Source organism: Leclercia sp. UBA5076 (assembly GCF_002416465.1).
Taxonomy (GTDB): Bacteria; Pseudomonadota; Gammaproteobacteria; order Enterobacterales; family Enterobacteriaceae; genus Enterobacter.
In genome coordinates, this window is record NZ_DIAO01000019.1 from 1 (window position 1) to 57,671 (window position 57,671).

The window sequence follows — 57,671 nt, forward strand, 5'->3', positions numbered from 1 at the left end:
GGAACTGCCAGGCATCAAATTTAGCGTGCTGATATGGCTCAGTTGGTAGAGCGCACCCTTGGTAAGGGTGAGGTCCCCAGTTCGACTCTGGGTATCAGCACCACTTTATACTTAGGTTAAAGTTCGGCAAGAAGTAAAAGAATTTGTCTGGCGGCTGTAGCGCGGTGGTCCCACCTGACCCCATGCCGAACTCAGAAGTGAAACGCCGTAGCGCCGATGGTAGTGTGGGGTCTCCCCATGCGAGAGTAGGGAACTGCCAGACATCAATTAAGTGAAAAGGCCATCCGAAAGGATGGCCTTTTTGCATTTCTGCACCATAAAAAAACAGGGCCCGACGCGTACAGCACCGCCGGGCCAATCAACATTAGTGGATAACCTGCGACAAAAATGCGCGCGTACGTTCTGATTTCGGGTGAGAGAAGAACTCTTCCGGCGGCGCCTGCTCAACAATTTCTCCGCGATCCATAAAGATCACCCGGTCCGCAACGGTTCTGGCGAAGCCCATCTCGTGCGTGACGCAGAGCATGGTCATTCCCGATTCCGCCAGGCCTATCATCGTATCCAGAACCTCTTTCACCATCTCGGGATCGAGTGCTGAAGTCGGCTCATCAAACAGCATAATTTTAGGTTTCATGCACAGAGAGCGGGCAATGGCCACGCGCTGCTGCTGCCCGCCCGAGATCTGCCCGGGAAACTTATGGGCGTGTTCAGCAATGCGTACCCGCTCCAGATAGTGCATGGCAAGTGCCTCAGCTTCTTTTTTCGGCATCTTACGGACCCAGACAGGCGCCAGGGTGCAGTTTTGCAGAACGGTCAGATGAGGGAACAGATTGAAATGCTGGAAGACCATGCCTACCTCCTGGCGGACACGCTCAACGTTGCGGATGTCGTCATTCAGCTCGATACCATCCACCACAATCCGGCCTTGCTGATGCTCTTCCAGATGGTTGATACAGCGGATCGTTGTTGATTTACCCGAGCCTGAAGGCCCGCAAAGGACGATGCGCTCGCCTTGCTTTACCTTCAGGTTAATGTCTTTCAAAACGTGAAATTGCCCGTACCACTTATTCACATTATCCAGGGTAATCATCGCGTCAGCGGGGGTCATAGTTATCTGGCTCATAGGTTCCTCAGTGCGGTGTACGCCCGGTGTTAAAGCGCTTTTCCAGATGCTGGCTGTAGCGCGACATGCTAAAACAGAAAATCCAGTAGATAAGGGCTGCAAAAACGTAGCCTTCTGTCGACATGCCCAGCCACGCCGGGTCGACGGTAGCCTGCTGCACGCTACTGAACAGATCGAATAATCCAATAATGATCACCAGACTGGTGTCCTTAAACAGCGCAATGATGGTGTTCACCAGACCCGGGATCACCAGCTTCAGCGCCTGGGGAAGGATCACCAGTCCCTGCGTTTTCCAGTAACCCAGCGCCAGCGATTCGGCTGCTTCATACTGGCCCTTGGGGAGCGCCTGCAATCCGCCGCGCACGACCTCAGCGACATAAGCAGACTGGAACAGAATGACGCCGACCAGGGCGCGGATCAGCTTGTCGATGGTAGTGCCTTCCGCCATAAACAGCGGCAGCATAACGGAAGACATAAAGAGCACGGTGATAAGCGGAACGCCGCGCCAGAACTCAATAAAAATTACCGAGAGGACGCGCACGACCGGCATGGTTGAGCGGCGACCCAGCGCCAGTAAAATCCCTAATGGCAATGCGCCGGCAATCCCTACCGAGGCGATAATGAGCGTCAGCGTCAGACCGCCCCACTGGCGGGTTTCAACGCGATCCAGCCCCAGCACGCCGCCATACAACAGCCCCCAGACGAGCAGGGGATAGATCACCGCCCAACAGGCGATGTATCGTCCCCGTTGGGGTAACTTCTTCCAGAACATGGGAACGACAGAGAGCAGCCCAATAACCAGCGCAAGGTTGATGCGCCAGCGCTGATCGTGGGGATAGAGCCCATACATAAACTGGCCGAAGCGCTGATGAATAAAGACCCAGCAGGCTCCCTCTTTTGTGCAATCGGCGCGGGTGGTACCGATCCAGTTAGCCTGCAAAAATGCCCAGTTAATGAGCGGCGGGATAAGTTCCCACATCAGCCAGAAGCAGAACAGGGTGAGCAAACTGTTGCTCCAGCTGGAGAACAGGTTTTTACGAGCCCAGTTAATGATGCGTCCGTTGCCGGTTGTGGCCGGACGCGCAGGGTGAGACAAGACCGCTTTTGTCATCATGGTTCCTTAGCGTTCAACCAGCGCGATACGACGGTTGTAGATGTTCATCAACAGTGAAATGGTCAGGCTGATAATCAGGTAGACCGACATCGTAATGGCAATGGTTTCTATTGCCTGGCCGGTCTGGTTAAGAACGGTGCCGGCAAACAACGAGACCATATCGGGATAGCCGATCGCCGCCGCGAGAGAGGAGTTTTTCACGATGTTGAGATACTGGCTGGTCAGCGGAGGGATGATCACCCGTAGGGCCTGGGGGATGATGACCTGGCGCAGGGTGACGGGATTCGGGAGCCCAAGGGAGCGAGCAGCTTCATGCTGACCATGGGGAACGGCCTGAATACCGGCGCGAATAATTTCTGCGATAAAGGCCGAGGTATAGATGGAGAGCGCCAGCGTCAGGGCGGCCAGCTCCGGGATCAATACCATGCCACCCCGGAAGTTAAACCCCTTTAGCTGCGGAACATCCCAGTGCATTGCCGGGCCAGCTATTGTATGCGCCAGCCACGGCAGGATCACTGCTAAAGCCAGGGTGACGGGCCAGGTGCGCCGTAGCTGCCCGGTTTTAATCTGATGCGTGCGATTGTAGCGAAACAGCGCAATGGAAACCAAGATGGCGCACGCCAGCGCGGCCAGCAATGCCAGCATCCCTTCGGCAATCTGCGGCGCGGGGATATAGAGACCGCGGTTGCTTAAAAAGGCCAGATCGAACGCATCCACCGCCTGACGGGGGCCAGGCAAATTGCGCAGGACGGCGAAATACCAGAAGAAGATCTGCAGCAGCGGGGGAATGTTACGGAAGGTCTCGATATAAAACGTGGAGAGCTTACGCAGCAGCCAGTTATCCGAGAGACGCGCGAGTCCGAGGAAAAAGCCCAGCAGAGAAGCAAACAGAATGCATAACGCTGAAACCAGCAGGGTATTCATCAGGCCGACAAGGAATACGCGGCCATAGGTATCGCCTTCACCGTAATCAATTAAGTGCTGAACAATGCCAAACCCTGCACTACGGTCAAGGAAGGCAAAGCCCGACGTAATGCCGCGTGTGCTGAGGTTGGTAACAGTGTTGTGGAACAGGTAGATCGCGACGGCCAGGACAGCGAGAACAGCGAGGATCTGAAACAGCCAGGCGCGAACCGCAGGATTAGAAAAGGAGAAAGCTCCTTTCAGGGCTAAGCGGCGATGGAACATATAAAACCTCGGGTAACCATGACTCTGGACTGGGCACTGCACTGGCAGTGCCCGTTACAGCAAGATGCTTAGCGTACTGGCGGCGCGTACTGAATGCCGCCATTGTTCCAGAGGTTGTTCTGCCCACGGCTGATCTTCAGCGCGCTCTCAGATCCAACGTTACGCTCGAAGATCTCAGCGTAGTTACCCACCTTTTTAATGATGTTGTACGCCCATTTATTATCCAGCTTCAGATCCTTGCCGTAATCACCTTCCTTGCCCAGCAGATGGGCCATATCAGGCGTGGCCGGATTAGCCGCCTTCTCATCGACGTTCTTTGAGTTGACCCCCATCTCTTCCGCGTTGAGCATGGCGAACAGCGTCCAGCGAACAACAGCGTTCCATTCATCATCCCCGCGACGGACGACCGGCCCCAGCGGCTCTTTGGAGATCACTTCTGGCAGGACGATCCATTCCGCCGGATTGCTCAGCTTGATCCGCAGCGCATAGAGCTGAGACTGATCCGAGGCCAGGGTATCGCAGCGGCCGGACTCCAGCGCTTTGGCGGATTCGTCAGAGCGGTCAAAGGTCACTGGCGTATATTTCATGTTGTTGGCTTTGAAATAGTCGGCGACATTCAGTTCAGTATCCGTACCCGCCTGAATACAGACGGTGGCACCATCCAGCTCCTTCGCACTTTTGAGACCCGCTTTATTGTGCGTCAGGAAACCAATGCCGTCGTAATAGGTGACACCGGTAAAGGTCATTCCCATCCCGGCATCACGGGATGAGGTCCAGGTGGTATTACGCGAAAGCATATCCACTTCGCCGGATTGCAGGGCAGTAAAGCGCTCTTTCGCCGTCAGCGGGGTATATTTCACTTTGGTGTCGTCGCCGAATACCGCAGCGGCAACGCCACGGCACACGTCAACATCAATACCGGAGAACTTACCGTTGGCGTCTGCGTAAGAGAAACCCGGCAGACCGTCACTGATCCCGCATTGCACAAACCCTTTTTGTTTAACTGCATCCAGAGTGGCACCCGCCTGAGCCTGGCCGGTCATTGCAATGAGCACACCTGCAGCGGCGAGGCTGGCCATCATCATCTTTTTCATAATGCATCCTGTGTAGCGAAAAATTATCGTTATAGTGAGGCGTTTATAAACGCTTTAACCTGTCTGTGGCTGTGGCCGACGTTAATAAAGCAAACGTAATGCCAGCTTTTACTTTTAACGTCATAAGGGATTACACAACGCGTGAAGCAGGATGCAGGCAGTGATAATTAAATCGAGCGCCCTGAAATGGTGCGAAATTACAATCTGCGCCACAAATCAGAGCAAAATATGGATGGGTAAAGGAAGAAATAAAACGGAGGGTTAATAGCGGGAAAATAGAAAGAAAATAAGATGTGAGCCCATTCAGGCTTATTTGTTCATCTGCAATGAAAAAGCAAAAGCGCGGACGGATCCGCGCTTTCTGGATTACCTGGACACGGCAATGATACCCAGTGTCAGGCCAGCTAAAGCCGCTGCGCCACCTGCGATTGCCCCCGCGGTTTCCCAGTTATCCTGCGTGGTGCCTTTCATACAGGTATTGGTGTGAACCAGTCTGCCCTGATCGTCGTATACCGGTACGCACGGTGAGTCATGTGCACAGCCCGCAAGCAACGTGGCAAGGAGTGCAACCGAAATGAATCTTTTCATGGTGTTACCTCAAAATGAAATCTAACTTTGCGATATAACCAGTAACGACTTCTGCAAAGCTGGAGGCTATTTTACCACCGCTTCAAATTCGCCATGAAACGTCAATAATCTCAAATTATTTGGATTGTAAAAAATATGGAGAAACGGTCATTCTTGCCGGGCAATAATGGAGAGATTGAGGAGAGCGACAGAATAAACAGTCAGGTGCTGAAATCGTGAGCAAAAAATTTATTGGACCGCTAATCAATAAGGTAAATAAATAGTAAGGCTAACTCTCTGTTTATTATCATAAGAAAAGGCGCCGAAGCGCCTTTACCCATTACTGTTCACGATGACGCGTAAAGCGTCGTCGTACTACCACAAAGAAGACCGGCACAAAGAAGATTGCCAGCAGGGTAGCTGAAAGCATACCGCCCATCACGCCGGTACCCACGGCGTTTTGCGCGCCGCTGCCCGCTCCGTGACTGATGACCAGCGGCAGCACGCCAAGGATAAATGCCAGTGAGGTCATAAGGATAGGACGAAGACGCATGCGTGATGCCTCCAGCGTGGCTTCAATAATCCCTTTCCCCTCTTTCTCCATCAGATCCTTAGCAAATTCGACAATCAGGATGGCGTTCTTGGCCGACAGACCAATGGTGGTAAGCAGCCCCACCTGGAAGTAAACATCATTATTCAGCCCACGCAGGGAAGCGGCCAGCAGGGCGCCAACCACCCCTAATGGCACCACCAGCATCACCGAGAAAGGAATCGACCAGCTCTCATACAGCGCCGCCAGGCAGAGGAACACCACCACCAGCGAGATGGCATACAGGGCAGGCGCCTGGTTGCCGGAGAGCCGTTCCTGATAAGACATGCCTGTCCAGTCGTAACCGATGCCGGTTGGCAGTTTCGCCGCCAGTTTTTCCATTAGCACCATGGCTTCACCGGTACTCTTGCCGGGAGCGGCTTCCCCGAGGATCTCCATGGAAGGGCTGCCGTTATAGCGCTCCAGGCGCGGTGAGCCGTAGATCCAGTGCGACTGGCTGAACGCGGAGAGCGGCACCATTTCACCGTTGGCGCTGCGGACATAGAGACGGTTAATATCCTCCGGCAGCATCCTGAAGTGGGCATCCGCCTGGACATAGACTTTCTTCACCCGGCCACGGTCGATGTAGTCATTGACATAGGTTCCCCCCAGCGCGGTGGAGATGGTCTGGTTGATATCCGATACGCTCACGCCCAGCGCCTGCGCTTTTTCCTGATCGATATCCAGCTTGAACTGCGGGGTATCTTCCAGCCCATTGGGTCGCACACGCACCAGCATATCGGCGTGCTCTTTAATCATGCCCAGCAGCTGGTTTCGCGCCTGCGTCAGCTGGTTATGTCCCAGGTTGGCCTGGTCAATCAGTTCAAAATCGAAGCCCGTTGCGGTGCCGAGTTCGATAATGGCGGGCAGGTTGAACGGGAAGACCAGCCCATCTTTGATCTGACTAAAGGCCCGTGTTGCCCGGCTGACGATGGCTCCAACGCTGTTTTCCGCACCCGGGCGCTCCTCCCAGGGCTTCAGGCTGATAAACGCTACCCCGGCGTTTTGCCCCTGGCCGCTGAAGCTGAAGCCGTTAACAGTAAATACCGATTCTACGTTGGCCTTCTCATTGTTGAGGTAGTAGTGCTCAACCTGATCCAGCACCTTCTGGGTGCGGCTTTGCGTCGCGCCCGCCGGGAGCTGCACCATCGTCATAAACACGCCCTGATCCTCTTCCGGCAGGAACGACGTAGGCAGACGCAGGAACAGTACCGCCATTCCGCCCACTATAAGGATGTAGACCACCAGGTAGCGGCCCGTCTTACGCAAGATATGGCTGACGCTGTTGCTGTAATGGGCCACGCTTCTGTCGAACAGGGCATTAAACCAGCCGAAGAAGCCGCCTTTGTTCGCATGATGCTCGCTGGGGGCCTTTAGCAGGGTGGCACACAGAGCAGGGGTCAGGATCAGCGCCACCAGCACCGAGAGCGCCATCGCCGAAACAATGGTCAGAGAGAACTGGCGATAAATCGCCCCGGTGGAGCCGCCGAAAAAGGCCATCGGGATAAATACCGCTGAGAGCACCATGGCGATGCCGACCAGCGCCCCCTGAATTTGCGACATCGATTTTTGTGTCGCCTCTTTTGGCGGAAGCTTCTCCTCCACCATCACGCGCTCGACGTTCTCCACCACTACGATGGCATCATCCACCAGCAAGCCTATTGCCAGCACCATACCAAACATGGTCAGGGTGTTTATCGAGAAGCCAAACGCCGCCAGCACCGCGAAAGTGCCCAGCAGAACCACCGGTACGGCAATGGTCGGGATGAGCGTGGCCCGCAGGTTTTGCAGGAACAGGTACATCACGAGGAAGACGAGAATGATGGCTTCGAACAGCGTCTTGACCACTTCATGAATGGAGATCTTAACGAACGGCGTGGTGTCATAGGGGTAGACCACCTTCAGCCCCTGCGGGAAGAAGGCTTGCAGCTGCGCCAGTTTGCTTTTGATCGCCGCGGCGGTATCCAGCGCGTTGGCACCGGTAGCGAGCTTAATACCGAGCCCGGTCGCCGCCTGACCATTGATTTTGGTCACCATGTTGTAGTTTTCACCGCCTGGCGCAATGCGGGCGACATCTTTCAGATGCACCATCGACCCGTCCTGATTGACCTTCAGGGTGATGTTGCCGAACTCCTCTGCGGTTTTCAGGCGCGTCTGGGCGATAATGGAGGCGTTGAGCTGCTGGCCCGGCACCGACGGCGTTCCGCCGAGCTGACCGGCGGCAATCTGGTTATTCTGCGTTTTTAACTGGTTAATCACGTCCAGCGGCGTCAACTGATAGGCGTTCAGCTTATTCGCATCCAGCCAGATACGCATCGCATACTGGGCGCCAAACAGTTGCACATCGCCCACCCCGGAGGTGCGGCTGATAGCATCCTTGACGTTAGAGGCGACATAGTCCGAGATATCGTCCTGGCTCAGGTTCTTATTGTCCGAGACAAAACCGGCCACCAGCAGGAAGCTGCTGCTCGACTTCTCCACGCTTATCCCTTGCTGCTGCACTTCCTGCGGCAGTAACGGCATGGCCAGCTGCAGCTTGTTCTGCACCTGTACCTGAGCAATATCCGGGTCGGTGCCCGACTGGAAGGTCAGGGTAAGGGTGACGCTGCCCGCTGAATCGCTGGTGGAGGACATGTACATAAGGTTATCGATACCATTCATGTTCTGCTCGATAACCTGGGTCACCGTATCCTGCACCGTCTGGGCATCCGCGCCGGGATAGGTCGCCGAGATAGCCACGGCAGGTGGCGCAATGGTGGGATACTGCGCCACCGGCAGCTTGAGGATCGCAAGCCCGCCCGCCAGCATCAGGATAATGGCCAGCACCCACGCGAAGATTGGGCGCTGAATAAAGAAGTTAGCCATGCTCTGTTCCTTATCCCACTTTCTGCGCAGCGGTATCCGGCGTCGCCACCACCGCGACGCCAGGACGTACTTTCTGCAGCCCGCTGATAATCACCCGGTCGCCTTCCTGTAAGCCGTCTGTAATCAGCCATTGATCGCCAATCGCCTGAGGGGCGACAACGTTACGGGCTTCAACCTGGTTTTTACTGTTGACCACCATCACGCTGGCATCACCGCGCGGGGTTCGCGTAACGCCCTGTTGCGGAACCAGAATGGCGTGCGGCTGGGTGCCTTCGTTAATACGCGCGCGGACAAACATGCCGGGCAGCAGGATATGTTGCGGGTTGGGGAAGATAGCCCGCAGGGTGATGGAGCCGGTGCTCTCATCCACGGTGACATCCGAGAATTGCAGCGATCCTTTTAGTGGATAGGGCTGACCATTCTCCATCAGCAGCTGTACGCTGCGGGTGCCTTCGCCGGTCTGCAGGCTGGACTGCTTGAGACGCATAAAATCATTGCTGGACTGGGTGACATCGACATAAATCGGATCAAGCTGCTGAACCGTTGCCAGTGCCGTGGCCTGTCCGTTCGCAACCAGGGCCCCTTCGGTGACGCTGGATTTACCGATCCGCCCGCTGATAGGTGACGTCACTTTGGTGTACGCAAGATTGATGCGCGCGGTTTCGACAGCGGCTTTGGCCGCAATCACCGAGGCATCAGCCTGACGGGCGTTCGCCACTGACTGATCGTACTCCTGTTTGCTGACGTACTGTGTGCCGACCAGAGGTAAATAGCGTTTTACCGTCAGGTGAGCAATGCTGGCGGCTGCCTGGGCTTTGGCCAGCTCGCCCGACGCACTATCAAATGCGGCCTGATAGGAGGCGGGATCGATCTGATACAGCGACTCGCCAGCTTTTACGTCGCTGCCTTCAGTAAAGTTGCGCTTCAGCACAATGCCGCTGACCTGCGGGCGAACCTCGGCGACGCGGTAAGCATCGGTCCGGCCAGGCAGTTCGGTGGTCACCTCCAGCGGCGCACTTTTCACGACATGCACCACGACCTGTGGAGTCGGCGGCTGCTTCGCCTGGCCTGCATGATCATCACAACCCACAAGCAATGCGGCACCGATGATAAAACCGGATAAGGGTAAAAACCTGAAATTAGGCGTCATGACTATTCCTTCAAGATCATCAATCCGCATTCACCGACAAGGGTTATGCGTTAAGGAGAGGTAAAACGGAAAACGGCGGGCGCAATAATAAAGAATGACCGTGCGGGTTTTTGATTTATAAGTGCGGAGAATGAACTGAGGATAAAAAAAAGAGCAGCAAGTGAGCGTAAAGAATGATATAGCACGTCCGGCTATGTATTGCTGGCCGTTTTGCTTTAGATGCATTCATGTTTTTTGTGAATTAAATGCATGGCAAGTATCATCGCGGTTTATAAGTTAGGCAGGTTAACTTTTTTTGTTCATATTTATTTTTCTGACTGATGGATAATTCCTGCTCCGACGATTGTCGTCATTGTTTTATAAAAGTAACCAATCCGTTAAATGAGTGATTTTCTATGGCGCGCAAAACCAAAGCTGAGGCGCAGAAGACACGCCAGTTATTGATTGAGGCGGCAATAGAGCAGTTTGCCATGCGGGGTGTCGCCAACACGACGCTGACGGATATCGCCGATGCCGCCTGCCTGACACGGGGGGCCGTTTACTGGCATTTCGCCAGTAAAGCCGAGATATTTAACGCTATCTGGCAGGAGCAACGCCCGCTGCGCGAGATTATTCGCGGTCAACTGTCGCAGGCGGAAGAGAGCGATCCATTATTAATTTTGCGTGAGCAGTTTGTTACTGCTTTGCAATATATTGCCCGGGACAGCCGCCAGCGGACCTTATTGCAGATCCTGTATCACAAATGTGAATTTGATGAGGATATGATCTCAGAAAATCAAATTCGTAAAAGGATCGGGTTCAATTATGAAAACGTCCGTGAAATATTGCAGAGAGGCATTATGCTTGGCAGCATCTCCGCGCAGATCAATATCGACACGACGTTAATTGTTTTCCATGGCTTTTTTTGCGGGCTGATTAAAAACTGGTTAATGAGCCCGGAACACCTGGATCTCTACCGGCAGGCCCCGGAACTGGTCGATAATATCCTCTCAACGTTGCCGCTAGCCCACAGAGAATACGACACCGCCTCATAGCGGCATCGCGTCAGATTTGCTGGGTCAGCATGGCCTGCGGATCGTGGCTCAGCGCGTTGACAGCTTGCGCCGTGACGGGTTTACCCAGCAGATAGCCCTGTAGCGTATTACATCCCAGACTGGTCAAAAAGGTCTGCTGCTCCTCGGTTTCGACCCCTTCGGCAACCACCTTCAGGTTGAGCGTTTTTGCCAGCGCAACAATGGCGGATACGATGGTCGCATCATCACCCGTGCTGTTGAGATCTTTCACAAACGCCCGATCAATTTTTAGCTCACAGGCGGGCAACTTTTTCAGGTAGAGCAGGCTGGAATAGCCGGTGCCAAAATCATCGATCGAGGCTTTTACTCCGGCCTGAGTTAACTCAGTCAGCACCCGGACGCTCTCATCGGGGTTATTCATGGCCGTGGTTTCGGTCACTTCCAGAATCAGGGTATGCGGCGGAATACGGTGTCGTGCCAGGCTGCCCATCACCGTCTCCACCAGCTGGGGCTGTTCAAACTGCAGCGTAGAGAGGTTCACCGCCATCGACCATTCAGTATGGCCGTTAAGATGCCATTCGCGTAGCTGGCGGCACGCTTCATCAATTACCCAGTTGCCGATAGGAATAATCAGCCCGCTTTTCTCCGCCAGCGGCAGAAACTGGTCGGGGGATAACAAGCCCTGGACAGGATGTTGCCAGCGCAGCAGGGCTTCAAAGCCGACAATGGGGCCCACCGGCGCCTGGAACTTAGGCTGATAAACCAGATGCAGCTCCTTGCGCTCCAGCGCCAGCCACAGATCGTTCATTAGCTGTAGCTGATTTTGCGCCAGGGTATTCATCGACGGCTGGAAGAAGTGGTAGCCGTTACGCCCCATGTGCTTGGTGTGATACATCGCCGCATCGGCGTTGAACATCAGTTCGCGCTGGTTTTTGCCATCATGGGGATAAATAGCGATGCCCACGCTGAGGGTCACTACCACATCATACAGCTCAAGGCTGAAGGGTTGGTCGACGACATGCACCAGCGCGCTGGCGAGCGATGCGGCGTCGTTCGGGGAGTCGATCTCGGCCAGCAGCACAAACTCGTCGCCACCAATACGGGCGAGAGTGTACTGGCCCTTCAGGGGCTGTTCCAGACGCTCCGTCACGGCAACCAATAGCTTATCGCCCGTATCATGGCCGTAGGCATCGTTAACAGCTTTGAAGCCATCCAGATCCATAAACAGCAGGGCAAACAGTTTGCCTTCGCGATCGGCTTTGTTAATTGCCTGCTCGAGGCGATCTTCCAGCAGCACGCGGTTCGGCAAGCGGGTCAGCGTATCGTGCAGCGCCAGCTGGGCCAGTTCGCGGTTGGCTTCCGCCAGCGATGAAGCGAGAAGGGAGGTGCGGGCCTGCAGCCGGGCATCAAACATAGAAACCAGCAGCGTTATACCCAAGATAGAGAGCGCCACAACGCTCACCAGCACCGCCAGCCAGCTGCCGTTCACCCCCTGATGATGCATGTGCACCTGAAGCGGAAACTGGGCCGCTTTCATGCCGGTATAGTGCATGCCGGCAATCGCGATGCCCATCAGCACCGCAGCGCCCGCACGCATCAGCGCGACCTGGGCGGCATCCCGCCGTAAACGGAACGTCAGCCACAGGGCGGCCAGCGAGGCGAGGAGAGCGATAACCACCGACAGTGCAACCCAGCGCATATCCCAGACGATAGCGGGCGCTACCTGCAGGGCCTTCATGCCGGTGTAGTGCATCGTCACGATGCCCGCTCCCAGAATCACCGCGCCGGTAAACAAGCGACGTCTGCGTAAGTGGTCGCGGCTCACCAGCCAGAGGGCAAACAGTGAGGCGCCAATAGCGATCAGCATGGAAAGGGCGGTTTTTGGCAGGTCGTAGTTCATCCGCATGGAGATATCCATCGCCAGCATGCCGATAAAATGCATAGCCCATATCCCGATACCCATGGCGATCCCCCCGCCCGTCAGCCAGATATGTGCCGCGACGCCGGTACTGCCGGCAACCCGTCCTGCCATATTCAGCGCGGTATAGGATGCAAGAATGGCGACAACAAAGGAGATAACCACAAGAAGTTGGTCGTATTGGCTAACCAGCATGATCTCATCAACTCATACGCAGTGGGGGGTATTACGTGATACCGGGTGAGACGGGCTGAGACATTATCATCCAATAAAGATGCCTCAAAGGTTTTTAAAACCGCACATTTTTCGAGGAAAAGCAGGGGCTTAATCTAGATCCGAGCAATTAACCAGCTTAAGCGGATTAACCGAATTCATGTTGCGGCATTGGTCCGTTTCCGTAGACATCAACTCAATCCACTGCATTAACAGCGCATCGAAAAGGAAAACGCTAATCGCGAAGACGACTAACCACCAATACTTACGGATCATTCGGAATTTCCGGGGACAATTGACAAGAGTGCAGGAAATATACACGAAAAATAGCGGCTGAGAAGTGGGCTGAGAGATGTTTACGTTTCGGGAGATAACGAGGGGGTGGAGAACAAAAAACAGGGGAACAACAGGCATAAAAAAAGGCGCTTCCCCATGCCGGTTCGCGCCTTTTTAAACAAGCATTTAGCTAATCGAAATTAGTTCATGCCGTATTTTTTCAGTTTCTTACGCAGCGTACCACGGTTGATGCCCATCATCAGAGCAGCACGGGTCTGGTTACCGCGGGTGTATTGCATCACCATGTCCAACAGGGGCTGTTCAACTTCAGCCAGTACCAGCTCATACAGGTCGTTAACGTCCTGACCATTCAGTTGAGCAAAATAGTTCTTCAGTGCCTGTTTAACCGAGTCACGCAGGGGCTTTTGAGTTACCTGGTCCTGAGAGTTAACGGTGGAAACGGTCAGTACGTCAGAATTTACGCGTTGTTCGAACATAGTTCTGTCAGCTCTTTATTTCATTACGCAAGATTTTCGAAGTATGCCTCCAACGCCTCCAGCTGTTCGCTGGCATCCTCTATGGCGTTGAATGTGCGCCGAAACTGGTCATCCGGAGCGTGTTCCTGGAGATACCAGGATACGTGTTTACGCGCGATTCGGTACCCTTTAGCCTGACCATAAAAGTCATGCAGTTCCCGAATATGCGCGCATAGCAAGTGCTTAACCTCTGCCAGCGGCAGCGGGGCAAGCAGCTCCCCAGTGTCCAGATAATGCTGGATTTCCCGAAAGATCCAGGGTCTTCCCTGAGCCGCACGTCCTATCATCAGAGCATCAGCCCCTGTATAGTCGAGCACAGCTCTGGCTTTAAGCGGGTCAGTAATGTCGCCATTCGCGATAACCGGAATGGAAACTTTCTGCTTAACTGCCCGAATGCTGTCGTATTCAGCTTCACCGTTGAACAAACAGGCGCGGGTGCGTCCATGTATGGTCAGGGCCTGAATGCCACAGTCTTCGGCCAGTTGGGCAATCTCTACACAGTTACGGTGATCCGGCGACCAACCCGTGCGAATCTTTAACGTAACAGGAACGTCCACTGCGCTGACAACCGCGGTCAGGATCGACTTCACCTGATCGGGGTATTGCAGAAGGGCTGAACCTGCAAGCTTGCGATTCACCTTTTTGGCCGGGCATCCCATATTGATATCAATAATCTGGGCGCCACTTTCCACGTTGATACGCGCGGCATCTGCCATCTCTTCAGGCACGCTCCCGGCGATTTGCACGGTGCGGATACCTGGTTCGTCAATGTGCACCATCCGAAGACGGGATTTATCGCTTTCCCAAACCTGCGGGTTAGACGACATCATCTCTGAAACGGTTAATCCTGCTCCCATCTCATAACACAGCGTCCTGAATGGTCGGTCGGTAATACCTGCCATAGGTGCTGCGATCAGGCGATTTCTGAGCTGGTGGTTTCCGATACGCATGAGTTAAGAAATGACCATACTGTGACTGCAAGGCGGCGTATCTTACGCATTTTTTGCACGAGATGAAAGGCCAAACTTTGAACAATCCACTGCGGTAGATCAATGAATCGCCGCTCTATTACTCCCATTGAATTTATTCATCATTTAAATCATTGGGTTAGCGCGGGCGTGTTGTTTCGTTGGGTGTAACATTTTCCCGTAACTTCTTATCGTTTCTGATAAATGAATTGGTTATTCGGGATAATCTGCTGTTTTTAACAGCAGATTATCCCGCTTCTTTGCGATCCAGGTCGCATTTTAGAACATGATATCAGGATGAAAAGCGAGCGTTATTCCACGACAGTACGGCCATGTAATGGTTGTACCGGGCGATTATTATCGTGGTGCATAGTTCGTGTAAATTTTTCCAGCTGGGCTACAGACAATGTGAGCGGGTGTTGCATGACAATCCAGATCACCCCCTCTGAGCAGGGTGGCGTGGTTAAGGAACCGCTATAACGCCAGTACGTTTTCTCGTGTGGCAAGAGTTTATTCAGGTCCAGATGCGTAGTAAGTGGGGTACTTTGCTCCGCCTTCTGCGGCATGACGCTCCACAATTTGTCCAGTTCGGCGTTCGCCTTGCCTGTGTTGAACATGACGGCCACAACCGCTATCTCACCTGCTGCGTTTTTATGAACCAGATGCATCTCCAGCGCGAACTTTTTACCGTGGATCATGTTTTCAGCGGGGGCATGGAAGTGGAATTGTTGCAGTGTCCAGGCCTGATTATCCAGGGTAATAGTGTCGTTTGTACCGTCTTTCTCGCCAGCCTGAATAGTGTGCCCATTATTCGTTAACGTTACCGGACCGTCGGAATAGTGGGTTGCAAGGGGAAGAATATGTGCTTTGAGGGTTTTTTCGACGTTGATCGGCGACTGGTACATACCGGTCTGGCAGGTTTTGAAGTTACTGTCTATCTCTCCCCAATGCTCGGGGGCTCCTTCGCCTTCATAACTCCAATGGGACGCCCATGCTGAGACTGACATTAAGCTGAGGACAAGTACCGCCGCCTTACTAACGTAAGCTTTCATTATATTCTCCTTATAAATGGTAATGAGTAAAATAATAAATAAAAACAATTAGTTATTACTATTTTACAGGAGAATTAATTCGGGAAAGAGTGTTATTGCGGGTAAAAAAATAGCGTGGCCAGGGATGACCACGCTGGAGTGATTACTTCTTACAACCTGTTATGCGACACCACTCCTCTTTCTCCACGACCGGATCAAGAGTGAACAGCTCGGCGTAGGCATCGCATACGCTTTCAGCCTGGCTGGCAAGGATACCGGAAAGGCCCAGCAGACCCCCCTCAACGGGCAGCACACTGATTAGCGGCGCCAGTTCCCGTAACGGGCCAGCCAGAATGTTAGCGACCACGACATCGGCTTTCATGGCTTGCGGCTGGTCATCCGGCAGATAGAGCTCAAGGCGATCGGAGACACCGTTGCGTTCAGCGTTGTCGCGACTGGCCTGAATCGCCTGCGGATCGATATCGATCCCAATCGCTTTTGCCGCACCCAGCTTCAGGGCCGCGATGGCGAGGATCCCGGAGCCGCAACCAAAGTCGATCACCGTCTTGCCGTCCAGATCCAGACCATCCAGCCACTGCAGGCACAAAGAGGTGGTCGGGTGGGTACCGGTACCAAATGCCAGGCCCGGATCGAGCATCACATTTACCGCATTTTCATCCGGCACGTCGCGCCAGCTCGGGCAGATCCACAGACGCTTGCCGAACTGCATCGGGTGGAAGTTATCCATCCATTCGCGCTCCCAGTCTTTATCCTCCAGCTGCTCGATCTTATGCGCGAAGCCTGCACCCAGCAGCGGATGATTTTCCAGAATGGCCACAACCTCGGCCATGTCGGTTTCGGCATCAAACAGACCGATGACATCGGTATCGCCCCACAGACGCGTTTCACCCGGCAGCGGTTCAAACACCGGCGTGTCATGCGTGTCCTGGAAGGTGATGGAGACCGCTCCGGCCTCCATCAACGCATCGCTCATCTCTTCGGCATTGGCGCCGGTCGTATTCAGTTTTAGTTGGATCCACGGCATGGCAAAACTCTTTATTTATCAGTAGAAATGACGGCGGTCTGCGGAGCGGGTTGACCGAAACGGTTCCCCACCACAAACGCCAGCAAACTTAGCAGTAACGAAGGCACAATCGGATGGAAGCCCAGATACTGAATTTTAAAGGTGGCGAGCACGGCATAGAGCACGCCGCCGACAATCATTGCGCTCAGCGCACCGGCTGCATTGGCGCGCTCCCAGTAGAGGCCAAGCACCAGCGGCCAGAGGAACACCGCTTCCAGCCCGCCGAACGCCAGCAGGTTGAGCCAGATGATCATCTCCGGCGGTCGCCACGCGGCCAACAGCAGCAACGCGCCCAGAACCAGGGTGATCGCGGCTGACATCCGCTTCAGGCGGCGCTCGTTGTTCATCTGCTCAGGATGAATATTCAGATAGAGATCTTTAATGATCGTAGCGGAACTTTGCAGCAGTTGAGCATTAATTGTCGACATGATCGCCGCCATTGGCGCAGCAAGGAAGATCCCGGCAGCAAACGGCGGCAGCACTTTCACCATCAGGGTAGGGATCACCAGATCCGGCACGGTTAAGTCAGGTATTACCGCCCGGCCCAGCGCACCTGCAAGGTGCATACCGAACATCAGGATCGCCACCACGACAGTGCCGATGACAATCCCACGGTGTACCGCCTTGCTGTCTTTATAAGAGATGCAGCGCACGGCGGTATGGGGTAAACCAATCACCCCGAAGCAGACCAGCACCCAGAAGGAGGTCATAAAGGTTGGCGACAGAATGTCGTCCGCACCCTGCGGCGAAACCAGTTTCGGATCGATGGCTTGCAGTGTCTCCACCGCGTGGCTTAACCCGCCCGCGGCATGCACCACGCCCACCAGCAGCACAAGGGTGCCGACCAGCATCACCATGCCCTGCAGCGTGTCATTGAGCACGCTGGCGCGGAAGCCGCCAAAGGCGGTATAGAGCGCAATACTGACCCCAAAAATCAGCAGGCCCGTTTCATAGGGAATACCGGCTGCGGTTTCAAGGAGACGCGCGCCGCCGATAAACTGCACGGTCATGGCACCCACGAAGGCCACCAGCAGGCTCAGGCTGGCCAGCCAGACCAGCAGGCGGCTCTGGTAGCGGGCAAAGAGCATGTCATTGAGAGTGACGGCGTTATAGCGACGCGCCAGGATAGCGAATTTTTTCCCCAGAATGCCCAGCGAGAGCCAGATGGCGGGCAGTTGGATCATCGCCAGCAATACCCAGCCCAGCCCATATTTATAGGCCGCGCCCGGGCCGCCAATGAAAGAGCTGGCGCTGATATAGGTGGCGGTCAGGGTCATCGCCAGCACAATACCACCCATCGAGCGGCTGCCAAGAAAATACTCGTTCAGGAAGGTGCCCGTTGTCCGTTTGCGCATGGCGTAAACAGAGAGGCCAAAAACAATAAAAAGATACGCGACGAGGGGCAGGATCACTTCAAGCTGCATTATCGTCATCCTCCAGCGGAATATCGCGATAGATGAATTTCACCATCGCCCAGCAGAGCAGAATAAACACCAGCGGGATGAGCAGGCAGGCCATCTCAAACCAGTGAGGCAGACCGGTGATCCCGATTGCAGAGCCAGGTAAGTAAGCGGCCACTAACCATGCCGCGAGATAGAGAAGGGTTAACCACAGCGCCCAGCGCGCTTCTTTATGGGCCTGAACAAAACGTTTGTCCATTTTTTGTCCCTTGTGGAAAAAGAAAGCGGGGATTGTACCTTATGGGGCCTGGCGATCCCCAGAAATAAAAAAAGGCCGGATTAACCGACCTTTTTACGCTTATGCAGGCTTATTTTTCATTAAGACCGAGTTTTTTCTCCAGATAGTGGATGTTGGTTCCACCATGCTGGAAGTTCTCGTCGCTCATGATACGCATCTGCAGATCAACGTTAGTTTTGATGCCGTCGATGATCAGCTCCTGCAGGGCGTTCTTCATGCGGGCAATCGCCACATCACGGGATTCGCCGTAGCAGATCAGCTTGCCGATCATTGAGTCATAGTACGGCGGTACGGTGTAACCGGCGTAGATATGAGACTCCCAACGCACACCAAAACCACCCGGCGCGTGGAAACGCGTGATTTTACCCGGGCTTGGCAGGAAGGTGTTTGGGTCTTCGGCGTTAATACGGCATTCCACCGCATGGCCTTTGACAATCACTTCTTCCTGCTTGATGGAGAGCGGCTGGCCCGCAGCGATACGCAGCTGCTCTTTGATCAGGTCAACGCCGGTGATCATTTCGGTAACCGGGTGTTCAACCTGAATACGGGTGTTCATCTCGATGAAGTAGAACTCGCCGTTTTCGAACAGGAACTCGAAAGTACCCGCCCCGCGATAGCCGATATCCACACAGGCTTTGGCGCAACGCTCGCCGATGTAGCGACGCAGCTCCGGCGTGATGCCTGGTGCTGGTGCCTCTTCGACCACTTTCTGGTGACGACGCTGCATGGAGCAGTCGCGTTCTGCCAGATAGATAGCGTTACCCTGACCGTCAGCCAGCACCTGAATTTCGATGTGGCGTGGGTTTTCCAGGTACTTCTCCATGTAGACCATGTCGTTGTTAAACGCGGCTTTCGCTTCCGCTTTGGTCATGGAGATAGACTGGGCCAGTTCGGCATCGCTGCGCACAACGCGCATACCGCGACCGCCGCCGCCGCCGGACGCTTTGATGATAACCGGGTAGCCAATGCGTTTCGCATGGGCGCGGTTAGCATCCATATCGTCGCCCAGTGGGCCGTCGGAACCTGGTACGGTCGGTACGCCCGCTTTCTTCATTGCGGTGATCGCAGACACTTTGTCGCCCATCAGACGAATGGTGTCAGCTTTCGGGCCGATGAAGATAAAGCCAGAGCGTTCAACCTGCTCAGCAAAGTTGGCGTTCTCAGAGAGGAAGCCGTAACCCGGGTGAATAGCCACCGCGCCGGTGATTTCAGCGGCGCTGATGATGGCCGGGATGTTGAGATAGCTTTTGACGGACGGAGCCGGGCCAATACAGACCGTCTCATCCGCCAGTAATACGTGTTTCAGATCGCGGTCCGCGCTTGAGTGCACAGCGACGGTCTTGATGCCCAGCTCTTTACAGGCACGAAGGATTCGCAGGGCAATCTCGCCACGGTTAGCGATAACAATTTTATCCAGCATGTTCGCCTCGTTACTCGATGACGACCAGCGGCTCGTCAAATTCAACCGGCTGACCACTTTCGACCAGAATCGCTTTCACAGTACCTGATTTGTCTGCTTCGATCTGGTTCATCATTTTCATGGCTTCAACGATGCACAGGGTATCGCCCACGTTAACTTTCTGGCCCACTTCGATGAACGCTTTCGCGTCCGGGCTCGGGGTGCGGTAGAAAGTACCAACCATTGGGGAACGTACGATGTGGCCACTGATTTCCGCTGCTGCTGGCGCTTCCATTGCTGGAGCCGCTGTTGGCGCGACAGCGTTAGACAGCGCTGGCTGCTGCATCATTGGTGCAGCATAAGCTTGTTGCATAACCGGGAAGCCTGCGTTTGGCGCTGCACGACTGATGCGTACAGACTCTTCGCCTTCAGAAATTTCCAGTTCGGAGATGCCTGATTCTTCAACCAGCTCGATCAGTTTTTTAATCTTACGAATATCCATGAGTGGGTTCCGTACTCTTTGTTTAGTGTGATTGTGACAGGCGTTTTACCGCTGTCTGTAAAGCGAATGAATAACCGTCAGCCCCCAGTCCACAGATGACGCCAGTGGCGATATCCGACAGGTAGGAGTGGTGGCGGAACGGCTCCCGCGCATGCACGTTGCTGAGGTGGATCTCGATAAACGGGATGCTCACTGCCAGCAGCGCGTCGCGAATAGCAACACTGGTGTGCGTAAACGCGGCCGGATTGATCAGGATATAGTCTGTGGTCTCTTTAGCCTGATGAATTCGGTCGATGAGTGCGTACTCCGCGTTCGACTGAAAATGGTCAAGTTCCACATTCAGCGCCGCTGCTTCGCTACCCAGACGTGTAACAATATCGGTGAGCGTCAGCGTGCCGTACTTCTCGGGTTCACGGGTGCCGAGCATATTCAGGTTCGGTCCGTTTAAAACTAAGATGTGAAACTTGTCAGCCATTGTGCCGCTATCTCCTGCGATTCTCCGGTAAAAAACAAAATATACCTTCGATGCACGATTGTCACCCTCTCAGGCTACGAAAAACCCGTCGGGGAGACCAAAGTGGCACATTATAACGATTTCGTAGCATTTGGCAGCTAAATACTGGTCTTATCAGGGAAGATTATCAACAGCATTCGGATAAATGCCCAGGAAGGTTAAACGATCTGCGGGGATACGCACGTTTTCGTTCACTATCGCCACCACTGGCGAAACTTCTTATAACGCCATGCCAGAAGCCCTAAAGCCAGTAACCCGTAGATGATCGGCTGTGGCGAGAGAATTTTCACTGACCAAAGGTAGTGGATGGGGGCCAGGATCGCGACAAGATAAACGAAATTATGCAGAAGTTGCCAGCGCCTCCCCAGTTTTCGCTGGGCATATTGGGTAGAGGTGAGGGTTAAAGCCAGCAAAATTATCCAGCTGACGATCCCGAGCGTCAGGTATGGACGGGTCACCAGTTCGCTTCCCAGCAGGGCCAGATTGTTGATGCCCAGCTCCAGTAACGCATAGCTGGTGAGGTGTAACGTCGCCCAGGCGAAGCACCATAGCCCCAGAAGGCGACGGGTGCGGATAAGCAGCGGCTGTTTTGCATAGCGCGCCAGCGGTGAAACCAGCAGAGTCGCCAGTAAAAATTTCAGCGCCGTCCGGCCAGTAAAGTGCTGGATATCTTTAGCCGGGTCGGCGCTAAAGCCGCCATGACTGGCGGCCCAGAAGAGCCATATAAAAGGAAGTAACCCTGCAAGATGCAGGGCGACCTTCAGCCAGGTAATCTGTTTTGCCGTCAGACGCACTTAGAAAAACTCCTTCAAATCGAGGCCGCGGTAGAGCGAGGCCACCTGGTCGGCATAGCCGTTAAACAGCAGCGTGGGCTGGCGCTTCACATCCAGCGCGCCGCCTGAGCCTATAAAGCGTTCGGTAGCCTGCGACCAGCGCGGGTGATCGACGTGCGGGTTCACGTTGGCGTAAAAACCGTACTCGTCAGGTGCGGCCAGGTTCCAGGTGGTGGGCGGACGCTCGCGGGTTAGCTTGATGCTGACAATCGATTTGATCCCCTTGAAGCCATACTTCCACGGTACGGTCAGGCGGATGGGTGCGCCGTTTTGCGGTGGCAGGGCTTTGCCATACACACCTACAGTGAGCAGCGTAAGCGGGTGCATAGCCTCGTCAATGCGCAGCCCTTCCACGTAAGGGTAATCGAGTCCGCCGCCAATAAACCGATCTTTCTGGCCAGGCATGATATCCGGGGCGTAAAGGGTCTGGAAGGCGACATACTTCGCATTGCTGGTGGGCTCTACCAGCGCCAGCAGTTTATGCAGCGGAAAACCTATCCACGGCACCACCATCGACCAGGCTTCAACGCAGCGCATACGGTAAATTCGCTCTTCCAGCGGAAAACGGTTAGTCAGGTCGTCGTAATCAAGGGTCAGCGGTTTTGCCACTTCGCCGTCGATTTTCAGTGTCCAGGGATTGGTCTTCAGGCTGCCGGCGTTGGCGGCAGGATCGGCTTTATCGAGGCCAAACTCATAGAAGTTGTTATAGCCCGTCACTTTCTCTTCAGGCGTCTTCGCAAGCTGGCTTTGCCACTGGGCAGGTTGGGTAAAGGTGAGCGGTTTTCCGGGTGGCGCTTTTGGGCGATCGTTGCCCTTGAACCAGTCCAGCAGGTCGGCCTGGGCGAGAGGCGAAAGGGTCAGCGCACCAGCGCCGATCCCCAGCATCTTCAGGATCTGGCGGCGCTTGAGCATAAAAACGGATTCCGCGGTGATATCGGCTTCCGTCAGGGGTTTCACTTTCATGGCATCCTCCGTCATGCATTTTTCTAAGCATGACGGAGGAGCGGGTTTAAAGCGAATATGTCACGAAAATTTGAAGATTACGCCAGCTTCACCAGCGTACGGCCCTGGATCTGGTTATTGATGATCTTCGCGGCATACTCCGGTGCCTGCTCAAGGCTAATCTGAGTGGCGCTTTGGTCGTAGAAGGCGGCCGGCAGATCGCGAACCAGTCGCTCCCAGGCCTGGGCACGGCGCTCTGGCGGGGTCATCACCGAATCGACACCCTGCAGACGGACGTTGCGTAGAATAAACGGCATCACCGTAGTTGGCAGGGCAAAACCGCCCGCCAGGCCGCACGCCGCGACGCAGCCGCCGTAGTTCATCTGCGCCAGCACTTTCGCCAGCACTTTGTCGCCCACGGTATCAATGGCACCGGCCCAAATCTGTTTCTCCAGCGGGCGGGTCTCAGCGAACTCGTCGCGGCCCAGAATGCGGCTCGCGCCCAGGGAACGCAGATAGTTATGGGTGCTTTCACGGCCAGAGACCGCCGCGACCTGATAGCCCAGCTTATGCAGCAGGGCAACCGCCGTGCTACCGACGCCACCGCTGGCGCCCGTCACCACCACTTCACCCGATTCAGGACGTACTCCGGCCTCTTCCAGCGCCATTGCGCAGAGCATGGCGGTAAAACCGGCGGTGCCGATGATCATCGCTTTCCGGCCATCCAGCCCTTTTGGCATGGGTACCAGCCAGTCGCCGTTGACGCGCGCCTGCGCCGCCAGCCCGCCCCAGTGGTTTTCCCCCACGCCCCAGCCGGTCAGCAGCACCTGCTGGCCGGCATGAAAACGTGGGTCTTCGCTGGCATGTACGCGTCCCGCAAAATCGATACCTGGAACCATTGGGAAATTGCGGATAATTTTTCCGGTGCCCGTAATGGCCAGGGCGTCTTTATAGTTAAGGCTGGACCAGTCGATATCTACAGTCACGGCGCCTTCAGGCAGGCGGCTCTCTTCGATAGATTGTACTGACGCAAGAGTTTTGCCTTCCTGCTGTTCTAAGATCAAAGCCTGCATACGATTCCTTACTCAGCATGATGATTGGAAAAAAATTTTTGGAGACTATACTCGCTCAATGACATGCAATGCCGATTTAACGCAATAAATTGCCAGATACACCTGATTTGGTAGTATGCCAGTGCCGTATTGCGAGTTAGTACTTACTTGCTATCCTCACCAACTCACGGAGTAATCTCAAGGATGCGATTATCGACGAAGTTCTCCGCTTTTATCTCCTTGCTTACCGGGTTGACCATATTCGTCACCTTTATCGGCTGCTCGCTCAGTTTTTATAATGCGATCCAGGGAAAGCTGGCGAACCGCGTCCACTCCGTGGCGTCAGTGATTGATTCCCGCCTTGTCAGCACACCCTTTCCAGAACTTTCCCGTCAACTGGATGAGCTGATGGCCCCGGTGGATATCATGCGGGTGGAGATTAAGCAGGGCGGCAACCTCCTTTTAAGCCACACCGGGCATACGCATTACCGGCAGGTGGGTTCACCTCCGCAGATGCTCCAGCTCACCGTCCCCTCCCTGAAAAACCCCGGTATGACGATAAGCCTGGTCTATCTGGACCCAATGACCAGTTATTTTCGTTCATTGATGACCACCGCACCGCTCACGGTGGCGGTGATTTTCATCGTGGTGCTGATCTTCCTGGCGGTGCGCTGGCTGCGGCGTCAGCTCGCCGGACAGGAGCTACTGGAGTCGCGTTCTACGCGGATCCTTAACGGTGAACGCGGCGCGCAGGTGCGCGGCTCGGTCTATGAGTGGCCCTCACGCACCAGCAGCGCGTTGGACGTTTTGCTGTCCGAAATTCAGTTCGCCAGCGACCAGCGCAGCCGGATAGATACCCTGATCCGATCCTATGCCGCCCAGGACAATAAAACCGGCCTCAATAACCGCCTGTTCTTTGATAATCAGCTGGGCACTTTGCTGGAAGATCAGGAGAACGTGGGCACACATGGGGTGGTGATGATTATCCGTCTGCCGGACTTCGATCTGCTGAAAGATAACTGGGGGCGGGCAGTGGCGGAGGAGCAGCAGTTTACGCTCATTAATATGCTCTCCACCTTTATCATGCGTTACCCCGGCGCACTGCTGGCACGCTATCACCGCAGTGATTACGCCGTATTGTTGCCGCACCGCACGCTGAAGGAGTCTGAAAGCATTGCCGGGCTGCTGTTGAAATCGGTGGATGCGCTCCCACCCAGCAAAATGCTCGATCGTGATGACATGGTGCATATCGGCATCTGCGCCTGGCGCGGCGGCCAGTCTACCGAGCAGGTGATGGAACATGCCGAGGCTGCCACCCGTAATGCGGTGTTGCAAGGGGCGAACGGCTGGGCGGTTTATGATGACTCCCTGCCCGAAAAAGGACGCGGCAACGTGCGCTGGCGAACCTTAATCGAGCAGATGCTGACCCGAGGCGGACCGCGGATTTACCAAAAACCGGCGGTGCTGACCAGCGGCAAGGTCCATCATCGGGAACTGCTCTGTCGAATCTTCGACGGCAACGAAGAGGTGGTATCGGCCGAGTATCTGCCGATGATCCTGCAGTTTGGCCTGTCTGAAGAGTACGACCGCCAGCAGATATCGCGCTTGATGCCATTTTTATCCTACTGGCCCGAAGAGAACCTGGCGCTGCAGGTGACGGTGGAGTCGTTGATCCGCCCGCGTTTCCAGCGCTGGCTGCGGGATCTGCTGATGCAATGTGAAAAATCGCAGCGGAAACGGATTATTTTTGAACTTGCAGAGGCGGATGTTTGTCAACACATCAGTCGGTTACAGCCGGTTGTTCGGCTGATTAACGCGTTGGGCGCGCGCGTCGCGGTGACGCAGGCGGGTTTAACGCTGGTCAGCACCAGCTGGATCAAGGCGCTGGAGGTTGAGCTCCTGAAGCTGCATCCGGGGCTGGTAAGAAATATTGAAAAGCGCACGGAAAACCAGCTGCTGGTACAGAGCCTGGTGGAAGCGTGCAAAGGAACGCAAACGCGTGTATTTGCTACGGGTGTGCGGTCGCGAACGGAATGGCAGACATTGACAGAGCGCGGCGTGACAGGGGGTCAGGGCGATTTTTTTGCGGCCTCTCAGCCTCTTGACAGCAATGTGAAAAAATATTCGCAAAGATACTCTGTTTAACCTGCCGTTTGGTGAGTTTTCACGTAGAATATCGCGCCTGTAGCGTGATGTATGACGAGCAAAATGACAGTGAACGACCTTTAACGGGTTACAAATGTACGTGAGGAACGCTGCTGTTTTCTCAGCCCTGAGGGAGTCAGGCGACGATTTGTAACAAAGGAAACGTGCTGCACTAATTTTCACCGTAGCAGGCGATTTTTGCGCCTTGTCGCTGCTGCGTGTGGTTGGTAAAGTAAGCGGATTTTGTTTTCCGCCCCAGCTTTCAGGATTATCCCTTAGTATGTTGAAAAAATTTCGTGGCATGTTTTCCAATGACCTGTCCATTGACCTGGGTACCGCGAATACCCTCATTTATGTAAAAGGACAAGGCATCGTACTGAATGAGCCTTCAGTTGTGGCCATTCGTCAGGATCGTGCTGGTTCACCGAAAAGCGTAGCGGCTGTAGGCCATGACGCTAAGCAGATGCTTGGCCGTACGCCGGGTAATATCGCTGCCATTCGTCCGATGAAAGACGGCGTTATCGCTGACTTCTTCGTGACCGAGAAAATGCTTCAGCACTTTATCAAGCAAGTGCACAGCAACAGCTTTATGCGTCCGAGCCCACGTGTTCTGGTGTGCGTGCCGGTTGGCGCTACCCAGGTTGAACGTCGTGCTATTCGTGAATCCGCTCAGGGCGCTGGTGCGCGTGAAGTTTTCCTGATTGAAGAGCCAATGGCGGCGGCAATCGGCGCGGGTCTGCCGGTTTCCGAAGCAACCGGTTCCATGGTGGTGGATATCGGTGGCGGTACCACTGAAGTGGCCGTTATCTCCCTGAATGGTGTGGTTTACTCCTCCTCGGTACGTATCGGTGGCGACCGCTTTGACGAAGCCATCATTAACTACGTTCGCCGTAACTACGGCTCTCTGATCGGTGAAGCCACCGCAGAGCGTATCAAGCATGAAATCGGTTCTGCTTATCCGGGTGATGAAGTTCGCGAGATCGAAGTTCGCGGCCGTAACCTGGCAGAAGGGGTTCCGCGTGGCTTTACCCTGAATTCCAATGAGATCCTCGAAGCGCTGCAGGAGCCGTTAACCGGTATCGTCAGCGCCGTCATGGTTGCCCTCGAGCAGTGCCCGCCGGAACTGGCTTCCGATATCTCCGAGCGCGGTATGGTTCTGACCGGTGGTGGTGCGCTGCTGCGTAACCTCGACCGCCTGTTGATGGAAGAGACAGGAATTCCTGTCGTAGTTGCAGAAGATCCACTGACTTGCGTAGCCCGTGGCGGCGGCAAGGCGCTGGAGATGATCGACATGCACGGCGGCGACTTGTTCAGCGAAGAGTAGTCAGGTGTGAAAGGGTAGCGGATGGCTACCCTTTCTCTCTGACGCGAGAGTACGCATAGCCTATGAAGCCAATTTTTAGCCGTGGCCCGTCGCTACAGTTTCGCCTCATCCTTGGGGTGTTGGTAGCGCTTGGTGTCATTATTGCCGATAGCCGCCTCGGTACGTTCAGCCAGATCAGAACGTACATGGATACCGCCGTCAGTCCTTTCTATTTTGTATCAAATGGTCCCCGTGAATTACTCGACAGCGTTTCGCAAACTCTGTCCTCACGCGATCAACTCGAACTTGAAAACCGCGCGTTACGTCAGGAACTGCTGCTGAAAAACAGCGAACTGCTGATGCTGGGCCAGTACAAGCAGGAGAATGCCCGTCTGCGCGAGCTGCTGGGCTCCCCGCTGCGTCAGGATGAGCAGAAGATGGTGACCCAGGTGATCTCCACCGTTAACGATCCGTACAGCGATCAGGTGGTCATCGACAAAGGCAGCGTTAATGGCGTCTACGAAGGCCAGCCTGTCATCAGCGATAAAGGCGTCGTCGGCCAGGTGGTAGCCGTTGCTAAGCTCACCAGCCGCGTATTGCTGATTTGCGATGCGACCCATGCGCTGCCGATCCAGGTTCTGCGTAACGACATCCGCGTGATCGCAGCCGGTAACGGTTGTACGGACGATCTACAGCTGGAACATCTGCCGGCGAATACCGATATTCGCGTGGGTGACGTACTGGTGACCTCCGGTCTCGGCGGGCGTTTCCCGGAAGGGTACCCGGTTGGGGTGGTCTCCTCCGTGAAGCTGGATACTCAGCGCGCGTATACGGTGATTCAGGCACGTCCTACCGCGGGCTTACAGCGTCTGCGCTATCTGCTGCTGTTGTGGGGCGCCGATCGTAACGGTAGCAATCCCATGACGCCGGAAGAGGTGCACCGCGTGGCGAATGAACGTCTGATGCAGATGATGCCGCAGGTTCTGCCTGCGCCAAACTCCATGGGGCCGCCTGCGCCAGTTCCTGCGCCAGCGACAGGGCTGACCCAGCCACCGCCTGATGCGCCGCCGCCACCGCAACTCTCTCCGGGAGGGCAATAGTGGCAAGCTACCGTAGCCAGGGACGCTGGGTTATCTGGCTCTCGTTTTTGATCGCGCTGTTGCTGCAAGTCATGCCCTGGCCGGACGACATTCTCGTTTTCCGGCCAAACTGGGTGCTGCTGATTTTGCTCTACTGGATCCTTGCTCTGCCGCACCGCGTAAATGTGGGCACAGGTTTTGTGATGGGTGCCATACTGGATCTGATCAGTGGCTCGACGCTTGGCGTACGCGCGCTGTCCATGAGTATCATCGCATACCTGGTCGCACTGAAATATCAGCTCTTTCGTAATCTGGCGCTCTGGCAACAGGCGCTGGTGGTGATGTTGTTATCCATGGCCGCGGATATCATTGTTTTCTGGGCAGAGTTTTTAGTGATCAACGTCTCTTTCCGTCCGGAAGTGTTCTGGAGTAGTGTAGTAAACGGTGTGCTCTGGCCATGGCTGTTCCTGTTGATGCGTAAGGTCCGCCAGCAATTTGCCGTGCAATAAAAGGTTTCTATGACGTCTTTATATCTCGCTTCCGGCTCCCCGCGCCGTCAGGAGTTGCTCACGCAGTTGGGTCTCTCTTTTGAACGTATCGTTACCGGCATTGAGGAAAAACGGGCTGAGGGCGAAAGCGCTCAGCAGTATGTCTCTCGCCTGGCGCGGGAGAAAGCGCAGGCTGGCGTGGCGCAGGTGCCACGCGATTTACCGGTGCTGGGCGCAGATACCATCGTGATCCTTAACGGTGAAGTCCTCGAGAAACCTCACGACGGCGAGCATGCCTTCAGGATGCTGCGCAAATTGTCCGGACAAACGCATCAGGTGATGACCGCCGTCGCGCTGGCTGACCGTCAGCACGTGCTCGACTGTCTGGTTGTCACCGATGTCACGTTCAGAGTACTCACAGATGAGGATATCGCCGGTTATATCACCAGCGGTGAACCTATGGATAAAGCAGGTGCATACGGTATTCAAGGGTTGGGTGGCTGTTTTGTCAGGAAGATCAATGGCAGCTATCACGCCGTAGTCGGCTTACCGCTGGTGGAAACGTATGAGTTGCTGAGCAATTTTAACTCACTGCGTGAGGGAAGGGATAATTATGACGGCTGAATTGTTGGTAAACGTAACGCCATCGGAAACCCGTGTGGCCTATATTGATGGCGGCATTCTTCAGGAAATCCATATTGAGCGCGAAGCGCGACGCGGAATAGTAGGCAATATCTACAAAGGTCGTGTCAGTCGTGTACTACCGGGTATGCAGGCGGCATTTGTAGATATTGGACTCGATAAAGCGGCATTTTTACACGCCTCGGATATCATGCCGCACACCGAATGCGTGGCGGGAGAAGAGCAGAAGCAGTTTACCGTCCGTGATATCTCCGAGCTGGTGCGTCAGGGCCAGGATCTGATGGTGCAGGTGGTGAAAGATCCGCTGGGCACCAAAGGGGCGCGCCTGACCACCGACATTACCTTACCCTCCCGTTATCTGGTCTTTATGCCTGGCGCGTCACACGTTGGCGTCTCCCAGCGTATCGAAAGTGAAAGCGAGCGCGAACGGCTGAAAAAAGTCGTCAGTGCTTACTGCGATGAGCAGGGCGGCTTTATCATTCGCACCGCCGCAGAGGGGATTAGCGAAGAGGATCTGGCCTCGGATGCCGCCTACCTGAAACGCGTCTGGACCAAAGTGATGGAGCGTAAAAAACGCAACCAGACCCGCTGTCAGCTGTACGGTGAACTGGCGCTGGCCCAGCGCGTCCTGCGTGACTTCGCCGATGCCCAGCTCGATCGCATCCGCGTCGACTCCCGTCTGACCTATGATGCGCTGCTCGAATTCACCGCAGAATACATTCCTGAAATGCCGGGCCTGCTGGAGCACTACACCGGCAAACAGCCCATCTTCGATCTCTACGACGTTGAGAACGAAATTCAGCGCGCGCTGGAGCGTAAGGTCGAGCTGAAGTCCGGCGGCTATCTGATTATCGACCAGACCGAAGCGATGACCACTGTGGATATCAACACCGGGGCGTTTGTCGGGCATCGCAATCTGGACGACACCATTTTCAACACCAATATTGAAGCGACGCAGGCCATTGCGCGTCAGCTTCGTCTGCGCAATCTGGGTGGCATCATCATCATCGACTTTATCGATATGAGTAACGAAGACCACCGCCGTCGCGTGCTGCATTCGCTGGAGCAGGCGCTGAGTAAAGATCGCGTAAAAACCAGCATTAACGGCTTTTCCCAGCTTGGGCTGGTAGAAATGACCCGCAAGCGCACCCGTGAAAGCGTGGAGCATGTGCTGTGTAACGAGTGCCCAACCTGCCATGGTCGCGGCACGGTGAAGACGGTAGAGACGGTTTGCTACGAGATCATGCGTGAGATCGTTCGCGTGCATCACGCCTACGACTCCGACCGTTTCCTGGTCTATGCTTCTCCTTCGGTGGCGGAAGCCTTGAAAGGGGAAGAGTCACACGCTCTGGCGGAAGTGGAAATCTTTGTCGGCAAACAGGTAAAAGTACAAATCGAGCCGCTCTATAACCCGGAGCAGTTTGACGTGGTGATGATGTAAAACGCAGCGTGCTGCGAGAAAACGGCTGACAAGGAGAGACGCGTGAGGCGATTGCCGGGGATTTTACTGCTTACAGGGGCAACGCTGATAGTGATTGTCGCGCTGCTGGTAAGCGGGCTGCGTCTCGTATTGCCGCATCTGGACAACTGGCGCCCGCAGCTGCTGGCGAAGATCGAATCCGCGACCGGTGTGCCCGTCGCGGCCAGCCAGCTCAACGCGAGCTGGCAAAACTTTGGCCCGACCCTGGAAGTGCGCGACATCAACGCGCAGCTGAAGGATGGCGGCCACGTTAAGATTAAGCGTGTGACCCTGGCGCTGGATGTCTGGCAAAGCCTGCTGCACCTGCGCTGGCAGTTTCGCGATCTCACCTTCTATCAGCTGCAATTTCTGACCAACACCCCGCTGCGCAGCGACGATCAGGGCGAAGGCTTCGAAGCCAACCGCATCAGCGATCTCTTTCTGCGCCAGTTCGATCATTTCGATCTGCGCGACAGCGAGATAAGCTTTATCACCCTTTCCGGGCAGCGTGCCGAGCTGGCGATCCCCCAGTTAACCTGGCTCAACGGCAAAGAGCGCCATCGCGCCGAAGGCCAGGTCAGCCTCTCCAGCCTGAACGGACAGCACGGCGTGATGCAGGTGCGTATGGATCTGCGTGACGACAATGGCCTGCTGAATAACGGTAAAGTGTGGATGCAGGCCGACGACGTGGACGTCAAACCCTGGCTGGGAGAGTGGCTGCAGCAGGACATGCAGCTCGAAACCGCGCGCTTTAGCATTGAAGGCTGGATGACCCTCACCAACGGCCAGTTCGCCAGCGGCGATCTCTGGCTAAAGCAGGGCGGCGCCACCTGGCCGGGGGAAACGCGTCAGCATCAGCTCTCTGTGGATAATCTCACCGCCCATGTGACCCGTGCCAATGAGGGCTGGCAGTTCGCCATTCCGGATACCCGTATCACCCTGGATGACAAAGCCTGGCCACGCGGGGCCTTGTCGCTGGCCTGGATTCCGGCGCAGGATGTGGGCGGCGTTGACAGTAAACGCAGCGATGAACTGCGCATTCGCGCCAGCAATCTGGAGCTGTCTGGCCTTGAGGGGCTACGGACCCTTGCGGCGAAACTCTCTCCGGCGCTGGGCGAAGTCTGGCAGGCCACCCAGCCGGTGGGGGCGATCAACGCCCTGGCACTGGATATTCCGCTGCAGGCAACAGAAAAAACCCGCTTCAACATTGCCTGGACCGATCTCGCCTGGAAGCAGTGGGAGATGTTGCCGGGCGCCGAGCATTTTAGCGGCACGCTGGAAGGCAGCATGGAAGATGGCCGTCTGGTGGCCCATATGCGTGACGCGAAAATGCCGTATGAAACGGTCTTCCGCGCGCCGCTGGAAATTGAAAAAGGGACCGCCACCCTCCACTGGCTGAAGAACGAGAAAGGTTTCCAGCTCGACGGGCGCGACATCGACGTGAAAGCCAAAGCGGTGCATGCCCGGGGTGATTTCCGCTATCTGCAACCGGCGGGCGATGAGCCCTGGCTGGGGATCCTGGCGGGCATCAGCACCGACGACGGCTCACAGGCCTGGCGCTATTTTCCTGAAAACCTGATGGGTAAAGCGCTGGTGGACTATTTGAGCGGCGCCATTCAGGGCGGGCAGGCGGACAACGCCACCCTGGCGTATGGCGGCAATCCGCATCTCTTCCCCTACAAGCACAACGAAGGGCAGTTCCAGGTGCTGGTGCCGTTACGCAACGCCACCTATGCCTTCCAGCCTGACTGGCCGGCGCTGAAAAACCTCGATATTGAGCTCAACTTTATCAATGACGGCTTGTGGATGAAAACCGATGGCGTGGCGCTGGGCGGCGTGAAGGCCAGCAACCTGACGGCGGTGATCCCCGATTATTCAAAAGAAAAACTGCTGATCGACGCCGATATCAACGGGCCTGGAAAAGCCGTTGGACCCTATTTTGACGAGACGCCGTTAGACGATTCGCTGGGCGCCACGCTCCAGCAGCTCCAGCTGGATGGCGATGTGAATGCTCGCTTACATCTGGATATCCCGCTGGACGGCACCATGACCACCGCAGAAGGCGACGTCAGGTTGAAAAATAACAGCCTGTTCATCAAGCCGCTGAACAGCACGTTGAAAAACCTGACCGGCCAGTTCAGCTTCGTGAATGGCGATCTGAAAAGCGGGCCGCTGACCGCAAACTGGTTCAGCCAGCCGGTGAAGATCGATTTCTCCACCACCGAGGGCGAGAAAGCCTACCAGGTGGCGGTCAATATGGATGCCAGCTGGCAACCTTCGCGGATGGATGTGCTGCCCAAAGTGGTCAGCCAGTCCCTTGAAGGCCGTGTACCGTGGAACGGCAAGGTGGCGATCGATCTGCCTTATCGTGGCACCCCGCATTACAAAGTGGACATCAGCGGCGACCTGAAAAGCGTCAGCAGCGATCTGCCTTCTCCCCTGAACAAGCGCGCAGGCGAGCCGCTGCCGGTGAAGCTAAATGTCGACGGGGATCTCAACAGCTTTACCCTGACCGGCAACGCCAGCGGGACAAATCACTTTAACAGCCGCTGGCTGCTGAACCGTAAGCTGACGCTGGATCGCGCCATCTGGACCACCGACAGCCGCACCCTGCCGCCGCTGCCGGAGCAGGCGGGTATAGAGCTCAACCTGCCGCCGATGGACGGGGCAGAATGGCTGGCGCTTTTCCAGCGCGGGGTGGGGCAAAATGTGGATGAAGCGGCGCAGTTCCCGCAACACATCACGGTGCGCACGCCAGCGCTGACGCTGGGCGGGCAGCAGTGGAATAACCTGAGCATTGTCTCGCAGCCCACCCTCAACGGTTCGAAAATCGATGCCCAGGGACGGGAGATCAACGCCAGCCTGCTGATGCGTGACACCGCGCCGTGGCAGGCGCAGATCCGCTATCTCTATTACAATCCGGCCTCCGTCACCGCCGGGACAAGCAATAACGTCTCGCCGTTATCCAGTACCTCACGAATCGATTTTAGCGGCTGGCCTGACCTACAGCTGCGCTGCGCCGAGTGCTGGCTCTGGGGACAGAAGTATGGCCGAGTTAATGGCGATTTCACCATCAAGGGCGATACCCTGACCCTGGCGGGAGGGTTGATTGATACCGGCTTCGGGCGCCTGACCGCCAACGGCGAATGGGTGAACGGCGTCCGCGAGAAGCGCACCTCTCTGAAGGGGCAAATTAAGGGCAACAAGCTGGATGCCGCCGCTAACTATTTTGGCGTCACGACCCCGATTCGCGGTTCATCGTTTGATGTCGATTACGATCTGCACTGGCGCGACATGCCCTGGAAGCCTGACGAAGCCTCGCTTAACGGCATTCTGAAAACGCGGCTGGGGAGAGGTGAAATCGCCGATCTCAGCACCGGCCATGCAGGGCAACTGTTGCGGTTACTCAGTTTCGACGCCCTGCTGCGCAAGCTGCGCTTTGACTTCAACGATACCTTTAATGAAGGCTTCTACTTCGACTCGATCCGCAGCACCGCGTGGATCAAAGATGGCGTATTGCACACCGACGATACGCTGGTGGACGGGCTGGAAGCAGATATCGCCATGAAAGGCTCCGTCAATCTGGTGCGTCGTGAGCTGGATATGGAAGCGGTGGTGGCGCCGGAAATTTCCGCCACCGTCGGCGTGGCGGCGGCCTTTGCCGTTAACCCGATTGTGGGCGCGGCGGTGTTTGCCGCCAGTAAAGTGCTGGGGCCGCTGTGGAGCAAAGTCTCCATTCTGCGCTATCACATTACCGGCCCGGTGGATAAACCGCAGATTAATGAAGTGCTGCGTCAGCCTCGCAAAGATGCACAGCAATGATTTGACGCGGGCAATTAATTGCCTCACTCTCAATAGATAAGATCTTAGATACGTCCTGTGGACGGCAACGAACGAGTAGCAAAACGATGAGTCTGAACCTGGTAAGTGAACATCTGCTGGCAGCGAACGGCCTGAGCCATCAGGACCTCTTTTCCATTCTTGGTCAACTGACCGAACGCCGTCTCGACTACGGCGATCTCTACTTTCAGTCGAGCTATCACGAATCCTGGGTTTTAGAAGACAGCATCATCAAAGATGGCTCGTATAACATCGACCAGGGCGTCGGCGTACGTGCCGTTAGCGGTGAGAAAACCGGTTTTGCCTATGCGGACCAGGTTAGCCTGACCGCGCTGGAACAGAGCGCGCAGGCGGCCCGCACCATCGTGCGCGAAAGTGGCGATGGCCGGGTGAAAACCCTGGGTGAAGTGCAGCACTCTGCGCTCTATACCAGCGTCGATCCGCTGCAAAGCATGAGTCGTGAAGAGAAGCTGGATATCCTGCGCCGGGTGGACAAAGTCGCCCGCGCGGAAGACAAGCGCGTACAGGAAGTCTCGGCCAGCCTGAGCGGCGTATATGAGCTGATTCTGGTGGCGGCAACCGACGGCACCCTGGCCGCCGACGTGCGTCCGCTGGTGCGTCTCTCCGTCAGCGTGCTGGTGGAAGAGGATGGCAAACGCGAGCGCGGCTCCAGCGGCGGCGGCGGTCGTTTCGGTTATGAATGGTTCCTCAATCCGGTGGATGGCGAAGTGCGTGCCGACGCCTGGGCGAAAGAGGCGGTGCGCATGGCGCTGGTTAACCTCTCTGCCGTGGCGGCGCCTGCGGGTACGCTGCCGGTAGTGCTGGGTGCAGGCTGGCCTGGTGTACTGCTGCACGAAGCGGTAGGCCACGGTCTGGAAGGCGACTTCAACCGCCGCGGCACCTCTGTGTTCAGCGGTCAGGTAGGGGAGCTGGTAGCCTCGGAACTCTGTACCGTAGTGGATGATGGCACCATGACCGATCGTCGTGGCTCGATCTCCATCGACGATGAAGGCACGCCGGGCCAGTACAACGTGCTGATCGAAAACGGCATCCTGAAAGGCTATATGCAGGACAAGCTGAATGCGCGCCTGATGGGCGTTGCGCCAACCGGCAATGGCCGTCGCGAATCCTACGCGCACCTGCCGATGCCGCGTATGACCAACACCTATATGCTGGCGGGTAAATCCACGCCGCAGGAAATTATCGAATCCGTTGATTACGGGATCTACGCGCCGAACTTCGGCGGTGGCCAGGTGGATATCACCTCCGGTAAATTTGTCTTCTCAACCTCAGAAGCCTATCTGATTGAGAAGGGCAAAGTGACCAAAGCGGTGAAAGGCGCCACCCTGATTGGCTCCGGCATCGAAGCGATGCAGCAGATCTCAATGGTGGGTAACGATCTGAAGCTGGATAACGGCGTCGGTGTCTGCGGTAAAGAGGGGCAGAGCCTGCCGGTAGGCGTCGGTCAGCCAACCCTGAAAGTGGATAACCTGACCGTCGGTGGTACTGCGTAATCTTTTCATCCTGACCCTCTCCCGCGGGAGAGGGTTACTCCTTCCTTCCCCGCATCTCCTGAAACAGCGTCGCCACCTGCACAAAATAGTCCGTCAGATAGTTAATGCACACCTGCACCTTCAGCGGCAGCTTATCCTTTTCGGTATAGACCGCGTAAACCGGGCGTGGATCCGACTGATAGCGCGGGAAGAGGATCTCCAGCTCGCCGCTGTTGATCTCGTTGATCACCCACATCAGCGGCACATAGGCGATCCCGGCTCCAGCCACCAGCCAGCGGGAGATGGTCATCGGATCGTTAGTGACAAAACGCCCCTGCGGCAGCAGCTTTGTTGACAGACCCTCTGGCGCAGTCAGCTCAAATTCATTATCCGGCCGCACGCTGTACTCCAGCCAGGCGTGATTGCTGAGGTCCGCCGGTTTTTCCGGGATACCCGCTCTGGCGAGGTATTTTTTCGCCGCGCACACCACCATCGGCATGCTCCCCAGACGACGCGAAAAGAGGCTCGAATCCTGCAAAGCCCCGACGCGGATCACCACATCCAGGCCATCGGCGATCAGATCCGGAGCGGGAATACCGGTGACCAGATTAACCGTCAGCCCCGGATACTCCTGCAACATCTCAGCGGTCATTTCAGCCAGGACATTTTGTGCCATAGTTGAAGAGCAGCCGATGCGCAGCGTGCCGATGGGGGTGTTATTGAAGGCGTAGAGTTGCTCATGTACCGACTGGGCTTCATACAACATTCGCCGGCAGCCCTGATAATAGATTTTCCCGGCCTCCGTCAGGCCGAGGCTGCGCGTGCTGCGGTTGAGAAGCTTCACCTGGAGGTCATCTTCCAGTTTGGCAACGGTCTGGCTGATAGAAGAGACGCTCATCTGTAGTTGCCTGGCCGCGGCGGTAAAGGAGCCCAGCTCAACGACTTTGGCAAAAACTGACATCCGTTTTAGACGTTCCATTATTCACTCTGGCTTAAAAGTGATTTAGATCACATATGATAGATAACAGCATAACAGTTACGCTAATATATTATTAATACATTATAGCTACGCCACTCTCGCCCGGCTTTTCTGGCCACTTCTGCGGTGGTGTACGCTGAATAATTCTTTCGCCTGCTCGCTCTAATCAAGGTCAACATGAGTCTGTTTCCCGTTATCGTGGTGTTCGGTTTGTCGTTCCCACCGATATTCTTCGAACTGCTTTTATCACTGGCGATTTTTTGGCTGGTGCGAAAGGTGCTGGCTCCAACCGGGATCTATGATTTCGTCTGGCACCCTGCATTGTTTAATTCCGCGCTCTATTGCTGCCTGTTCTATCTGGTATCGCGCCTGTTTGTTTGAGGTTGATGTGAAAACACTAACAAGAAAAATCTCCCGTACCGCCATTACCGTGGCACTGGTCATCCTCGCGTTCATCGCTATTTTTCGCGCGTGGGTCTATTACACTGAGTCACCGTGGACGCGTGATGCGCGTTTTAGCGCTGACATCGTCGCCATCGCCCCCGATGTGGCGGGGCTGATCACCGCCGTCAATGTGCATGACAACCAGCTGGTCAAAAAGGATCAGGTGCTGTTTACCATCGACCAGCCTCGTTACCGGAAAGCGCTGGAACAAGCCGAAGCGGATGTCTCTTACTACGAGGCGTTGGCGGCGGAAAAACGTCGTGAGGCTGGGCGCCGTAATAAGCTGGGGGTGCAGGCGATGTCCCGCGAGGAGATTGACCAGTCCAACAACGTGCTGCAAACCGTACTGCATCAGCTGGCGAAGTCCGAGGCCACACGCGATCTGGCGAAGCTCGATCTCGAGCGCACCGTCATCCGCGCCCCGTCCGATGGCTGGGTAACCAACCTCAACGTCTATACCGGTGAATTTATTACCCGCGGCTCCACCGCCGTGGCACTGGTGAAACAGCACTCCTTCTATGTACTCGCCTATATGGAAGAGACCAAACTGGAAAATGTCCGTCCGGGTTACCGGGCGGAGATCACTCCCCTTGGCAGCAACCAGGTGCTGAAAGGTACTGTCGACAGCATAGCGGCAGGGGTGACTAACGCCAGCGCCACCCGCGACGGCAAAGGGATGGCGACGGTAGATTCCAATCTGGAGTGGGTGCGTCTGGCGCAGCGCGTGCCGGTGCGTATTCGTCTGGATGCACAGCAGGGCGACCTGTGGCCAGCAGGAACGACGGCGACGGTGGTGATCACCGGTGAGAAAGATCGGGATGCACGCCACGACTCGCTGTTCCGCAAAATTGCCCACCGTCTGCGCGAGTTTGGTTAATCGCCATGGGTATCTTTTCCATCGCCAACCAGCACCTGCGCTTCGCGATTAAGCTGGCCTTCGCCATCGTGCTGGCGCTGTTTGTCGGGTTTCATTTTCAGCTGGAAACGCCCCGCTGGGCGGTGCTGACGGCCGCGATTGTCGCCGCCGGCCCGGCGTTTGCCGCAGGCGGTGAGCCTTACTCCGGCGCCATCCGCTATCGCGGGATGCTGCGTATCGTCGGCACCTTTATCGGCTGTATGGCGGCGCTCACCATCGTGATCCTGATGATCCGCACCCCGCTATTGATGCTGATGGTGTGCTGTATCTGGGCCGGTTTTTGTACCTGGATCTCCTCCCTGGTGCGGGTGGAGAACTCCTACGCCTGGGGCCTTTCCGGCTATACGGCGCTGATTATTATCATCACCATTCAGGCCAATCCCCTGCTGGCCCCACAGTTTGCCGTAGAGCGCTGCAGTGAGATCGTGATGGGGATCGTCTGCGCGATCGTGGCGGATCTGCTCTTCTCTCCCCGCTCGATCAAACAGGAGGTGGATCGCGAGCTGGATGCGCTGATCGTTGCCCAGTATCAACTCATGCAGCTGTGCATCGAGCACGGCGACAGTGAAGAGGTCGATAACGCCTGGAGCGCGCTGGTGCGTCGTACCACCGCGCTGGAGGGGATGCGCAGCAACCTCAATATGGAGTCGTCGCGCTGGTCGCGGGCAAACCGCCGCCTGAAGGCACTTAATACCGTCTCCTTAACCCTCATCACCCAGGCCTGTGAAACCTATCTGCTCCAGAACACGCGCCCCGAGGCGATCACCGGGACCTTCCGCGAGCTGTTTGCCACCCCCGTTGCCACTGCTCAGGACGTGCATAAGCAGCTCAAACGCATGCGCCGGGTCATCGCCTGGACCGGCGAACGCGATACCCCGGTCACCATCTATACCTGGGTCGGCGCGGCGACGCGCTACCTGCTGCTCAAACGCGGCGTTATCGGCAACACTAAAATCAGCGCCACCGAAGAGGAGGTGTTGCAGGGGGAAGTGGTGGTAAAAGCCGAGTCGGCGGAGCGCCACCATGCGATGGTTAACTTCTGGCGTACCACGCTGGCCTGTATGCTGGGGACGCTTTTCTGGCTCTGGACCGGCTGGACCTCCGGAAGCGGCGCGATGGTGATGATCGCGGTGGTCACCTCGCTGGCGATGCGACTGCCTAATCCCCGGATGGTGGCGCTCGATTTTCTGTACGGCACCCTGGCGGCGTTGCCGATTGGCGCTTTCTATTTCCTGGTGGTCCTCCCGTCAACCCAGCAAAGCATGCTGTTGCTCTGTCTGAGTCTCGCGGTTATGGCCTTCTTTATTGGTATCGAGGTACAGAAGCGACGCCTGGGATCGCTGGGGGCCCTGGCCAGTACCATCAATATTCTGGTCCTGGATAACCCGATGACGTTCCACTTCAGCCAGTTTCTCGACAGCGCGCTGGGACAGATTGTCGGCTGCTTCCTGGCGATGATGGTGATCCTGCTGGTGCGCGATAACTCTCAGGCCCGAACCGGACGCGTGCTGCTGAACCAGTTCGTTTCTGCCGCCGTCTCGGCGATGACCACCAATACCGCCCGACGTAAAGAGAACCATCTGCCTGCGCTCTATCAGCAGCTCTTTTTACTGCTGAACAAGTTCCCGGGCGATCTGGCGAAATTCCGCCTGGCCCTGACGCTGATCATCGCCCACCAGCGTCTGCGCAACGCGCCGATTCCGGTGAATGACGATCTCTCTGCGTTCCACCGCCAGCTGCGCCGTACTGCCGATCATGTGATTTCAGCCTCCAGCGACGATAAGCGCCGACGCTATTTCACGCAGCTGCTGGCGGAGCTGGAAATCTATCAGGAAAAACTGCGTATCTGGGAGGCGCCGCGACAGGTGACCGAACCGGTGCAGCGGCTGGTGGGCATGCTGCATCGATACCAGAATGCCCTGACCGACAGCTAATCCTTCCTAAAACCGACGCCATAAGCGTCGGTTTTTTTGTGACTATACTTATCCTGGCGAGGACATAAACTCAAAATGGGAGGATACATGACTACCCAGTCTCTTCAGGATAGTGCGCTATTTCAGACCGGATATTTAGTCGATGGCGTATGGAAAACGCTCGATACCACATTCGATGTACTTAACCCGTCGACCGGGGCTGTGGTAGCCCAGGTGGCAAAAGCAGGCAAGAAAGAGACCGAAGAGGCCATCGCCGCCGCGAGCCGGGCTTTCCCGGCCTGGCGTGCAAAAACCGCTAAAGAGCGTTCGGCCATCCTCTATCGCTGGTATGAATTAATCATTGAAAACAAGCAGTGGCTTGGCCAGCTGATGACCACCGAGCAGGGCAAACCGCTGAAAGAGGCGGAAGGGGAAGTGGAGTACGCGGCCAGTTTCATCCAGTGGTTTGCCGAGCAGGCCAAACGCGCCAACGGCGAAATCATCCCTCCTGTTAAACCCGGCTCCCGCATTCTTGCCACCCGCGAACCCATTGGCGTGGTGGCGGCTATCACGCCGTGGAACTTCCCGATGGCGATGCTGACCCGCAAGCTGGGCCCGGCGCTGGCGGCAGGCTGTACCGGCGTGATTAAACCGGCTAATAACACGCCGCTGAGCGCCTTTGCGCTGCTCACTCTGGCTAAAAAAGCGGGGGTCCCGGATGGCGTACTCAACGCGGTGGCGGGAAATACCGCTGAGATAAGCGACGCGATCATGTATAGCCCTGAGGTGCGCAAAATCTCCTTTACCGGCTCGACGGCGGTGGGCAAAACCCTGATGCGCAATGCCGCCGAGACCATGAAAAAAGTGTCGATGGAGCTGGGCGGGAATGCGCCTTATATCGTCTTTGACGATGCCGATATCGATGCGGCGGTGAAAGGGGCAATAGCCAATAAATTCCGTAACGCGGGGCAGGTCTGCGTCAGCGTTAACCGCTTCTATATTCAGGAGTCGGTGTATGAGGCGTTTGTCAGCAAACTCGTCGCTGCCGTAAACGACTTAAAAGTGGGTGACGGTCTGGAAGAGGGGACCGTCGTCGGGCCGTTGATTGAACCTGCCGCAGTGAAAAAAGTGCGTGAGCATGTGGAGGATGCCGTCGCCAAAGGGGCGACGGTGCTGGCGGGCGGCAAAGCCCATGCTCTCGGCGGCAACTTCTGGCAACCGACGGTGCTGGCAGACTGCCATGAAGGGATGGCGCTTGCCAGCGAAGAGACCTTCGGACCCGTGGCGGCCTGCTTCCGTTTCACCTCTGAAGAGGAGGTGATCCAGCGCGCCAACAATACACCGTTTGGCCTGGCTGCCTATTTCTATACTCAGAATTTGCAGCGGGTGTTCCGCGTTTCACAGGCCCTTGAGAGCGGGATGATCGGCATAAACGAGTGCGCGGTATCCACGGAGCTTGGGCCTTTTGGCGGGGTGAAAGAGTCGGGGCTGGGCCGCGAAGGGTCAGTGCTGGGGCTGGAGGAGTTCCTGGAAGTCAAAACCCTGCATATCGGGGGATTATAATTGGCAGAGCGGCAGAAGCCGCTCACCTGGACGGGGTGGCTGGCATGAATATCTATACGTTTGATTTTGATGAAATTGACAGTCAGGAGGCGTTCTACCGTGAGTTTTCACGGACCTTCGGTATAGGGCAAGAGAGGGTGACGGATCTGGACTCCCTGTGGGAAATAGTGACCAGCAGCCAGTTGCCGCTACCGCTTGAAATCGAATTCATCCATTTACCGGAAAAGCTGCGCAGACGCTTTGGGGCGCTGATCCTGCTGTTTGATGAGGCGGAAGAGGAGCTGGAGGGGCAGATTCGCTTTAACGTACATTAGTGCAGGATATAAAAAAGCCCCTGCGAAGCAGGGGCAAGTCGTATATCAATACGACGAGGGTTTATTTGTACAGCTCGGCCGTGGCATGCCAGTGGTCACCGGTATTCAGCTCAGTAACGCGATAGCTGCTGGCGCCCGCTTTTTCAGCTTTTGCGGCCAGAGCCTGACGGACATCCATCGGCGAGCCGGCCACTTCACTTACGGAGATGCTCCCCATAGATTGCAGGCCTTGCGCCTGGTCGGCGTTTACCTGATGTACAGCAGCGCTGGCACCAAATGAGAGAACGGAAGCGAAACCAGCGGCGATAATTAATTTAGTGTTCATAGTCTTTACTCCTGGAGTGCAGGCTCAACGGCAAGAAGGGTTGTGCTGCTATTTTTATGCCTGGTGCCGTTGAACAGAGATATCGGGTAGTACGGGTAATACTCGGTACGACTTATTTGTACAGCTCAGCAGTTGCATGCCAGTGGTCACCTGTACGCGCTTCGATAACGCGATAGGAAGAGGCACCCTGTTCCTGCGCTTTTTTGTTCAGCATCTGGTTCATGTCCATCGGAGAGGTTCCGATCGCACCGATAGAAACGGTACCGATAGATTCACGAGACTGAGCCTGCTCGGCGTTGATCGCATCAGCAGCAAAGGCGCCGAAAGACAGGACAGAGAGAATGCTTAGTGTGGCTACGGTAGTTTTGATTTTCATGATTCTTTTCCTCGTCATATTCTTTTACTGGGGTCGTCGTTTCGTGACCCTCATCACAAAAACAAGTATACACTAATAACGGCATAAATTAATACCATGCTAATTGTTTCTTGGGTGGTCAAGAATTAAACAAGGGATTTTATATAACGAAAAGAAATAAAAAGCAGGGAGATAAGCGGGGCTTGAGCAGTTATTTCTATTAAAATTAATAAGATATGTAACTTTGATTATTTGTGCGATCTTGTGGTTTATCATTCGCTGTGTAAAAGCAATGAGGCAGAAAAACGCACTATTTGTTAAATTACAGATAACAGATTGTAGGGTGAAACGGGGCGGGAGCAGAAGGTTCCCCGCCGCGAGCGGCGGCAGGGAAGGGGATCAGAGTTCCTGTTCGAACAGTACCAGAATGGCTTCGTAGAGATCTTTCACGGAGAAACCATTGGCCGGGGTCGTGAAGATGGTGTCGTCACCGGCAATAGTGCCGAGGATACCTTCCGCTTTACCCAGCGAGTCGAGCAGGCGCGCAATCAGTTGTGCCGCACCCGGGCTGGTGTGGATCACCACCACAGCTTCGTTATAGTCGATATCCAGTACCAGATTCTTCAGCGGGCTCGAGGTGGTCGGGACGCCCAGTTCGGCTGGCAGACAGTAGACCATCTCCATTTTGGCGTTGCGGGTACGCACCGCGCCGAACTTGGTTAACATGCGGGAGACTTTCGACTGGTTGATGTTTTCAAAACCCTCATCCTGTAGAGCCTGGACAATCTCCCCCTGGGAACTAAATTTTTCTTCTTTAAGCAGCGCTTTAAACGCTTTAACCAATTCTTCTTGTTTAGAAGAGATTCGCATAAATCACCCGAAATATAGCGGTAGAAACAACATTATTATGCACATGGATGAATTTTTATGCAAACTATCTGCCCAATGTTAGGCTGAAATAATGTTATGAAAGGGAGTGATTTTATCAAAATTCGTTATCAAGGAACATGCCTGCGTCACGCCTCGCAAATAAGCTTAAAAGTAAATTAAATGTTATCAAATTGATGTTGTTTTGGTGGCTGGCGAGGGTGTATTGTAACCACCTCTTGATTCGTTGCTTAGTTATCGCATAACGCCCGATAGCTTTCCGGCAGAAGCGAAAAGCGCGTGACCGCTAATTCCTGATACATCACGATTGTATTTATTGATCTGCTGAATTAAGGTCGCCGCGACGGAGTAACAGAAAGTTAGCTCACCATAATAAGGAGTTTAGGATGAAAGTCGCAGTCCTCGGCGCTGCTGGCGGTATCGGCCAGGCGCTTGCCCTACTACTGAAAACTCAGCTGCCTGCAGGCTCAGAACTCTCTCTCTATGATATCGCCCCGGTAACACCTGGTGTGGCGGTAGACCTCAGCCACATCCCGACGGCTGTTAAAATCAAAGGCTTCTCCGGTGAAGATGCTCGCCCGGCGCTCGAAGGCGCAGACGTGGTGCTGATCTCCGCAGGCGTGGCGCGTAAGCCAGGTATGGATCGTTCCGACCTGTTCAACGTGAACGCGGGTATCGTTAAGAACCTGATTCAGCAGGTTGCTACTACCTGCCCGAAAGCCTGCATCGGTATCATCACTAACCCGGTTAACACCACTGTGGCTATCGCGGCAGAAGTGCTGAAAAAAGCGGGCGTGTATGACAAGAACAAACTGTTCGGCGTAACCACGCTGGACATCATCCGCTCCAACACCTTTGTTGCGGAACTGAAAGGCAAACAGCCAACCGAGCTCGAAGTCCCGGTTATCGGCGGCCACTCTGGTGTGACCATTCTGCCACTGCTGTCCCAGATCCCAGGTGTGAGCTTCACCGAGCAGGAAGTGGCTGACCTGACCAAACGTATCCAGAACGCCGGCACCGAAGTGGTGGAAGCGAAGGCGGGTGGCGGCTCTGCAACCCTCTCTATGGGCCAGGCTGCGGCACGTTTCGGCCTCTCTCTGGTCCGCGCCCTGCAAGGTGAGCAAGGCGTGGTGGAATGCGCTTACGTTGAAGGTGACGGCGAGCACGCGCGCTTCTTCTCTCAGCCGCTGCTGCTGGGTAAAAACGGTATCGAAGAGCGTAAGTCTATCGGCACCCTGAGCGCGTTTGAACAGCAGGCGATGGCTGGCATGCTGGAAACCCTGAAGAACGATATCGTTCTGGGCGAAGAGTTCGTTAATAAATAAGCGACGCGCTTCCCGTCAGGGCAATAAAAAACCGGAGTATGAACTCCGGTTTTTTTATGCCTGCCAACTCAGTTGGTGGCCGGGTATTCCTGAATGGTCACCTGCAGGGTCAGTTTCTTATCATCACGCATCACTTCCACCGGGATGATAGAGCCTGGCCTGATCTCCGCCACCTGATCCATGGTTTCCAGCGCCGACACGGCCGGTTTACCGTTCACCGAGACAATCACGTCGTTAACCCTGATACCCGCTTCTGCCGCTGGGCCGCCAGGGGTCACTTCGTTCACTACAATCCCCTGGATCTGATCGATTCCGCCACCCTGAGAATGCAGCGGAGCAATCTCACGCCCGCCAATACCAATGTAGCCGCGGATCACGCGTCCGTCGCGAATCAGCTTATCCATAATCTTGTTAGCGAGCTGGAACGGGATGGCGAAGCCGATCCCTTCGGGCGTTTCCCCGTCGTTGCTTTTATCAAACGAGAGGGTGTTGATGCCCATCAGTTCGCCCAGCGAGTTCACCAGCGCGCCGCCGGAGTTGCCATGGTTGATGGACGCGTCCGTCTGCAGGAAATTCTGCCGTCCGGATGGGTTCAGGCCGATACGCCCGGTTGCGCTGATGATCCCCTGGGTAATGGTCTGTCCGAGGTTATAGGGGTTGCCAATGGCCAGCACCACGTCGCCGATATGGGGCGTCCGCTTACGGTTGATGGGGATAACGGGCAGGCCGCCCGTGGCGTTGATTTTGAGGACTGCCAGATCCGTCAGACTGTCGGAGCCCACGAGCAGTGCCTCAAAGACGCGGCCATCCTGCAGCGCCACGATGATCTGATCGGCATCGTTGATCACATGTTTGTTGGTAATAATGTAGCCGCGTTCATCCATAATCACCCCGGAGCCAAGGGTGCGGATCTCCAGCTGATTATGGCTGGTGCTGTTTAGCCCACGGTTATAGACGTTAACCACCGCAGGGGCGGCGCGGCGTACTGCCTGGTTATAACTGGCAGGCGTTTCATCTGCGCTGTCGAACTGCGGCGCAGCCAGCTGATTGAACTGACGTAAAGAGGGCATCGCGGCCAGTAACAGGCCACCTACTACCAGGCCGATGGCGACCGAACGAATGAGCTTAAAAACCATGATACGGGCGTCGTTAAAGGGAGAACGCAAGCAGCATAACATGACTTATCCGGACATCACACGGGGTGATGTCCGGACAGGTACAGGCTTAGCGCAGCAGAATATAGAGCGTATCGTTACCACGCACGATCTGCAGGGCGATAACGGTAGGTTTGCTCTCCAGCACCTTGCGCATTTCGGCGATAGACTGCACGCGAACGCGGTTCACCCCGATAATCACATCGTCCTGATGAAGCCCAGCCTGCGCGGCAGGACTGCTCTTCTCGACGCTTTCGAGGGTGATGCCTTTGGTGCCGTCTTTTAACTGTCCGTCGCTTAAGGTCGCCCCCTGTAGCGCGGGAGCAATCATCTCTGCGCTGGCCGAAGAAGAGGTGCTTTTATCGAGCGTGACCTGCAGATCCAGCGGCTTCCCGTCACGCAAAATGCCAAGCTTAACCGTCGCACCCGGCTCCGTAGTGGCGATGCGCGAACGCAGTTCGGCAAAGCTGCTTAACGGTTTATCATTCAGGCTGACAATCACGTCCCCGGATTTCACGCCCGCTTTTGCGGAACCGGAATTCGGCAACACTTCGCTGACGAAGGCGCCGCGCTGCACGTTCAGGTTGAACGCTTTGGCGATATCCGCACTCATCTCGGTGCCTTTAATACCCAGCAGGCCACGTTTCACTTCGCCAAATTCAATCAGCTGCTGGGCCAGCGTGCGTGCCATGTTGCTGGGAATGGCAAAGCCAATCCCGACGCTGCCGCCGCCAGGGGCAAGAATGGCGGTGTTAATGCCAATCAGCTCGCCGTTCAGGTTCAGCAGCGCGCCGCCGGAGTTACCCCGGTTAATGGAGGCGTCGGTCTGGATAAAGTTTTCCAGCCCTTCAAGATTCAGCCCACTGCGGCCCAGCGCGGAGATAATGCCGGAGGTGGCGGTCTGGCCGAGGCCGAAGGGGTTACCCACCGCCACCGCGAAATCGCCGACGCGTAGTTTATCGGAGTCAGCAATGGCGATTTGCGTCAGGCCGGTTGGGTTTTGCAACTGCAGCAGGGCGATATCGCTCTGATCGTCACCGCCAATCAGTTTGGCATCAAACTCCCGGCCATCATTCATCTGCACGCTGATTTTATCGGCATGGCTGATGACGTGGTTATTGGTCAGGACATAGCCCTTCGCGGCGTCGATGATGACCCCGGAGCCCAGACCTTCAAAGGGCTGTCCCTGCTGGTCAGGAGCTTCATCGCCAAAATACTTCTTCAACTCTTCCGGAATACGCTGGCTTTGCACCGCGGTGCCTTCGACCTGCACGCTTACGACGGCGGGCAGGACTTTCTCCAGCATTGGCGCCAGGCTCGGCAGGGCGGCCTCGCCGGGAACCTGCGAAGGGAGTGCGGCAGCCAGCGGATACGAGGCCGACAGGGATAAACCGATACTCAATGCTAACGCGCTCAACAGCTGATTTTTTTTGTTCATTTTTGCTGGCTCTCGCAACCTGGAATGAAGGGATAACGGCCCTGAAACAGACTGATGTTATTGAATTTTAAAACGCTGAACAATGAGGTGTTTGACTAAATAATAGCTGGGGTCAGGAAGAAAGGACGGGCGCAAAGGCTGCGCCCGTAAAATTTATTTTCGATCTGCGATTAGTCGCGCTTTGCGCCACCGCGCAGCAGGCCGGAAGCCCCTTCGGAGTAGTCACGTGGCATCTGTACAGGCGCTTGATCGTTACTGGCTTCGGACTCGGCCAGACGGTTACGGAACGGATTGTTTTCCGCGCTCATCTCCGGCAGCAGGCTGCTGGAGCTTTTCGCCATGTGCTGATAAAGCTGACGGTAGTCATGCGCCATGTTGTCCAGCAGCTCGGCGCTCTGAGCAAAGTGGCTGACCAGCTCTTCACGATACTCGTCCAGTTCAGCTTTGTTCTTTTCCAGTTCGTACTGCAACGCCTGTTGCTGACGCAATTTGCGATTACCAAAACGCATGGCCACGGCGCCGATAGCGATGCCGACGACTAAACCAATTAGCGCATATTCCCAGGTCATGAACTTCTCCCGTTGTCTTGTGGTTCCGTAGGGTGTTGGCTCGGCTCCATGCCAGGGCCTGATTATGCCACTATAACCGCTATTTCCTTAGAAGTGGAATCCCGCCGCATCATCGCGTACTGTAGAACGGCCTTTTTTTCGTCAACTGAGCAGTCTGACGGGTATTAATTGAAGGAATAACAATAACATTATGCAAAGTCTCTCCCCTACATCGCGTTATCAACAGGCCCTGAGCGAGGGCTCCCACCAGCCAGATGAGGTACAGCGTGAAGCGGTAAGCCGTCTGGACGGCATCTGGCATGAGCTGACGGCCCGGCCAGCCGAAGCTGCGCCTTCCGGTGGGTTAAAAGCCGCATTTGGACGGTTGTTGGGCAAGAAAGCGCCGCAGAGCGTCACGCCAGTGCGGGGCTTATATATGTGGGGGGGCGTCGGGCGCGGCAAAACCTGGCTGATGGATCTTTTTTACCAGAGCCTGCCGGGGACGCGTAAGCAGCGTCTTCACTTTCACCGCTTTATGCTGCGGGTCCATGAAGAGCTGACGGCCCTGCAGGGGCAGAGCGATCCGCTGGATATCGTCGCTGAGCGTTTTAAAGCTGAAACCGATGTGCTCTGCTTCGATGAGTTTTTTGTCTCGGATATTACCGACGCCATGCTGCTGGGCGGATTAATGAAAGCGCTCTTTGACCGGGGTATCACCCTGGTGGCGACATCAAACATTCCGCCAGATGAGCTCTACCGTAACGGCCTGCAACGTGCCCGCTTCCTGCCGGCTATCGCGGCGATTAAAGAGCATTGTCACATCATGAATGTGGATGCCGGCATCGACTACCGTCTGCGTACGCTGACCCAGGCCCATCTGTGGATTTCGCCGTTGAATGACGACACGCAACAGCAGATGGACAAGCTGTGGCTGGCGCTTGCCGGCGCGGAGCGGGGTAACGCCCCGGTGCTGGAGGTAAACCATCGTCCCCTGCAAACGCTGGGCGTCGTCAACCAGACCCTCGCCGTGTCGTTTGCCACCCTCTGTGTCGATGCCCGCAGCCAGCATGACTATATTGCGCTCTCGCGCCTGTTCCATACGGTGATGCTGTTTGAGGTGCCGGTGATGACTACGTTGATGGAGAGTGAAGCCCGACGTTTTATCGCGCTGGTGGATGAGTTCTACGAACGCCACGTTAAGCTGGTGGTGAGCGCAGCCGTGCCTTTATATGAGATCTATCAGGGGGAGCGGCTGAAGTTTGAGTTCCAGCGCTGCCTGTCACGCCTGCAGGAGATGCAAAGCGAAGAGTATCTGAAGCGCCAGCATATGCCGTAAATCTCCTCCGTTAAGCGCGCAAGGCCGGATAAGGCACCACCGCCGCCCGGCTTTTCGGCTCCCCGTAAAAACCCGCTTCAAATCACAATTAAGGGTCGATCTTTACCCCTGACTTCTCTATAATCTTGCGACCCCACGTTACAAGAAGGTTTTTTTCCCAAAACTTTCTCTGCGCCGGCATAGGCTATTCGAAGGGGTAGGTTTGCTGGACAATGTCGTGTGAACCTCAACTACTAAACGTTTGGGTGTTCACCAACGTGTAACTTATTTATTTGGGTAAGCTTTTAATGAAAACTTTTACAGCTAAACCAGAAACCGTAAAACGCGACTGGTATGTTGTTGACGCGACCGGTAAAACTCTGGGCCGTCTGGCTACCGAACTGGCTCGTCGCCTGCGCGGTAAGCACAAAGCGGAATACACTCCGCACGTCGATACCGGTGATTACATCATCGTTCTGAACGCTGACAAAGTTGCTGTAACCGGCAACAAGCGTACTGACAAAGTGTACTATCACCACACCGGCCACATCGGCGGTATCAAACAAGCGACCTTTGAAGAGATGATTGCCCGCCGTCCTGAGCGTGTGATTGAAATCGCGGTTAAAGGCATGCTGCCAAAAGGCCCGCTGGGTCGTGCTATGTACCGTAAACTGAAAGTTTACGCAGGTAACGAGCACAACCACGCGGCACAGCAACCGCAAGTTCTTGACATCTAATCGGGATTATAGGCAATGGCTGAAAATCAATACTACGGCACTGGTCGCCGCAAAAGCTCCGCCGCTCGCGTGTTCATCAAACCGGGCAGTGGTAAAATCGTAATCAACCAGCGTTCTCTGGAACAATACTTCGGTCGTGAAACTGCCCGCATGGTAGTTCGCCAGCCGCTGGAACTGGTTGATATGGTAGAAAAACTGGATCTGTACATCACCGTTAAAGGTGGTGGTATCTCCGGTCAGGCAGGTGCGATCCGTCACGGTATCACCCGCGCTCTGATGGAGTACGACGAATCCCTGCGTTCTGAACTGCGTAAAGCTGGCTTCGTTACTCGTGACGCTCGTCAGGTTGAACGTAAGAAAGTGGGTCTGCGTAAAGCACGTCGTCGTCCACAGTTCTCCAAGCGTTAATTGCTTTCTGCTTCGGCAGACAACAATTTGCGAAAAACCCGCTTCGGCGGGTTTTTTTATGGCTCATGCTCAACGCATCCACATCCAGACGCCCTTTCTGACCTCTTTTTCCGCATTTCCAGAATACCCTCACCACAAAGGTCGCAAAATCTGGTAAACTATCATCCACTTTTCTGCCCAAATAATGGTGAATGCTCGATTTTTGTTCTCTTTTTGAACAAGAGTAGGAATTCCCTGGGATGGGCAACAAAACATCTGGCTGGCCTGTATGGCCGGTAGCAGTAAAAATTCTGAATATACCTGGAGGTTTTCATGGCTGTCGCTGCCAACAAACGTTCGGTAATGACGCTGTTTTCTGGTCCTACTGACATTTATAGCCATCAGGTTCGTATCGTGCTGGCCGAGAAGGGTGTCAGTTTTGAGATCGAGCATGTGGAAAAGGATAACCCGCCTCAGGATCTTATTGATCTCAACCCAAGCCAGAGCGTACCAACGCTGGTGGATCGTGAGCTGACCCTGTGGGAATCCCGTATCATTATGGAATATCTGGATGAGCGTTTCCCGCATCCGCCGCTGATGCCGGTCTATCCGGTTGCGCGTGGGGAAAGCCGTCTGTACATGCAGCGTATCGAGAAAGACTGGTATACGCTGATGAACGTCATTGCGAACGGTTCCTCTTCGGAAGCCGATGCTGCGCGTAAACAGCTGCGTGAAGAGCTGCTGGCGATCGCACCGGTGTTCGGTCAGCGTCCGTTCTTCCTGAGCGATGAGTTCAGTCTGGTGGATTGCTACCTGGCTCCGCTGCTGTGGCGTTTGCCAACCCTGGGTGTTGAATTCAGCGGTCCTGGTGCGAAAGAGCTCAAAGGTTATATGACGCGCGTATTTGAACGCGACTCCTTCCTTGCTTCTCTGACTGAAGCTGAACGTGAAATGCGTCTCGGCCGGGGTTAATCATTGTGGAAATGTCACAGCTTTCTCCGCGCCGTCCGTATCTGCTGCGTGCCTTCTATGAATGGCTGCTGGATAACCAGCTCACGCCGCACCTGGTAGTGGATGTGACGTTACCGGGCGTGCAGGTTCCTATGGAATATGCACGTGACGGGCAAATTGTGTTGAACATTGCGCCGCGCGCGGTGGGTGGTCTTGAGCTGGCGAACGACGAAGTTCGCTTTAACGCCCGCTTTGGCGGCGTTCCGCGTCAGGTTTCTGTGCCGCTGGCTGCTGTACTGGCTATTTACGCACGGGAAAACGGCGCGGGCACCATGTTTGAGCCGGAAGCGGCTTACGATGAAGACGTTTCCAGCCTCAATGATGAGCATGGCGCGACCGAGAGTGAAAGCGAACCGGTCATGTCGATTATCGATGGCGATAAGCCCGATCACGACGATGATCCAGACGACACCCCGCCGCCACGCGGTGGGCGTCCGGCGTTACGTGTAGTGAAATAAAAAAAGGGCCCCATGGGCCCTTTTTTTGTCTGATATTTAGAATCATCAATATATTGTTATTTTATTATTTTTGGCAATGATGTTTATCACACTATATATCCTAAAGCATATTTTTTTATTTCCTTAAAGCATTCGTAACTATGATGAATTGCTTTTGGTTATTGGGTGGGTTTATTTTTATGAAAAGAATTAGCCGTTGATAGAAGCTTCAATATAAAATTCCTTCTCGTGTTCGACGCGCTAACTTTATGAAAATAAATATCTTTAGAAGTTATGAAAGGTTGATGTAGCGAACTTAAATGATGGCCGTCATTTTATCCTGTAGTCTTGTCGACACTGTTTCTTACAAATAGTCTATGAATGATATATTTCATAGTAAAGCGTATCTGGTTGTTAAAACATGGCCAACCGGGAAAGTTGCTGGTTAATAACATTAAGGAAAGAATAAAATGACTCTGTTTAAAAAGAACGTAGCCACTCTGGCTGTGGGCGCTGCACTGCTGGTCTCTGCTCAGGTGAATGCTGCTGACGATGTCACCATGAAAGTCTCTGGCACCATTCTTCCCGCTGCGTGCACCCCGGCATTAAGCAATAGCGGTGAAGTCGCTTTTGGTTCCATTGCTGCCTCGTCAATTCGAAAAGCTCCCGCTGGCAATGCCCTGGTGCAGCTGGGTTCTAAAGATATTACCTTAACCGTAACCTGTGATGCCGCAACAGCTATTGGCTTCACCATGGCCGATAACCGCGCCAGCTCCGCTGTCACCCTCTCTTCCAGTGCATATGTTAATTCTGTATTCGCAGGTGGCCCGAGCATCACACAAAGCTATTTCGGCTTTGGTCTGGGTGTGGCGACCAATGATGCGAAAATCGGTGCCTATACTGTCGCCGTAGATGGCGCAAAGATGACTGCAGATAGCGTAGCGGCAGACCTGCTTGTTTCTGATAATAACGGGGCAACCTGGCGTGCCGCGTCTTACGGGAACCAGAGTAATGATAACTCGCGTATTGTTACTGTAGGTCAGGTAGGTTCCACAGAACCGAAGATGTTCAAAGAAATGACTGTACCGATGAAAATTGCCGCAGCCGTGCAGCCCAGTTCTGTACTGGGTGCTGATGAAATTGTTCTGAACGGTAATGCCACTCTGAGCCTTGTTTATCTGTAAGCCATAAAAATAATGAGTGCGGCGATTTAATAATAAAAACACGCCGCACTCCATTTGAATATTTGACACCTGTTACTGTCAAACAATTACATTTCAGGATTCATAATACCCTTTCTGGGAGTTAATAATCTTTTCCATTATCGCAGCTGAAGGGCATGTTATGAAGCGTAGCATTATTTACTCTCTTTTATTTATTTCTGTGCAGAGTTACGCCTCCGGTATGGTACCCGAAACATCGGTATTATTAATTGATGCCGACAAAGGGGAAGCCAGTATGAACGTGAGGAATACGGATTCCAGACCTGCGTTGCTTTATACTAATATTGTGGATTTGCCAGAAAGCGATAAAGGTGTTCGCGTTATTGTTTCTCAACCCGTTGTAAGGGTTGAGGCGGGGGCCGTACAGCGAATGCGTTTTATGCTGCAGTTACAAAAGCCGCTGATGCAGGAAGAGCTCAAAAGAGTAACCTTCGAAGGTATACCACCCAGGGAAAAGGGCAAAGAGCGGGTTGCAGTCACCATTCGCCAGGATTTACCGGTAATTATTCATCCGGCGGGGCTCGCCCAGGATCTCATTCCCTGGAAGCATCTTAAATGGCATAAGCAGGGCAATTCTCTGGTCGTCACCAATCCCTCAAATTATGTGGTTCGTATGGCGGCCGGGTTTACAACATTACCATCCGGTCAACAGGGTGCGCTGAAAAATACCTATTTACTGCCGCACACCAGCACGACCGTAGCCTTACCCAATAAAGCGGATACGGAAGTGCATTTTTATCCCGCCAGCCGTTATGGATACAAAGGTGAAAAATATATAGCACCATTACAGTAAGTCGTTCAGGGAAAACAAGGATGTTTAAAAGAACGCTGCTTATGTGTGCAGTCAGTATGTTCTGCGCACGCCAGGGGAAAGCCGTTGAAATCGACGCAGGCTCTCTCGAATTTGATAGTGAAACCTTAAGGTCGCTGGGCATCGATCCCACGGTTTCGTCATATTTTGCTGAGAAATCACGCTTTATGCCCGGGCAGACAACGGTTACGCTGAAAGTGAACGGGCAGAATAAAGGTCGCGTGCTGGCGCATTTCCAGCGGCAGGGCGAGCTTTGCTTCGACAAGTCATTAATGGAGCATGCGCATATTCGTATCCCCAGCGACTATCAGAAGGGGTGTTACGATTACCTGAAGCAGCATCCCCAAACCGTCGTAAAGGCCGATCCCGGCCAGGAGATGATCGAGCTGGTGATCCCCCCTGAAGAGATCGCCCAGCCGGGTAAGGCCGTTACGGATTTTACCATGGAGGGAACCGCCGCCGTGCTTAACTATTCCGCCATGTCTTCGCGCAACGAATATAGCGGCGGCAGCGCCACCTGGTCACAGGCGCAGCTTGAAGGTGGGGTGAACGTTGCCGGGTGGCTACTGCGTACCAACCAGTTATTAAGCCAGTCGGAAGGCAAGTTCAACAGCGAAAACAGCCAGACCTATTTGCAGCGCACCTTTGTTAATTTGCGCACAACCGCACAAATGGGTGAAGTCAGCATGAATAACGGACTGCTGCAGGGGACCAGTCTGTACGGCGTCTCCCTGTCGCCGGAAAGCGGTCTGGATGCGCAGCAGAGCATGGTCAGGGTGAGCGGGATCGCTAATACCTCGCAGGCGCGCGTAGAGATTCGCCAGCAGGGTACGCTCGTCTATTCGACCCTCGTTCCGGTGGGGCCCTTTACGCTTACTGATGTTGCTCTGCGCAACTACACCAGCGATCTCAGCGTAACGGTTGTCGAGACCGACGGCACCCGGCACAGCTATACGATCCCTGCCTCACTCTTTCTGCAGAGGCTGGGTAATCCGGCTGGTCTGTTTCTGGCGTTTGGCCAGGTAAGCGATGATTACAACAAAAAACCGCTGGTGCTGAGCGCGTCGGGCGGCTGGCGGCTGCTGCCCGGGAGTAATATCAACCTGGGGGCAATACTGGCCCGGGATTTCCAGGCCGCTGGCGTCGGCCTGAATACGGCGCCTTCTTCTTCGACCCTGCTGAGCCTGAAGGTCAATCAGTCCTATGACCATGAAAACGCGCGCCAGGGACAAAGCTATCGTCTCGAAGCCAGCCTGACGTCAGCGATAGGCATCAGCGTGACCGCGTCGGCGGGCTATTACTCGCCGGGCTATCGGGAGTTCTCGGAGTTTATTGACCGCGGTTTTACGGCGATCAAAAAGCATGACTATGCCGTTGGATTGCAGTGGCAAACCAGCAAGGCAGGGACGTTCAGCGCCAGCCTTTACGAAACGAAGAACCGCAACCAGTCCGGCAAAACGCGGTATATCAACGCGGGATGGGGAAGCAATCTGTTTTCAGCCTATGTTTCGGCCAACTGGCAGCATCAGCTGAGCGATACCAACGGTAAAAAAGACGATCTGTTCTACTTCAATGTCAGCTTCCCGCTCGGCAAAAGCAACGTAAACACTTACGTCCGCCGGGAGGGCAGCTCCACCCGCTATGGCTCCACGGTGATGGGAAATATCTCGAATGAAAATGGTTATTCATTGGGGGCAGAGTTTGACCAGAAAGAGAAGGACCAAAGCATCAGCGCGGGGCTAAGCAGTAACCTGCACTACTCCCAGCTGATGCTTAACGCCAGCATGGCCAACGATAGCCAACGCAGCTATTCGGGCTCTCTGCAGGGCGGCATCGTGGCGCACGGAGAAGGCGTCACCTTTTCGCCGTTGCCGGTGCGTGACACCTTTGGAGTTGTCTCGCTGGATCAGCCGATTGCCGGTATTAAAATCGACACGCCGCAGGGGCCGGTATGGACGGATGCCCGCGGCTACGCGGTGCTGCCTTCGCTGAACGCGTGGCAAAACTCGCGTGTGGAGTTACATACCGAAACGTTGCCAAAGAATATGGATGTTGGCAACGGGACTCGTTTCCTGAGTCTGGGCAGGGGATCGGTAAGTAAGGTTCATTTTGCGGCTATAACCCAGCGCCGCGTCTTGCTTGAAGTGACCATGCAGGATGGTAAAAAGCTGCCGAAAAACAGAGCCATTATGGATACGCAAGGCAACTACCTTACCACCTCGGTTGATGATGGCGTGGTATTTCTGAACAACGCCAGCGCGCGACAGGGGCTGGTGGCGCTGGATGAATCCGGGAGTTGCCGCATTCAGCTGACCCTGCCAGAACAGGCGCAGACGAACGTATTTTATGAAACGGCAAAAGGAGTATGCCAATGAAATATTATCTGCTGCTGGCGGCGATAGGGTTAATACCATGCCAGAGCCTGGCGGAGTGCCAGCTTATCGCCAGCCAGCAAAAGATCGCCTACACCCGGCTAAGCCCGGCCGAGCGACAGCAGGCTACCGGGCCGTGGATAACGCTTCCGGAAAAACAGATTAAAGTGCAGGTGAGCTGTAGCGAACCGCAGCGAATACGGCTGTTTTTCGGCAGCGACCTGCCGCATAACGGCACCTTCTCATTCGGTAGCGAAGGGGAGATGCTCATTACGGCAGCACATGCGTACGTTGACGATCGTCCGGTGCGTCTTGCGTCGGTAAACAGAGCGGATACCGTGCTCCGCTCCGGGAGCAGTGAAACGTTACAGGTGTCGCTGAACGAGGGGCTGGCATTCAGCAACGGCGATGAGGTGTTTGGCAAAAATGCCTCGGTCTCCCTGCTGGTGGCGGCGCGCGTTAAACCCGGTCCGGTGACGGAACAGACCACCTGGCGCGGAAACCTGAATATAAACCTGGAGGCGCAATGATGCGTGGTTTTTGCCTGCTACTTGCGGCCTTCATGGCGGTGCCTGTCATGGCAAGTGACACCGTCAGTATTGATTTTGAGCTTACCGCCGATGCCGCTGCCTGCACGCCCGTCCTGAGCAATAATGGCGTTGTGGATTTCAATTCGCGCAGCGCCGGGAGCTTATCACGCAACGCTTTTACACAGCTGGGAACCCGGGATCTGGTTTTGAGCATCACCTGTGAATCGTCCACGGCGGTAGCCATCACCGCGCGGGATACGCGGGCCACTTCGGTCGTCTGGGGCAGGGATAATCAAGGCCAGGAAGGGCCACGTTTTCAGATTAACGGCGGTCAGTATGTCAGTGAGCCATCACGGCTGTTTGGCCTGGGCATGACGGCGGAAAACAAGCCCATCGGCAGTTATGCCGTGCAGATTGATGCCATGAATGTCATCGCATCAGATGGCGATCGCAGCGTGGCGGTGGAGGTTGCCGGTGCGGTAAATTCGAAAGGAACCTGGGAAAAAAGTGACCTGCTGCCGTTGCCAACAAAGCAGGATTATTTTTATACCCTGGTGCAAAAAGGCAC

At 55.1% G+C, this 57,671-nt stretch carries 53 protein-coding genes, 1 tRNA gene and 1 rRNA gene (1 of these 55 running past the window's edge); 27 read left to right on the forward strand and 28 right to left on the reverse strand.

From position 1 onward, the window contains the following. Positions 1-27: 27 nt before the first annotated feature. Positions 28-103, forward strand: a tRNA-Thr gene (locus B3X29_RS19455). A 43-nt stretch (positions 104-146) separates the two neighbouring features. Then, positions 147-262: ribosomal RNA gene (gene rrf, locus B3X29_RS19460) — 5S ribosomal RNA — on the forward strand. A 102-nt stretch (positions 263-364) separates the two neighbouring features. On the opposite strand, the gene B3X29_RS19465 is transcribed toward rrf, so the two are convergent. The 7 genes from B3X29_RS19465 to B3X29_RS19495 all read right to left on the reverse strand — a co-directional run bounded on the left by B3X29_RS19465 (position 365) and on the right by B3X29_RS19495 (position 9,690). Then, entirely contained in the window at positions 365-1,123 is a 759-nt protein-coding gene (locus tag B3X29_RS19465; RefSeq protein ID WP_103177252.1) for an amino acid ABC transporter ATP-binding protein, read from the reverse strand. Positions 1,124-1,130: 7 nt separating this feature from the next. Continuing rightward, a complete protein-coding gene (locus tag B3X29_RS19470; RefSeq protein ID WP_103177251.1) occupies positions 1,131-2,234 on the reverse strand; it encodes an amino acid ABC transporter permease in 1,104 nt (367 codons plus the stop codon). A 9-nt stretch (positions 2,235-2,243) separates the two neighbouring features. Then, positions 2,244-3,425 carry an amino acid ABC transporter permease gene (locus tag B3X29_RS19475; RefSeq protein ID WP_159339869.1) on the reverse strand — a complete coding sequence of 394 codons (1,182 nt, stop codon included), beginning with the start codon at positions 3,423-3,425 and terminating at the stop codon, positions 2,244-2,246. Positions 3,426-3,493: 68 nt separating this feature from the next. Next, positions 3,494-4,519 (reverse strand): amino acid ABC transporter substrate-binding protein, encoded by a 1,026-nt coding sequence (locus tag B3X29_RS19480; RefSeq protein ID WP_103177249.1) that lies wholly within the window; start codon positions 4,517-4,519, stop codon positions 3,494-3,496. A 366-nt stretch (positions 4,520-4,885) separates the two neighbouring features. Continuing rightward, positions 4,886-5,107, reverse strand: coding sequence for a lipoprotein (locus B3X29_RS19485; RefSeq protein ID WP_103177248.1), 222 nt, complete (start codon positions 5,105-5,107; stop codon positions 4,886-4,888). A gap of 319 nt (positions 5,108-5,426) precedes the next feature. Further along, a complete protein-coding gene (locus B3X29_RS19490; protein WP_159339870.1) occupies positions 5,427-8,540 on the reverse strand; it encodes an efflux RND transporter permease subunit in 3,114 nt (1,037 codons plus the stop codon). 10 nt (positions 8,541-8,550) lie between these two features. Continuing rightward, positions 8,551-9,690 (reverse strand): efflux RND transporter periplasmic adaptor subunit, encoded by a 1,140-nt coding sequence (locus B3X29_RS19495; protein ID WP_103177246.1) that lies wholly within the window; start codon positions 9,688-9,690, stop codon positions 8,551-8,553. 395 nt (positions 9,691-10,085) lie between these two features. Here B3X29_RS19495 and envR point away from each other — a divergent pair, with 395 nt between their 5' ends. Further along, positions 10,086-10,724 (forward strand): acrEF/envCD operon transcriptional regulator, encoded by a 639-nt coding sequence (gene envR, locus B3X29_RS19500; RefSeq protein ID WP_159339871.1) that lies wholly within the window; start codon positions 10,086-10,088, stop codon positions 10,722-10,724. A 10-nt stretch (positions 10,725-10,734) separates the two neighbouring features. Here envR and B3X29_RS19505 read toward each other — a convergent pair whose 3' ends face one another. From B3X29_RS19505 to B3X29_RS19570, 14 genes are all read right to left on the reverse strand, one after another. Then, complete coding sequence (locus B3X29_RS19505) at positions 10,735-12,816, reverse strand: putative bifunctional diguanylate cyclase/phosphodiesterase (protein WP_159339872.1); 2,082 nt, start codon at positions 12,814-12,816, stop codon at positions 10,735-10,737. A gap of 129 nt (positions 12,817-12,945) precedes the next feature. Beyond that, positions 12,946-13,110: a DUF2556 family protein gene (locus B3X29_RS19510; RefSeq protein ID WP_039030652.1), complete on the reverse strand. Its 165-nt coding sequence runs from the start codon at positions 13,108-13,110 to the stop codon at positions 12,946-12,948. A gap of 200 nt (positions 13,111-13,310) precedes the next feature. Beyond that, positions 13,311-13,607: a DNA-binding transcriptional regulator Fis gene (fis, locus tag B3X29_RS19515; RefSeq protein ID WP_000462905.1), complete on the reverse strand. Its 297-nt coding sequence runs from the start codon at positions 13,605-13,607 to the stop codon at positions 13,311-13,313. Positions 13,608-13,630: 23 nt separating this feature from the next. After that, positions 13,631-14,596, reverse strand: a complete 966-nt coding sequence (gene dusB / locus B3X29_RS19520) for a tRNA dihydrouridine synthase DusB (RefSeq protein WP_103177243.1) — start codon at positions 14,594-14,596, stop codon at positions 13,631-13,633. Positions 14,597-14,925: 329 nt separating this feature from the next. Next, complete coding sequence (locus B3X29_RS19525; RefSeq protein ID WP_159339873.1) at positions 14,926-15,666, reverse strand: carbonic anhydrase; 741 nt, start codon at positions 15,664-15,666, stop codon at positions 14,926-14,928. A 142-nt stretch (positions 15,667-15,808) separates the two neighbouring features. Beyond that, a complete protein-coding gene (gene prmA, locus B3X29_RS19530) occupies positions 15,809-16,690 on the reverse strand; it encodes a 50S ribosomal protein L11 methyltransferase (RefSeq protein ID WP_103177241.1) in 882 nt (293 codons plus the stop codon). Between the two features lie 11 nt (positions 16,691-16,701). Continuing rightward, positions 16,702-18,153, reverse strand: coding sequence for a sodium/pantothenate symporter (gene panF / locus B3X29_RS19535; RefSeq protein ID WP_156655289.1), 1,452 nt, complete (start codon positions 18,151-18,153; stop codon positions 16,702-16,704). Then, positions 18,143-18,388, reverse strand: coding sequence for a YhdT family protein (locus tag B3X29_RS19540; protein WP_103177239.1), 246 nt, complete (start codon positions 18,386-18,388; stop codon positions 18,143-18,145). The genes panF and B3X29_RS19540 overlap by 11 nt, the downstream gene beginning before the upstream one ends. Before the next feature lie 109 nt (positions 18,389-18,497). Further along, positions 18,498-19,847, reverse strand: a complete 1,350-nt coding sequence (accC, locus tag B3X29_RS19545; RefSeq protein ID WP_103177238.1) for an acetyl-CoA carboxylase biotin carboxylase subunit — start codon at positions 19,845-19,847, stop codon at positions 18,498-18,500. A gap of 10 nt (positions 19,848-19,857) precedes the next feature. Further along, positions 19,858-20,328, reverse strand: coding sequence for an acetyl-CoA carboxylase biotin carboxyl carrier protein (gene accB / locus B3X29_RS19550; RefSeq protein ID WP_103177237.1), 471 nt, complete (start codon positions 20,326-20,328; stop codon positions 19,858-19,860). 22 nt (positions 20,329-20,350) lie between these two features. After that, on the reverse strand, positions 20,351-20,803 hold the full coding sequence (gene aroQ / locus B3X29_RS19555) for a type II 3-dehydroquinate dehydratase (RefSeq protein ID WP_159339874.1): 453 nt from the start codon (positions 20,801-20,803) through the stop codon (positions 20,351-20,353). A gap of 233 nt (positions 20,804-21,036) precedes the next feature. Further along, the gene (msrQ, locus tag B3X29_RS19560; protein WP_103177235.1) at positions 21,037-21,636 is read right to left on the reverse strand and encodes a protein-methionine-sulfoxide reductase heme-binding subunit MsrQ; all 600 of its coding nucleotides are present in this window, start codon (positions 21,634-21,636) and stop codon (positions 21,037-21,039) included. Beyond that, on the reverse strand, positions 21,637-22,638 hold the full coding sequence (msrP, locus tag B3X29_RS19565; RefSeq protein WP_103177234.1) for a protein-methionine-sulfoxide reductase catalytic subunit MsrP: 1,002 nt from the start codon (positions 22,636-22,638) through the stop codon (positions 21,637-21,639). Between the two features lie 77 nt (positions 22,639-22,715). Further along, a complete protein-coding gene (locus tag B3X29_RS19570) occupies positions 22,716-23,690 on the reverse strand; it encodes an MDR family oxidoreductase (protein WP_159339875.1) in 975 nt (324 codons plus the stop codon). Between the two features lie 183 nt (positions 23,691-23,873). On the opposite strand from B3X29_RS19570, the gene csrD reads away from it, so the two are divergent. The 8 genes from csrD to tldD all read left to right on the forward strand — a co-directional run bounded on the left by csrD (position 23,874) and on the right by tldD (position 36,139). Continuing rightward, entirely contained in the window at positions 23,874-25,814 is a 1,941-nt protein-coding gene (gene csrD, locus B3X29_RS19575) for an RNase E specificity factor CsrD (RefSeq protein WP_156655288.1), read from the forward strand. Positions 25,815-26,094: 280 nt separating this feature from the next. Then, positions 26,095-27,138: a rod shape-determining protein MreB gene (gene mreB, locus B3X29_RS19580; protein WP_000913396.1), complete on the forward strand. Its 1,044-nt coding sequence runs from the start codon at positions 26,095-26,097 to the stop codon at positions 27,136-27,138. A 62-nt stretch (positions 27,139-27,200) separates the two neighbouring features. After that, positions 27,201-28,217: a rod shape-determining protein MreC gene (gene mreC / locus B3X29_RS19585; protein ID WP_103177231.1), complete on the forward strand. Its 1,017-nt coding sequence runs from the start codon at positions 27,201-27,203 to the stop codon at positions 28,215-28,217. Then, positions 28,217-28,705 (forward strand): rod shape-determining protein MreD, encoded by a 489-nt coding sequence (gene mreD / locus B3X29_RS19590; RefSeq protein WP_103177230.1) that lies wholly within the window; start codon positions 28,217-28,219, stop codon positions 28,703-28,705. Before mreC ends, mreD begins: the two co-directional genes overlap by 1 nt. Positions 28,706-28,714: 9 nt before the next feature. Continuing rightward, the gene (locus B3X29_RS19595; RefSeq protein ID WP_103177229.1) at positions 28,715-29,308 is read left to right on the forward strand and encodes a Maf family protein; all 594 of its coding nucleotides are present in this window, start codon (positions 28,715-28,717) and stop codon (positions 29,306-29,308) included. Further along, entirely contained in the window at positions 29,298-30,767 is a 1,470-nt protein-coding gene (rng, locus tag B3X29_RS19600; protein WP_103177228.1) for a ribonuclease G, read from the forward strand. Before B3X29_RS19595 ends, rng begins: the two co-directional genes overlap by 11 nt. 42 nt (positions 30,768-30,809) lie before the next feature. Further along, positions 30,810-34,607: an AsmA2 domain-containing protein YhdP gene (gene yhdP / locus B3X29_RS19605; protein ID WP_159339876.1), complete on the forward strand. Its 3,798-nt coding sequence runs from the start codon at positions 30,810-30,812 to the stop codon at positions 34,605-34,607. Between the two features lie 86 nt (positions 34,608-34,693). Next, positions 34,694-36,139 (forward strand): metalloprotease TldD, encoded by a 1,446-nt coding sequence (gene tldD, locus B3X29_RS19610; RefSeq protein ID WP_156655286.1) that lies wholly within the window; start codon positions 34,694-34,696, stop codon positions 36,137-36,139. Positions 36,140-36,173: 34 nt separating this feature from the next. Here tldD and aaeR read toward each other — a convergent pair whose 3' ends face one another. Then, positions 36,174-37,097 (reverse strand): HTH-type transcriptional activator AaeR, encoded by a 924-nt coding sequence (gene aaeR / locus B3X29_RS19615; RefSeq protein ID WP_103177225.1) that lies wholly within the window; start codon positions 37,095-37,097, stop codon positions 36,174-36,176. 177 nt (positions 37,098-37,274) lie between these two features. On the opposite strand from aaeR, the gene aaeX reads away from it, so the two are divergent. The 5 genes from aaeX to B3X29_RS19640 all read left to right on the forward strand — a co-directional run bounded on the left by aaeX (position 37,275) and on the right by B3X29_RS19640 (position 42,247). Continuing rightward, on the forward strand, positions 37,275-37,478 hold the full coding sequence (gene aaeX, locus B3X29_RS19620; RefSeq protein ID WP_032614553.1) for a p-hydroxybenzoic acid efflux pump operon protein AaeX: 204 nt from the start codon (positions 37,275-37,277) through the stop codon (positions 37,476-37,478). A 7-nt stretch (positions 37,479-37,485) separates the two neighbouring features. Next, on the forward strand, positions 37,486-38,418 hold the full coding sequence (gene aaeA, locus B3X29_RS19625) for a p-hydroxybenzoic acid efflux pump subunit AaeA (protein WP_103180995.1): 933 nt from the start codon (positions 37,486-37,488) through the stop codon (positions 38,416-38,418). Between the two features lie 5 nt (positions 38,419-38,423). Then, the gene (gene aaeB, locus B3X29_RS19630; protein ID WP_263950221.1) at positions 38,424-40,391 is read left to right on the forward strand and encodes a p-hydroxybenzoic acid efflux pump subunit AaeB; all 1,968 of its coding nucleotides are present in this window, start codon (positions 38,424-38,426) and stop codon (positions 40,389-40,391) included. Between the two features lie 87 nt (positions 40,392-40,478). Continuing rightward, the gene (locus B3X29_RS19635) at positions 40,479-41,933 is read left to right on the forward strand and encodes an NAD-dependent succinate-semialdehyde dehydrogenase (RefSeq protein WP_103177223.1); all 1,455 of its coding nucleotides are present in this window, start codon (positions 40,479-40,481) and stop codon (positions 41,931-41,933) included. A 44-nt stretch (positions 41,934-41,977) separates the two neighbouring features. Then, positions 41,978-42,247, forward strand: coding sequence for a barstar family protein (locus B3X29_RS19640; RefSeq protein ID WP_103177222.1), 270 nt, complete (start codon positions 41,978-41,980; stop codon positions 42,245-42,247). Positions 42,248-42,308: 61 nt separating this feature from the next. Here the strand turns inward: B3X29_RS19640 and yhcN (B3X29_RS19645) are convergent, their stop codons facing one another. From yhcN (B3X29_RS19645) to argR, 3 genes are all read right to left on the reverse strand, one after another. Next, positions 42,309-42,572: a peroxide/acid stress response protein YhcN gene (gene yhcN, locus B3X29_RS19645; protein WP_103177221.1), complete on the reverse strand. Its 264-nt coding sequence runs from the start codon at positions 42,570-42,572 to the stop codon at positions 42,309-42,311. Positions 42,573-42,684: 112 nt separating this feature from the next. Next, positions 42,685-42,948, reverse strand: a complete 264-nt coding sequence (gene yhcN / locus B3X29_RS19650) for a peroxide/acid stress response protein YhcN (protein WP_103177220.1) — start codon at positions 42,946-42,948, stop codon at positions 42,685-42,687. 378 nt (positions 42,949-43,326) lie between these two features. Then, the gene (argR, locus tag B3X29_RS19655; protein ID WP_103177219.1) at positions 43,327-43,797 is read right to left on the reverse strand and encodes a transcriptional regulator ArgR; all 471 of its coding nucleotides are present in this window, start codon (positions 43,795-43,797) and stop codon (positions 43,327-43,329) included. A gap of 404 nt (positions 43,798-44,201) precedes the next feature. Here argR and mdh point away from each other — a divergent pair, with 404 nt between their 5' ends. Continuing rightward, a complete protein-coding gene (gene mdh / locus B3X29_RS19660) occupies positions 44,202-45,140 on the forward strand; it encodes a malate dehydrogenase (RefSeq protein WP_103177218.1) in 939 nt (312 codons plus the stop codon). 68 nt (positions 45,141-45,208) lie between these two features. Here the strand turns inward: mdh and degS are convergent, their stop codons facing one another. The 3 genes from degS to zapG form a co-directional block, all read right to left on the reverse strand. Continuing rightward, positions 45,209-46,276 (reverse strand): outer membrane-stress sensor serine endopeptidase DegS, encoded by a 1,068-nt coding sequence (gene degS / locus B3X29_RS19665; RefSeq protein WP_103180994.1) that lies wholly within the window; start codon positions 46,274-46,276, stop codon positions 45,209-45,211. A gap of 88 nt (positions 46,277-46,364) precedes the next feature. Next, on the reverse strand, positions 46,365-47,732 hold the full coding sequence (degQ, locus tag B3X29_RS19670) for a serine endoprotease DegQ (protein ID WP_103177217.1): 1,368 nt from the start codon (positions 47,730-47,732) through the stop codon (positions 46,365-46,367). Positions 47,733-47,902: 170 nt separating this feature from the next. Continuing rightward, positions 47,903-48,301: a Z-ring associated protein ZapG gene (gene zapG / locus B3X29_RS19675; protein WP_103177216.1), complete on the reverse strand. Its 399-nt coding sequence runs from the start codon at positions 48,299-48,301 to the stop codon at positions 47,903-47,905. 190 nt (positions 48,302-48,491) lie between these two features. Here zapG and zapE point away from each other — a divergent pair, with 190 nt between their 5' ends. From zapE to B3X29_RS19725, 10 genes are all read left to right on the forward strand, one after another. Then, on the forward strand, positions 48,492-49,616 hold the full coding sequence (gene zapE, locus B3X29_RS19680) for a cell division protein ZapE (protein ID WP_159339878.1): 1,125 nt from the start codon (positions 48,492-48,494) through the stop codon (positions 49,614-49,616). Between the two features lie 287 nt (positions 49,617-49,903). Beyond that, positions 49,904-50,332: a 50S ribosomal protein L13 gene (gene rplM, locus B3X29_RS19685; RefSeq protein WP_024551131.1), complete on the forward strand. Its 429-nt coding sequence runs from the start codon at positions 49,904-49,906 to the stop codon at positions 50,330-50,332. 15 nt (positions 50,333-50,347) lie between these two features. Continuing rightward, positions 50,348-50,740 (forward strand): 30S ribosomal protein S9, encoded by a 393-nt coding sequence (rpsI, locus tag B3X29_RS19690; RefSeq protein WP_003860436.1) that lies wholly within the window; start codon positions 50,348-50,350, stop codon positions 50,738-50,740. Positions 50,741-51,052: 312 nt separating this feature from the next. After that, complete coding sequence (gene sspA, locus B3X29_RS19695; RefSeq protein ID WP_103177214.1) at positions 51,053-51,691, forward strand: stringent starvation protein SspA; 639 nt, start codon at positions 51,053-51,055, stop codon at positions 51,689-51,691. 5 nt (positions 51,692-51,696) lie between these two features. Beyond that, entirely contained in the window at positions 51,697-52,188 is a 492-nt protein-coding gene (sspB, locus tag B3X29_RS19700; RefSeq protein ID WP_103177213.1) for a ClpXP protease specificity-enhancing factor, read from the forward strand. Positions 52,189-52,637: 449 nt separating this feature from the next. Next, entirely contained in the window at positions 52,638-53,351 is a 714-nt protein-coding gene (locus B3X29_RS19705; RefSeq protein WP_159339879.1) for a DUF1120 domain-containing protein, read from the forward strand. A 160-nt stretch (positions 53,352-53,511) separates the two neighbouring features. Beyond that, positions 53,512-54,183, forward strand: a complete 672-nt coding sequence (locus tag B3X29_RS19710; protein WP_159339880.1) for a fimbria/pilus chaperone family protein — start codon at positions 53,512-53,514, stop codon at positions 54,181-54,183. Positions 54,184-54,203: 20 nt separating this feature from the next. Continuing rightward, complete coding sequence (locus tag B3X29_RS19715) at positions 54,204-56,576, forward strand: fimbrial biogenesis usher protein (RefSeq protein ID WP_159339881.1); 2,373 nt, start codon at positions 54,204-54,206, stop codon at positions 56,574-56,576. Beyond that, the gene (locus B3X29_RS19720) at positions 56,573-57,103 is read left to right on the forward strand and encodes a hypothetical protein (RefSeq protein ID WP_159339882.1); all 531 of its coding nucleotides are present in this window, start codon (positions 56,573-56,575) and stop codon (positions 57,101-57,103) included. The genes B3X29_RS19715 and B3X29_RS19720 overlap by 4 nt, the downstream gene beginning before the upstream one ends. After that, positions 57,100-57,671, forward strand: the 5' portion of a protein-coding gene (locus B3X29_RS19725) for a DUF1120 domain-containing protein (protein WP_236560472.1). Its footprint extends 130 nt past the window's final position; the window shows 572 of its 702 coding nt (coding positions 1-572); its start codon is at positions 57,100-57,102; its stop codon lies beyond the right edge, outside the window. The genes B3X29_RS19720 and B3X29_RS19725 overlap by 4 nt, the downstream gene beginning before the upstream one ends.

Bases quoted from the DNA above. Each gene is read 5' to 3' on its own strand.
- yhcN (WP_103177221.1), bottom strand. From the start codon at position 42,572: ATGAACACTAAATTAATTATCGCCGCTGGTTTCGCTTCCGTTCTCTCA.
- aaeB (WP_263950221.1), top strand. From the start codon at position 38,424: ATGGGTATCTTTTCCATCGCCAACCAGCACCTGCGCTTCGCGATTAAG.
- argR (WP_103177219.1), bottom strand. From the start codon at position 43,797: ATGCGAATCTCTTCTAAACAAGAAGAATTGGTTAAAGCGTTTAAAGCG.
- degQ (WP_103177217.1), bottom strand. From the start codon at position 47,732: ATGAACAAAAAAAATCAGCTGTTGAGCGCGTTAGCATTGAGTATCGGT.
- B3X29_RS19710 (WP_159339880.1), top strand. From the start codon at position 53,512: ATGAAGCGTAGCATTATTTACTCTCTTTTATTTATTTCTGTGCAGAGT.
- aaeR (WP_103177225.1), bottom strand. From the start codon at position 37,097: ATGGAACGTCTAAAACGGATGTCAGTTTTTGCCAAAGTCGTTGAGCTG.
- zapG (WP_103177216.1), bottom strand. From the start codon at position 48,301: ATGACCTGGGAATATGCGCTAATTGGTTTAGTCGTCGGCATCGCTATC.
- B3X29_RS19510 (WP_039030652.1), bottom strand. From the start codon at position 13,110: ATGATCCGTAAGTATTGGTGGTTAGTCGTCTTCGCGATTAGCGTTTTC.
- aaeX (WP_032614553.1), top strand. From the start codon at position 37,275: ATGAGTCTGTTTCCCGTTATCGTGGTGTTCGGTTTGTCGTTCCCACCG.
- csrD (WP_156655288.1), top strand. From the start codon at position 23,874: ATGCGATTATCGACGAAGTTCTCCGCTTTTATCTCCTTGCTTACCGGG.
- mreB (WP_000913396.1), top strand. From the start codon at position 26,095: ATGTTGAAAAAATTTCGTGGCATGTTTTCCAATGACCTGTCCATTGAC.
- dusB (WP_103177243.1), bottom strand. From the start codon at position 14,596: ATGCGTATCGGAAACCACCAGCTCAGAAATCGCCTGATCGCAGCACCT.
- B3X29_RS19635 (WP_103177223.1), top strand. From the start codon at position 40,479: ATGACTACCCAGTCTCTTCAGGATAGTGCGCTATTTCAGACCGGATAT.
- B3X29_RS19540 (WP_103177239.1), bottom strand. From the start codon at position 18,388: ATGGACAAACGTTTTGTTCAGGCCCATAAAGAAGCGCGCTGGGCGCTG.
- B3X29_RS19465 (WP_103177252.1), bottom strand. From the start codon at position 1,123: ATGAGCCAGATAACTATGACCCCCGCTGACGCGATGATTACCCTGGAT.
- msrP (WP_103177234.1), bottom strand. From the start codon at position 22,638: ATGAAAGTGAAACCCCTGACGGAAGCCGATATCACCGCGGAATCCGTT.
- B3X29_RS19470 (WP_103177251.1), bottom strand. From the start codon at position 2,234: ATGACAAAAGCGGTCTTGTCTCACCCTGCGCGTCCGGCCACAACCGGC.
- mdh (WP_103177218.1), top strand. From the start codon at position 44,202: ATGAAAGTCGCAGTCCTCGGCGCTGCTGGCGGTATCGGCCAGGCGCTT.
- B3X29_RS19720 (WP_159339882.1), top strand. From the start codon at position 56,573: ATGAAATATTATCTGCTGCTGGCGGCGATAGGGTTAATACCATGCCAG.
- B3X29_RS19505 (WP_159339872.1), bottom strand. From the start codon at position 12,816: ATGCTGGTTAGCCAATACGACCAACTTCTTGTGGTTATCTCCTTTGTT.
- sspA (WP_103177214.1), top strand. From the start codon at position 51,053: ATGGCTGTCGCTGCCAACAAACGTTCGGTAATGACGCTGTTTTCTGGT.
- mreC (WP_103177231.1), top strand. From the start codon at position 27,201: ATGAAGCCAATTTTTAGCCGTGGCCCGTCGCTACAGTTTCGCCTCATC.
- prmA (WP_103177241.1), bottom strand. From the start codon at position 16,690: ATGCCGTGGATCCAACTAAAACTGAATACGACCGGCGCCAATGCCGAA.
- B3X29_RS19705 (WP_159339879.1), top strand. From the start codon at position 52,638: ATGACTCTGTTTAAAAAGAACGTAGCCACTCTGGCTGTGGGCGCTGCA.
- tldD (WP_156655286.1), top strand. From the start codon at position 34,694: ATGAGTCTGAACCTGGTAAGTGAACATCTGCTGGCAGCGAACGGCCTG.
- zapE (WP_159339878.1), top strand. From the start codon at position 48,492: ATGCAAAGTCTCTCCCCTACATCGCGTTATCAACAGGCCCTGAGCGAG.
- accC (WP_103177238.1), bottom strand. From the start codon at position 19,847: ATGCTGGATAAAATTGTTATCGCTAACCGTGGCGAGATTGCCCTGCGA.
- panF (WP_156655289.1), bottom strand. From the start codon at position 18,153: ATGCAGCTTGAAGTGATCCTGCCCCTCGTCGCGTATCTTTTTATTGTT.
- B3X29_RS19570 (WP_159339875.1), bottom strand. From the start codon at position 23,690: ATGCAGGCTTTGATCTTAGAACAGCAGGAAGGCAAAACTCTTGCGTCA.
- B3X29_RS19480 (WP_103177249.1), bottom strand. From the start codon at position 4,519: ATGAAAAAGATGATGATGGCCAGCCTCGCCGCTGCAGGTGTGCTCATT.
- rng (WP_103177228.1), top strand. From the start codon at position 29,298: ATGACGGCTGAATTGTTGGTAAACGTAACGCCATCGGAAACCCGTGTG.
- B3X29_RS19495 (WP_103177246.1), bottom strand. From the start codon at position 9,690: ATGACGCCTAATTTCAGGTTTTTACCCTTATCCGGTTTTATCATCGGT.
- envR (WP_159339871.1), top strand. From the start codon at position 10,086: ATGGCGCGCAAAACCAAAGCTGAGGCGCAGAAGACACGCCAGTTATTG.
- yhcN (WP_103177220.1), bottom strand. From the start codon at position 42,948: ATGAAAATCAAAACTACCGTAGCCACACTAAGCATTCTCTCTGTCCTG.
- B3X29_RS19715 (WP_159339881.1), top strand. From the start codon at position 54,204: ATGTTTAAAAGAACGCTGCTTATGTGTGCAGTCAGTATGTTCTGCGCA.
- B3X29_RS19490 (WP_159339870.1), bottom strand. From the start codon at position 8,540: ATGGCTAACTTCTTTATTCAGCGCCCAATCTTCGCGTGGGTGCTGGCC.
- rplM (WP_024551131.1), top strand. From the start codon at position 49,904: ATGAAAACTTTTACAGCTAAACCAGAAACCGTAAAACGCGACTGGTAT.
- accB (WP_103177237.1), bottom strand. From the start codon at position 20,328: ATGGATATTCGTAAGATTAAAAAACTGATCGAGCTGGTTGAAGAATCA.
- degS (WP_103180994.1), bottom strand. From the start codon at position 46,276: ATGGTTTTTAAGCTCATTCGTTCGGTCGCCATCGGCCTGGTAGTAGGT.
- B3X29_RS19525 (WP_159339873.1), bottom strand. From the start codon at position 15,666: ATGAAAGCTTACGTTAGTAAGGCGGCGGTACTTGTCCTCAGCTTAATG.
- fis (WP_000462905.1), bottom strand. From the start codon at position 13,607: ATGTTCGAACAACGCGTAAATTCTGACGTACTGACCGTTTCCACCGTT.
- B3X29_RS19640 (WP_103177222.1), top strand. From the start codon at position 41,978: ATGAATATCTATACGTTTGATTTTGATGAAATTGACAGTCAGGAGGCG.
- B3X29_RS19595 (WP_103177229.1), top strand. From the start codon at position 28,715: ATGACGTCTTTATATCTCGCTTCCGGCTCCCCGCGCCGTCAGGAGTTG.
- B3X29_RS19485 (WP_103177248.1), bottom strand. From the start codon at position 5,107: ATGAAAAGATTCATTTCGGTTGCACTCCTTGCCACGTTGCTTGCGGGC.
- aroQ (WP_159339874.1), bottom strand. From the start codon at position 20,803: ATGGCTGACAAGTTTCACATCTTAGTTTTAAACGGACCGAACCTGAAT.
- rpsI (WP_003860436.1), top strand. From the start codon at position 50,348: ATGGCTGAAAATCAATACTACGGCACTGGTCGCCGCAAAAGCTCCGCC.
- B3X29_RS19475 (WP_159339869.1), bottom strand. From the start codon at position 3,425: ATGTTCCATCGCCGCTTAGCCCTGAAAGGAGCTTTCTCCTTTTCTAAT.